The 57,671-nt window shown below is 45.4% G+C and carries 43 protein-coding genes (1 of these 43 running past the window's edge); 18 read left to right on the top strand and 25 right to left on the bottom strand.

The features are described from left to right. A protein-coding gene (locus R7044_RS18430; RefSeq protein ID WP_054578695.1) for an FKBP-type peptidyl-prolyl cis-trans isomerase crosses the window boundary here: on the bottom strand, nucleotides 1-374 show its 5' portion. Its footprint begins 100 nt before the window's first position; 374 of the gene's 474 nt are visible here — the first part of the coding sequence; the start codon lies at nucleotides 372-374; its stop codon lies beyond the left edge, outside the window. 13 nt (nucleotides 375-387) lie between these two features. Continuing rightward, entirely contained in the window at nucleotides 388-1,020 is a 633-nt protein-coding gene (locus R7044_RS18425; protein WP_054578696.1) for a thiol:disulfide interchange protein DsbA/DsbL, read from the bottom strand. Nucleotides 1,021-1,302: 282 nt separating this feature from the next. On the opposite strand from R7044_RS18425, the gene R7044_RS18420 reads away from it, so the two are divergent. After that, nucleotides 1,303-1,929 (top strand): OmpA family protein, encoded by a 627-nt coding sequence (locus tag R7044_RS18420; protein WP_047101839.1) that lies wholly within the window; start codon nucleotides 1,303-1,305, stop codon nucleotides 1,927-1,929. 191 nt (nucleotides 1,930-2,120) lie between these two features. Here R7044_RS18420 and R7044_RS18415 read toward each other — a convergent pair whose 3' ends face one another. From R7044_RS18415 to R7044_RS18400, 4 genes are all read right to left on the bottom strand, one after another. After that, a complete protein-coding gene (locus R7044_RS18415) occupies nucleotides 2,121-2,480 on the bottom strand; it encodes a glutaredoxin family protein (RefSeq protein WP_005375631.1) in 360 nt (119 codons plus the stop codon). 111 nt (nucleotides 2,481-2,591) lie between these two features. Then, nucleotides 2,592-3,134 (bottom strand): hypothetical protein, encoded by a 543-nt coding sequence (locus R7044_RS18410; RefSeq protein WP_005375629.1) that lies wholly within the window; start codon nucleotides 3,132-3,134, stop codon nucleotides 2,592-2,594. Beyond that, nucleotides 3,121-3,666 (bottom strand): YaeQ family protein, encoded by a 546-nt coding sequence (locus tag R7044_RS18405; RefSeq protein WP_005375627.1) that lies wholly within the window; start codon nucleotides 3,664-3,666, stop codon nucleotides 3,121-3,123. The genes R7044_RS18410 and R7044_RS18405 overlap by 14 nt, the downstream gene beginning before the upstream one ends. Before the next feature lie 89 nt (nucleotides 3,667-3,755). Then, complete coding sequence (locus R7044_RS18400; protein ID WP_005375625.1) at nucleotides 3,756-3,965, bottom strand: cold-shock protein; 210 nt, start codon at nucleotides 3,963-3,965, stop codon at nucleotides 3,756-3,758. Between the two features lie 365 nt (nucleotides 3,966-4,330). Here R7044_RS18400 and R7044_RS18395 point away from each other — a divergent pair, with 365 nt between their 5' ends. The 3 genes from R7044_RS18395 (at nucleotide 4,331) to R7044_RS18385 (ending at nucleotide 7,551) form a co-directional block, all read left to right on the top strand. Further along, the gene (locus tag R7044_RS18395; RefSeq protein ID WP_017821594.1) at nucleotides 4,331-4,618 is read left to right on the top strand and encodes an alternative ribosome-rescue factor A; all 288 of its coding nucleotides are present in this window, start codon (nucleotides 4,331-4,333) and stop codon (nucleotides 4,616-4,618) included. Between the two features lie 266 nt (nucleotides 4,619-4,884). Continuing rightward, complete coding sequence (locus R7044_RS18390) at nucleotides 4,885-6,327, top strand: diguanylate cyclase domain-containing protein (protein ID WP_171345462.1); 1,443 nt, start codon at nucleotides 4,885-4,887, stop codon at nucleotides 6,325-6,327. A gap of 333 nt (nucleotides 6,328-6,660) precedes the next feature. Beyond that, nucleotides 6,661-7,551 carry an RNA polymerase sigma factor RpoD/SigA gene (locus R7044_RS18385; RefSeq protein ID WP_025768458.1) on the top strand — a complete coding sequence of 297 codons (891 nt, stop codon included), beginning with the start codon at nucleotides 6,661-6,663 and terminating at the stop codon, nucleotides 7,549-7,551. A 26-nt stretch (nucleotides 7,552-7,577) separates the two neighbouring features. Here R7044_RS18385 and R7044_RS18380 read toward each other — a convergent pair whose 3' ends face one another. From R7044_RS18380 to R7044_RS18350, 7 genes are all read right to left on the bottom strand, one after another. Then, nucleotides 7,578-7,952 (bottom strand): hypothetical protein, encoded by a 375-nt coding sequence (locus tag R7044_RS18380; protein ID WP_005375619.1) that lies wholly within the window; start codon nucleotides 7,950-7,952, stop codon nucleotides 7,578-7,580. 105 nt (nucleotides 7,953-8,057) lie between these two features. Then, nucleotides 8,058-10,196 carry an ATP-binding cassette domain-containing protein gene (locus R7044_RS18375; RefSeq protein WP_053809549.1) on the bottom strand — a complete coding sequence of 713 codons (2,139 nt, stop codon included), beginning with the start codon at nucleotides 10,194-10,196 and terminating at the stop codon, nucleotides 8,058-8,060. Further along, on the bottom strand, nucleotides 10,193-11,779 hold the full coding sequence (locus R7044_RS18370; RefSeq protein WP_042521477.1) for an ATP-binding cassette domain-containing protein: 1,587 nt from the start codon (nucleotides 11,777-11,779) through the stop codon (nucleotides 10,193-10,195). Before R7044_RS18370 ends, R7044_RS18375 begins: the two co-directional genes overlap by 4 nt. Next, on the bottom strand, nucleotides 11,769-13,193 hold the full coding sequence (locus tag R7044_RS18365) for a TolC family protein (RefSeq protein ID WP_062730940.1): 1,425 nt from the start codon (nucleotides 13,191-13,193) through the stop codon (nucleotides 11,769-11,771). Before R7044_RS18365 ends, R7044_RS18370 begins: the two co-directional genes overlap by 11 nt. After that, nucleotides 13,168-15,399: a response regulator gene (locus tag R7044_RS18360; protein WP_225455740.1), complete on the bottom strand. Its 2,232-nt coding sequence runs from the start codon at nucleotides 15,397-15,399 to the stop codon at nucleotides 13,168-13,170. Before R7044_RS18360 ends, R7044_RS18365 begins: the two co-directional genes overlap by 26 nt. A gap of 3 nt (nucleotides 15,400-15,402) precedes the next feature. Further along, nucleotides 15,403-16,752 carry an HlyD family type I secretion periplasmic adaptor subunit gene (locus R7044_RS18355; protein ID WP_033906830.1) on the bottom strand — a complete coding sequence of 450 codons (1,350 nt, stop codon included), beginning with the start codon at nucleotides 16,750-16,752 and terminating at the stop codon, nucleotides 15,403-15,405. A 9-nt stretch (nucleotides 16,753-16,761) separates the two neighbouring features. After that, nucleotides 16,762-17,130 carry a hypothetical protein gene (locus R7044_RS18350; RefSeq protein WP_031777210.1) on the bottom strand — a complete coding sequence of 123 codons (369 nt, stop codon included), beginning with the start codon at nucleotides 17,128-17,130 and terminating at the stop codon, nucleotides 16,762-16,764. Nucleotides 17,131-17,312: 182 nt separating this feature from the next. On the opposite strand from R7044_RS18350, the gene R7044_RS18345 reads away from it, so the two are divergent. From R7044_RS18345 to R7044_RS18330, 4 genes are all read left to right on the top strand, one after another. Next, nucleotides 17,313-33,983 (top strand): tandem-95 repeat protein, encoded by a 16,671-nt coding sequence (locus R7044_RS18345; RefSeq protein WP_225455739.1) that lies wholly within the window; start codon nucleotides 17,313-17,315, stop codon nucleotides 33,981-33,983. Nucleotides 33,984-34,431: 448 nt separating this feature from the next. Beyond that, a complete protein-coding gene (locus R7044_RS18340; protein WP_005375589.1) occupies nucleotides 34,432-34,785 on the top strand; it encodes a hypothetical protein in 354 nt (117 codons plus the stop codon). Nucleotides 34,786-34,906: 121 nt separating this feature from the next. After that, the gene (locus R7044_RS18335) at nucleotides 34,907-36,907 is read left to right on the top strand and encodes a methyl-accepting chemotaxis protein (protein WP_225455738.1); all 2,001 of its coding nucleotides are present in this window, start codon (nucleotides 34,907-34,909) and stop codon (nucleotides 36,905-36,907) included. 300 nt (nucleotides 36,908-37,207) lie between these two features. Further along, nucleotides 37,208-37,687, top strand: a complete 480-nt coding sequence (locus R7044_RS18330) for a Dps family protein (protein WP_005388254.1) — start codon at nucleotides 37,208-37,210, stop codon at nucleotides 37,685-37,687. Between the two features lie 108 nt (nucleotides 37,688-37,795). On the opposite strand, the gene R7044_RS18325 is transcribed toward R7044_RS18330, so the two are convergent. The 5 genes from R7044_RS18325 to R7044_RS18305 all read right to left on the bottom strand — a co-directional run bounded on the left by R7044_RS18325 (nucleotide 37,796) and on the right by R7044_RS18305 (nucleotide 42,073). Continuing rightward, entirely contained in the window at nucleotides 37,796-38,410 is a 615-nt protein-coding gene (locus R7044_RS18325; RefSeq protein ID WP_053307830.1) for an HAD family hydrolase, read from the bottom strand. Nucleotides 38,411-38,552: 142 nt separating this feature from the next. Then, the gene (locus tag R7044_RS18320; RefSeq protein WP_053307829.1) at nucleotides 38,553-39,629 is read right to left on the bottom strand and encodes a PQQ-dependent sugar dehydrogenase; all 1,077 of its coding nucleotides are present in this window, start codon (nucleotides 39,627-39,629) and stop codon (nucleotides 38,553-38,555) included. 149 nt (nucleotides 39,630-39,778) lie between these two features. Then, on the bottom strand, nucleotides 39,779-40,927 hold the full coding sequence (yiaY, locus tag R7044_RS18315) for an L-threonine dehydrogenase (protein ID WP_033906837.1): 1,149 nt from the start codon (nucleotides 40,925-40,927) through the stop codon (nucleotides 39,779-39,781). A 333-nt stretch (nucleotides 40,928-41,260) separates the two neighbouring features. Beyond that, entirely contained in the window at nucleotides 41,261-41,911 is a 651-nt protein-coding gene (gene elbB, locus R7044_RS18310) for an isoprenoid biosynthesis glyoxalase ElbB (RefSeq protein WP_225455737.1), read from the bottom strand. 12 nt (nucleotides 41,912-41,923) lie between these two features. Then, nucleotides 41,924-42,073 carry a hypothetical protein gene (locus R7044_RS18305; RefSeq protein WP_017634379.1) on the bottom strand — a complete coding sequence of 50 codons (150 nt, stop codon included), beginning with the start codon at nucleotides 42,071-42,073 and terminating at the stop codon, nucleotides 41,924-41,926. Between the two features lie 120 nt (nucleotides 42,074-42,193). Between R7044_RS18305 and yddG the strand changes: the two genes are divergently transcribed. Further along, nucleotides 42,194-43,096, top strand: coding sequence for an aromatic amino acid DMT transporter YddG (gene yddG, locus R7044_RS18300; RefSeq protein WP_053307828.1), 903 nt, complete (start codon nucleotides 42,194-42,196; stop codon nucleotides 43,094-43,096). A 151-nt stretch (nucleotides 43,097-43,247) separates the two neighbouring features. Here yddG and R7044_RS18295 read toward each other — a convergent pair whose 3' ends face one another. Beyond that, nucleotides 43,248-44,141, bottom strand: coding sequence for a cation diffusion facilitator family transporter (locus tag R7044_RS18295; protein WP_005389400.1), 894 nt, complete (start codon nucleotides 44,139-44,141; stop codon nucleotides 43,248-43,250). Between the two features lie 176 nt (nucleotides 44,142-44,317). After that, nucleotides 44,318-45,196 carry a LysR family transcriptional regulator gene (locus R7044_RS18290; RefSeq protein ID WP_053307827.1) on the bottom strand — a complete coding sequence of 293 codons (879 nt, stop codon included), beginning with the start codon at nucleotides 45,194-45,196 and terminating at the stop codon, nucleotides 44,318-44,320. A 171-nt stretch (nucleotides 45,197-45,367) separates the two neighbouring features. Between R7044_RS18290 and R7044_RS18285 the strand changes: the two genes are divergently transcribed. Next, on the top strand, nucleotides 45,368-45,943 hold the full coding sequence (locus R7044_RS18285; protein ID WP_017821100.1) for a class I SAM-dependent DNA methyltransferase: 576 nt from the start codon (nucleotides 45,368-45,370) through the stop codon (nucleotides 45,941-45,943). A gap of 148 nt (nucleotides 45,944-46,091) precedes the next feature. Here the strand turns inward: R7044_RS18285 and R7044_RS18280 are convergent, their stop codons facing one another. Further along, entirely contained in the window at nucleotides 46,092-48,065 is a 1,974-nt protein-coding gene (locus R7044_RS18280; RefSeq protein ID WP_025768449.1) for an acetoacetate--CoA ligase, read from the bottom strand. A gap of 222 nt (nucleotides 48,066-48,287) precedes the next feature. Here R7044_RS18280 and phhA point away from each other — a divergent pair, with 222 nt between their 5' ends. Together phhA and R7044_RS18270 are read left to right on the top strand one after the other, a co-directional pair. Further along, the gene (gene phhA / locus R7044_RS18275; protein ID WP_005375564.1) at nucleotides 48,288-49,082 is read left to right on the top strand and encodes a phenylalanine 4-monooxygenase; all 795 of its coding nucleotides are present in this window, start codon (nucleotides 48,288-48,290) and stop codon (nucleotides 49,080-49,082) included. Beyond that, nucleotides 49,072-49,410, top strand: a complete 339-nt coding sequence (locus tag R7044_RS18270) for a 4a-hydroxytetrahydrobiopterin dehydratase (protein ID WP_005375563.1) — start codon at nucleotides 49,072-49,074, stop codon at nucleotides 49,408-49,410. The genes phhA and R7044_RS18270 overlap by 11 nt, the downstream gene beginning before the upstream one ends. A 71-nt stretch (nucleotides 49,411-49,481) precedes the next feature. Here the strand turns inward: R7044_RS18270 and R7044_RS18265 are convergent, their stop codons facing one another. Then, nucleotides 49,482-51,251, bottom strand: coding sequence for a choice-of-anchor I family protein (locus R7044_RS18265; protein ID WP_025768448.1), 1,770 nt, complete (start codon nucleotides 51,249-51,251; stop codon nucleotides 49,482-49,484). Nucleotides 51,252-51,450: 199 nt separating this feature from the next. On the opposite strand from R7044_RS18265, the gene R7044_RS18260 reads away from it, so the two are divergent. Further along, on the top strand, nucleotides 51,451-51,795 hold the full coding sequence (locus R7044_RS18260) for a HopJ type III effector protein (RefSeq protein WP_017634382.1): 345 nt from the start codon (nucleotides 51,451-51,453) through the stop codon (nucleotides 51,793-51,795). Between the two features lie 38 nt (nucleotides 51,796-51,833). Here the strand turns inward: R7044_RS18260 and R7044_RS18255 are convergent, their stop codons facing one another. Continuing rightward, the gene (locus R7044_RS18255) at nucleotides 51,834-52,142 is read right to left on the bottom strand and encodes a cysteine-rich CWC family protein (protein ID WP_080276966.1); all 309 of its coding nucleotides are present in this window, start codon (nucleotides 52,140-52,142) and stop codon (nucleotides 51,834-51,836) included. A gap of 144 nt (nucleotides 52,143-52,286) precedes the next feature. Between R7044_RS18255 and R7044_RS18250 the strand changes: the two genes are divergently transcribed. Beyond that, nucleotides 52,287-52,502 carry a DUF3820 family protein gene (locus R7044_RS18250; RefSeq protein ID WP_005375557.1) on the top strand — a complete coding sequence of 72 codons (216 nt, stop codon included), beginning with the start codon at nucleotides 52,287-52,289 and terminating at the stop codon, nucleotides 52,500-52,502. 40 nt (nucleotides 52,503-52,542) lie between these two features. Further along, nucleotides 52,543-52,788 carry a hypothetical protein gene (locus R7044_RS18245; RefSeq protein ID WP_005375556.1) on the top strand — a complete coding sequence of 82 codons (246 nt, stop codon included), beginning with the start codon at nucleotides 52,543-52,545 and terminating at the stop codon, nucleotides 52,786-52,788. Between the two features lie 169 nt (nucleotides 52,789-52,957). Here R7044_RS18245 and R7044_RS18240 read toward each other — a convergent pair whose 3' ends face one another. Beyond that, entirely contained in the window at nucleotides 52,958-53,566 is a 609-nt protein-coding gene (locus R7044_RS18240) for a LysE family translocator (protein WP_005389411.1), read from the bottom strand. Between the two features lie 161 nt (nucleotides 53,567-53,727). Between R7044_RS18240 and R7044_RS18235 the strand changes: the two genes are divergently transcribed. After that, nucleotides 53,728-55,086 (top strand): PLP-dependent aminotransferase family protein, encoded by a 1,359-nt coding sequence (locus R7044_RS18235; protein WP_025768447.1) that lies wholly within the window; start codon nucleotides 53,728-53,730, stop codon nucleotides 55,084-55,086. Nucleotides 55,087-55,392: 306 nt separating this feature from the next. Here the strand turns inward: R7044_RS18235 and R7044_RS18230 are convergent, their stop codons facing one another. Beyond that, nucleotides 55,393-55,995, bottom strand: a complete 603-nt coding sequence (locus R7044_RS18230) for a helix-turn-helix domain-containing protein (protein ID WP_025768446.1) — start codon at nucleotides 55,993-55,995, stop codon at nucleotides 55,393-55,395. 45 nt (nucleotides 55,996-56,040) lie between these two features. Between R7044_RS18230 and R7044_RS18225 the strand changes: the two genes are divergently transcribed. Next, on the top strand, nucleotides 56,041-56,745 hold the full coding sequence (locus tag R7044_RS18225; RefSeq protein WP_025768445.1) for a B3/4 domain-containing protein: 705 nt from the start codon (nucleotides 56,041-56,043) through the stop codon (nucleotides 56,743-56,745). A 1-nt stretch (nucleotide 56,746) separates the two neighbouring features. After that, a complete protein-coding gene (locus R7044_RS18220) occupies nucleotides 56,747-57,373 on the top strand; it encodes a LysE/ArgO family amino acid transporter (RefSeq protein ID WP_025768444.1) in 627 nt (208 codons plus the stop codon). Nucleotides 57,374-57,671 lie beyond the last annotated feature (298 nt).

The raw sequence follows: 57,671 nt of genomic DNA, 5'->3' as shown, positions 1-57,671 counted from the left end.
AGGCGGATTTTCTCACCTTCTACCATGTATTGTAGACCTTCTTGCCAGCCTTTAATGACTTGGTTAAGACCAAATGAAATAGGCTCACCACGATTAACAGAGCTATCGAATATCGTGCCATCAATCAAGGTGCCGTGGTAGTGTACTTTTACTTTACTTGTTGCAGTTGGGTGAACCTCACCTTCGCCTTTTTCAAGAACCATGTATTGAAGGCCACTTTCTGTTGTGATGACGCCTTCTTTTTTCGCATTTTCTAGTAAGAATGCTTGGCCTTTGGCAAAGTTTTCATCTGCTACTTTATGGTTTGTCCAAGTACGGTAAATGAAAAAGCCCGCCAAAATAAAAATAATAAGAGGAAACAAAAATTTAGACACGTAATCTCCTTGTCTATTTAGGTTGTTTTAGCAAAAATTTGATGGTTTCTGCCATGGCTTCAACGCTGTCATGACCACCAGTAATCACTTGATATTTTCCGTTTACGATAAAGGCTGGAACGGAGTTAATTTGGCCGCGAGTCGTGATCGCTTCTGCCTTAGTGATGTACTCAAACAGCGCTTTTTGCTGTGCTTCATCTAAATGGTAAGGGCTGATAAGGTTGCGAGACTCAAAGGCTTTCTCTACGGCGATTTGGCGTTCCTCAGCCGTTGCATCGGCACCCATTTGCACAGCAGTAAAAAGATCCGCCATAAACGCTTTATCTGGTGTTGATTCAAGCTGCATTACGGCAGTATAGAAGATGATGGCGCTCACTTGTGCACTTTCATTGAACGTTACATGCATTTTTTCAACGCTTTGATCGGTCAATGATTCAATTTGAGGGACAAACTCTTCCATTGAGCGGCAGTGGCCACAAGTTAAAGAGAATGCTTCAGTCAGGGGAGCTAAATCATACTCTTCAAGGGATACTGGCAAAACTTCGTATTGTTTGCCTTGCTGAGGCTGACTCTTGCCGCTATCGCATGCCGACAAAGCCATTACGGCAACAACAACAGCAAAGCCTTTCGATATGGTTTTTAACATAGTAGTGCTCTAAATGAGAAATTTGCGTTAGTTTATCGGTTAACGATAGTGACTAAAACCATTAAATAACAATAAAATGAGACCATTGGTAACAGACTTTGCCTGACGTATGGGCTGTAAGGGTAGGGTATTTTAGTGTTGCTTTTTATTTGAGAGATGATTTTGCATTGACTCCAGTGGCATGAACGCTGCATAGACAAACCAATCGGTGGACAAAAGCGCTAAAGATTCGGCGTGTTTTGTCGACACAATGAACAAGAGTTTTTCTACGTTGGTAATGGTATGAAGCATTGGTTTTTAATTGTTTGTGGCATTCTGGCCGGGTGCAGCAGCCTCGATCAAGATATGGTCCCTGGTGGGAACATTTTAGATACAGCTCCTAAATCAAACTCTGAGCTGAGACACCCAGAGTGGGGATACCCGAGCGCATCCAATGTGGCTTCTTCCCCTCGTTCATATCAAACGGCGAGGGCGTCAGTAAAAAAGTCGCAAAACGTGACCTCTCTGGAAATGTTCCTGAGCAGGCATAACATTCCTCACGAGACGCTCAGTGGTGGTCACCTGATGATACGTTTGAAAGAGCAAGTGCATTTTCAAACGGGTTCTGCACGGTTATCTGCTCAATCTCAAGACTGGATTCGAAACATTGGTCACTATCTGGCGGGAAGAACTGATGTTGATGTCGTGATTGATGGTCATGCGGATAGTACGGGAGCTGAAAGTTTCAACGACACGCTATCTGAAAAGCGAGCTCGTGAAGTAGAAAAACAATTATTGGCGACGAGTATTCCACGTCAACGAGTGTTTTCTAGAGGCTTCGGAGAGTATGTACCGAAGTGCAGCAATGCGACAGCGAGTGGTAAAGCTTGCAATCGGCGCGTAGAGCTAACATTGATCGTGGATGAATAACGCAGACGTTAGGCGGTAATCTTCGTTGTGTTGTTCTCACATACCCGTTATTTGCTTAGTGGAGTTTAAGTTCGGAGTTGAGCAAGAAGACTGAATAAGGAAAGCTCGCACGGCAACATTTAGCTAGAAAAAATAGAAAAGAGGCACCGTTAGGTGCCTCTTTTACATCCGCCAATGTTCATAGGGGGAACTTAGGCAAATTCTTTTTCAACGTAAGCGACGATGTCAGATGACTCGTATAACCACTGTGTTTCACCATCTTTTTCGATACGAAGGCAAGGGACTTTAACTCGCCCACCACCTTGCTCTAGTTCAGCTCGATGAGTAGGATTATTTTTTGCATCACGTAGCTCAATGTTCACCGATTGACGCTTCATTGCACGGCGGACCTTTACGCAAAAAGGGCAGGCTTCAAATTGGTAAAGTGCGTATTGTTTCGCTTTTTCATCAATACGTTGCTGTTCTTCTGCGGTGCGCTTAATACCACGAGGTGAGAACACCGCGTTCAGCAATAAGATAACCTTGCCTAAAATCCAACGGATAAACTTCATAATGATCCCTTGATGTTCATTGGGTAACTGTCCTTTAAGAATGCAATCATGATGCTTGTTGCACTGAGCGTGAAGTCTATCAGTTGTTTGAAATGGATAAAACCATGTATTTTATGCGGAAAATAGACGTTTAAACCAACCCCAAAAGCCACTTGCTGAAGCCGGACGGGCTTCCTTACCTTGATAAAAACTTTGCATGAGTTCGGTTCTGAATGCATCAACGTCCATGCGTTTTATGACAAGCTCGTGCTGCAATGTATTTTGAGTCTGCTCAGCATGATCGTGCGCCAAGCTGAAATCCATATTTAAATAGCCTTGCGTGTATAACCAAAGGTGGGTGACTAAGATTAGGTCTTCAGCAGATTGGTTAGTAAACTTATCCGCGTGCTCATTACCCAAGGAGTCAGTCAGAACTTGCTGCATACGCTGGGTAGAGTGAGCATGTTGCTCGTAGTTAGCACTTGCTTCAATATGTGATTTGGTCAAAAGGCCAAGCAGGTGAAGAGTAGGTGCTGTTGTGGGTTTGTTCTCACAAACTTTTGTAAATAGTTGTGACTGTTCTTTTAACCAACGTCGCTTTGCTGCTTTATGTTCTTTAACAAAGGGGATTTCTTCAAATCCCATCTCTTGACTCAGTTCACTAAGAGACGTCATGGTTTTTTAGTTCCTTCACCGTTACTTCGATATGCTGATCATTGATATCAACAAAAATTGAGCTGCCAGTAATCATAACAGAAAGGCTAGTACCTCGGTCAAGGTGCTGACAAATCAAGTCGATAGCGTCATAGTCAAAGCTCTCTACGTTGACGGGAAGCATTGAGAACTTTCCTGACATTTTGTCCCACCAGACAGCCGCTTTGGTGTTATAAGTGTAAACTTTTACATGCTTTGCTAGGCGAGAAGCTTTCTTAATTCTGTCTGGTTCTGGTTCGCCAATTTCAATCCAGTGAGTAATGCTTTGATCATCGCCAACATGCCATAAATCAGGCTCTTCAATCGTAGAGAGTCCTTTTGTAAACTCCAGATTGCTTTGAGCATTTAAACAGTAAGCTAGAATGCGAGCCAACATTCGTTGCGGCTTTTCAGAAGGGTGAAGGGCGATAGTTAGATTTTTAGAATCGTAATAGTCATTATTCATATCGGAAATGGCGATACGAAATTTGTAAATGGTTGGTTTAAGAGCCATAGATTTATATCGTTTTGTTGGCAAAATAAGTTTTAGGCAAAAAAATAGCCAGCTTTAAAAGCTGGCTATCGTATCAAATTCTTTAAGAATTAAAGTACTTTGATTTGCTCTGCTTGAGGGCCTTTTTGACCTTGAGAGATAACAAATTCTACTTTCTGGCCTTCAACTAGAGTACGGAAGCCGTCACCAGTGATTGCAGAGAAGTGAGCAAATACGTCAGGACCGTTTTCTTGTTGAATGAAACCGAAGCCTTTAGTTTCGTTGAACCACTTAACTGTGCCAGTAGCTGTGTTAGACATGTCTATTTCCTAAATATCTAAATAATGTAATCTTTCGCCTCAACGGCGCTTATAGCGTGGAAAAATAAATTGCTATTGCGTACCACAGGACGACGGGTTACAAGTAATCCAACGAAATGTGAAAACAAAGAACTTTCTTTCTAGCCGTGTTTGAGTCTAGGTTAATTCCACGAAGAGTCAACATATATTAGTGCTTTATGGACAAATATTTGTATTTAGTCACTATTTAACCAGCATGTTTTTGATTAAATTTCAAATAAATGACGGTGATGTGAAGTTTTTTAGCATAAAATTCAACTAAATCTATAAATTTGACTTATTTATATAATTATTGTCCAATCTGGTTCGACCATTAAGGAGGATTTATGGCAAAGCGTAAAATCAGTCCTCAACCGAGTGGCTCACAACATGAGACCGACTTCGGCAGAGGTGAAATCAAAGACAACGCGTTAAAAGCGGTTGTTACCAGTCAGCTGTTCCAAACACGAGTCGTTAAAGCGAAAAAAGGTAAAGGTAGCTTCAGCCGTAAAATGAAGCATAGAGGCAAAGAGCCCTATTCAAAGTTCTCCCCAAGGTGGATTTTGAATAGGGCTTTTTTATTGGTACTAGGTGTTTGCAAAACTGATGATATTCAATTTTTTAGTACCAGATAAGTTTTCCTAATTTATCATGTACTGCTTCAAATGCTTCAAATGCTTCAAATGCTTCAAATGCTTCAAATGCTTCAAATGCTTCAAATGCTTCAAATGCTTCAACTGCTTCAGCGAACCAGGCGTTGAAAGTACCAATTAAGTACTAAAACTTACTAAGTTAGATTCATATCAATAAGCGTCACTTCCTGTCTTATGCAACTCTACTATATCTTTAGTCTAATCAAACAGCCGAGATTATGGTTTAAAAAGACTGGTGAGAAGTAGGTATGTCATCGACGAGTTATGGTACTTATGGTTGCAAATGTAAAAAAGCGTGTGCTTCTTTATTACTAGTGTGGCTGTCCATTTGTCCGATGGCGCATGCGCACAAATCAGAGTCTCATTCTTTAATTGTTGCTAACTCCAAAGCGTGGAAGCCGTTCTCTTACCTTAGCCCAGATGGTGAACCTAAAGGTATTTTAATCGACTTTTGGAAAGAGTACGCGGCGAACAACCAAATCGACGTTCAGTTTCTCCTTTTGGATTGGGATGCTTCTTTACAAGCCGTAAAAGAGGGTAAGGCTGACTTTCACGGAGGACTTGTCTACTCGCCCGAAAGAGCGAAGTATATGGACTTTGGCGCAGTCATAATGCCTATCCAAACCAAACTGTACGTAAATAAAGATGTACTTTCGGTTGATATCAGGAGTGTTTTAACTGGCGAAATGACGCTGCCAATTGGCGTTGTTAAAGGAAGTTACGAGTCTGAGTTTGTTCAGACGAATTATCCAAATGCACCTATTGCAGAGTACATTAACAATGATTCGATGATACAAGCAGCCGTCGATAAAAAGGTGCTGTACTTTGTTGCAGACCTGCAAGTTGCTAACTTTTATATGGCAACCACGCCGGGAGCGGGTATGTTTGTCCCGACAATTAGCTTGTATAGTAAAGATCTTCGGATTGCTAAAGGAATGCATAGTGCAACTTCCATTTTAGAGGTATCAAGAGCGTTTGAAAAAGTCATTGATACGGATCGTGAGCGGATCCTTACCCGTTGGAGTGTGGTGAAAACGGTTTATCCACTTTATCTTTTCCCTATTGCTATTTTCATTATGGCGATTGCAACGCTTTATCATATTTTTGCCCTCAAACGTATGGTTGCTCTTCGGACAAGGCAATTAACGATTGCCAATCAGCAATTGCTGGAGATGACGTTGACGGATTCTCTCACAAAGCTATACAACCGTAGACACCTGATTGAGCAATTGGCGCTACTGAATCATTTGAAGCGAAACTTAACGGTGATGGTGTTTGATATTGATGATTTTAAATCAATCAATGATCGATATGGCCACCTTGCTGGAGACCGAGCAATAGTTGCCATCGCAGAAGCCGCTAAGTCGATGACTGATGACCGAATGACATTGGCGAGAATTGGAGGAGAAGAGTTCGCACTCGTTACGTCTTCTCTGTCAGAGCGAGAAGCGCTCAATTTTGCCAATATGCTTTGTAAAGCCGTTTACGATCAGCCTGTTATACTGGGCGGACAAGCAATTCATTTGAGTATCAGTTTGGGCTGTGCTTACTATCCTGAGTTTACCCACATCGTGAGCTTGCAAGATGCTGACGAGTTGATGTATCAAGGTAAGTCTGAAGGAAAGAATCGTGCAGTTTTCCAAGTTATAACAGACTGTCAGCTTCAACCTGCGCTTCGTCAAGTGAATTAGATCTCGCTAATTCAACTGATACTTCAAACCATCCTCAAGCCTCAAAGTTTTAGTCAGAGTAACGTGGTAAGCGTTAACGATCACGTTGCGTTGTTTTCTTTGAGGCCAATTTGCGTACAAATACTTGCACTTTCATATATATAACCCCCCACCTGCTCACGTTTTTATCATAGAAGCAGTAATTGTTTTAAAGTGATAAGTGATTTCTTGGTAAAGATCAGAACCCCTGTCTACACTCAGTGTAAAGTAATGCATATAAAGCATGATGCATACAGTGTTGTACAAAAACAATTAAAGAAGATAAGAAATAAGTTGGCTTGAGAAGGACGGGGAATGAACAACGAATGCTTTGCTAGGTTCCGAGCTGTCACGGATGAACTGTCAATGAAAGAATCGTTGTCAGTTGGGAAAGACCCTTATGCTCACTATCTCAAAGATATTGTGGGGATTGATTTGTTGTCTCGTGAAGAGGAGTTGCATTACGCCAAACTTAATCGAGCTGGTGATGAAGAAGCGCGCGAAATGTTGATTGAGTCTAATCTTCGACTTGTTGTGAAAATCGCAAAAGGTTACCTCAAACGGCCAGGCAATAACTTTACTCTGCTCGATTTAATAGAAGAAGGTAACATTGGTTTGATAAAAGCGGTCGATAAGTTCGATCCTGAGCCAGGCTACCGTTTTTCTACTTATGCGGTATGGTGGATTCGCGAGAATATAGAAGCGGCATTAATGAACAATGGCCGCACGGTACGTTTACCTGCTCATGTGTGCAAAGAGATAAATAGCCTGGCTTTAAAAAAGCTCGATGCGTCAAAAAGTGAGAGCAAGGAGTTGTCTATTTCTGAACTCTCACGCTGCTCAGGGGTGAAAGCAGAACGTATAGATGAACTTGTTGCTCTAAGTGGTTTTATTGATGTATCGACCACTGCGGACCTACATCGTGTTCCATTTGTTCTTGAACTGTGTGAAAGTGAGTATACGCCAGATCCACAACAAGACTGTGAAAACCAGTGCTTTACTCAAGCTATTGAAAATATTATTAAAACTTTGCCAATTAAGTTGCAGAAAGTCTTGATCCATCGATTCGGATTATTTGACCAGAGAGTGAAAACCTTGTCGGAAATAGGCCTGTTATTAAACGTATCTAACGAGCGTGTTCGTCAGATGCAGATAGAGGCGGTTGAACGCGTGCAGAAACGTCTCCGATTCGATGGTTGGGTTTAAGATTTTTAGCCCCTTATCCTAGCTGATTAATTTACTGGCTTGCTACTCTGTTCTTCCGTAAGTAACAGCAGCTCAAGCTGTGCTTTAGCTGCTGCCTCCAATCTCCATACACTCAATAATCGGTTAAGTGCTGCGCGATAAGTACGACTTTTGAGTAAAAAAGCGAGCGTACTTGTGTAGTTGTTTACGACTTGCGCTTGTGTCTCGACCAAAGCAGTTTTGTTTTCGATGTCGATGTGTTGAAGGTTAAAGTCAGGAAGAAACGCACACTCATACCATACCTCTACAATTTCACGAATTTCGAGTTCTTCTTCAGGCACGTCGAAGTCTTGTAACTGGTAGTTTTCTGGTATCGTTGATAAATAAACCACATCCAATTTGTCTGCAACAAATGTATACATCGGATTCCTTAGTGTACGCGCTTACAGAGTAAATAGTCTCATCGTTTACATTTTTGTCAATGACCGTGCTCAAGTATGAATGATGAACCACACCACATTCCGAACTTAACTTAGACTTTTTAAGTACTTATCGGTTAACCCGAAATACTTCAGGTTGCCATCTGGCTCCAAGACTAAGCTCATATTGGATGTAGAGATCATGCCCGGATCATTCGTTGAGAAAATAACGGTCTTATTGAGTAGTTTGTCGCTAAATAACCGCTTGAAGTAGTGGGAATTTTCTTGCTCTGCACCATTAAATGGCTCGTCAATGATAATCAAAGATTGTTCGCAGTTGCCTAGCCCTAATGCGAGCCGCAGTCTTTGTTGAATACCATTTGGTAAACTTTTACAGATATCAACGCTCAATTGAGTGTCCAGGCCTTGTGGCAACCATGTATCGAGCTCAAAGAAACTCACCATTTCACGCATTTTTTCTGTTGGGATTAACCCATTATGCAAGATGAAGTTAGTCTCCAAGGAGCCTTCAAAAATATGCAGGTTAAACGGGATGTAGTTAATCGAGGTTCGATAGCGGTAACTGTTGAATTGTTTGATGTTATAACCGTCCACCGAAACTGAGCCTTGATAGCGTTCCTCTAGCCCAGCGATAATAGAAATGAGCGTCGTTTTACCGCAACCTGTTGGTCCACAAATCACAACTTTTGCGCCCGGTGGAATTTTAAAACCAAGATTAGTTAAGCCTGTTGCCGCACCACTATAACGATGGCTCACACCAGAGCCGACGATACTACCTTGAAAGAGGCGAATAGGGGGGCTTTTCTCTAACGTTAGCTTATCGTCATTCATCGCCATAAGGTTGTTGATTTGCGCAGAAGACGCCTTAATGGATTGGAACTTAGAAATAGAGTTGTAGATGCCCATAATAGGCCCCAACGCCTTCCAGACTAAAATTACGGTAGCAAGCATTGCACCTGCATCGGAGGTGCCGTCCATCACGCCGATAACGGCCGCGACGATACTTGCGGTACCAATAACCTGAATCAAACTCCCGCCTGCTGCCTGAACCCTGCTATTAGTCACTGAAACATGTTCTGCATCGTTGGTGCTTTGTAAATGCGATGCGCTAAAGCGGGACTGGATAACACGCAATAATGGCAAGCCTTGGATGGTTTTTATACCACGAAGAATCTCATTCCATTGGTAAGAAACCATGGCGTTGGCGCGAGAGCTCTTGGACGTGGCTTGCGAGTAGATGTAACGAGAATAAACACAGAACACCAACATTAGAATCAACCCCGCCATAACGACTAGCGCCGCGGTACCAGACATAAGAGCAATGGCAATAATGAATACGATAACAAACGGCATGTCGAAGTAGCTTAATGTTGACTCTGCGGTTACCAAACGGCGGAACGTGTCGATGTCTTTCAAACGCGCTAACTGAGAAGAGACACCTGCGGTGGATGTCATCGAATAAGGAAGCCACAACAGTTTGGATATTACGTTTTGAGAAATATGCACCGCCAAATCCTTTCCTGATGTGGCGATGATGTTGACCCGCATTTTCTTGAAAAAGTATTCCGAGAACCCAACAATCACAGCAAATAACGTGAGCCAATAAAGCGTGGCTTGCGAGCTAGAGGTTAAGGCGAAGTTGTACACACTCATAATAAAAAAGGGCTGGAGTGCGCCGAGAATGCTTACCACGAAGCTGAGAATAATCAGGCTTTTGAGTTCATTGTTGTAGCGATAAAACGCGTATTTAATCCAGTTACTGCGGTCTTGAGATTCAGGTGGCGGTTCTCGGAATAAGCGGGAGTATTCGCTGATCGAGACCAACAAGCACGGCTTCTTGCAGAGCGGGTATTCAATGGTGTTGTTATTTGTGTAATCAAACAGGATCAGTTTGCCGTCTTTAGTGCCCAAGAAAATCGCAGTGAGGTTTTCTATCTCGATAAAACAAGGATGAGGATGCCCCTCGATGTGCTCCAACGTTTTTAGTTTGGTGACGTCACAACGGTAACCAAGGCGTTCAATCGTAGCGATAAAACTGTCGCTGTCTTTTGGTTTAGGGATAAAAGCGTCGCTGAGGATAGAAGGTGTGCCTTCCCATTCAAGCGCTATGAGGGTGTAAGCTAAACCACGAATCAAAGGTGACTGATTGTATCGCTCGTCATAACTGCGAGCCTCAAAGTCCAACAAGCGCTGAGGGACATTATTAAAATCAACCAAAATACTCATTGGTCACCTCCGGTAAGTTTGACGCGTTTGAGGCGATGATTGAGTTTGTCCATCTTGTTGCTGACGATGATGAGGATTTTGTCGTTGGCGCGATAGGCGGTGCTGGTCAAAACCAATCGAGCAAAGTCGTCATCATAAACACAGTCGATGTCGTCGAAGATCAACACACGTTTGTTCGCGAGTAAGGCACGCACTAACAACAAGGCATAAGCGACTTGGCGCGAGAATGGGTTGCGTAAATGTCCTTTAAGCTCGGTGTAAAAACCAGCGGGAAGGGCATCGATTTGTGCCTTGATGTTCATGGTTTCGCAAAGCGCAAATGCCGTGTTGTTTAAGCTCGGGCGGAAACAAGTCAAGTTGTCGATGATGGTGCCTTCGACGAACGAACTGGTTTTGTCGACCATGAGCACGCTATTACGCCAGACGTTGTAGTTGACGTCATCGAGCGGTGTCTCGTTGATTTGGATATCGAGCTTGCTGTCGGTGTTTTGCCGCGTAATGCAATTGGCGAGGTGGGTTTTACCTGCGCCGCTTTTCCCCGTCAGCAAGTAAGCCTGACCGCGTTCAAACTCAATGCGTTGTTTTTCCGAATACTTCACCGAGATGCGCTCGACTTCCGTCGTGTCGTTTTGTTGTTCTATAGATGCAGCAAGCTCAAGCAGCTCGGCGATACGTTGAATATGAAGCTTGTTCAACTCCCATCGACTCACCGTGCGCATTACTTGCTGGTATGGCGCGAAGTAGCGGTTGGTAAGCATGATGATGGCAGCCATGATGCCTTGGCTCGATTGCATGTTGATAACTGCCGTTGCCAAAACCACCACCACACAAGCGATGGAGAGCTGTTGTATGAGCGACAAGATAAGGTTGAAGTTTGATTCAATTTGCTCGTATTTGATGTTCTCGACTTCACGTTCTTCCACCATTTGTGTCATCAAGCTCTCAACGCGATATTCCATATTGCGCGCTTTGATATCGAGTGGGCTAGAGATGATCTCGATGATTTTAGAAGTAGTTAAGCCTTCGATGTCGGATTTGTTTTCTAAGCTGTTGATTTTCTGCTTGGAAAGACTGAGTGCGAACACCGCCAAAATGATGGAGGCGAGCAAGATGGTCACTCCCGCCCAAATGTTGATCACACCGATAATCAGAATGGTCAGTATGCTGACGGCAAGGTTGATCAATGCCCGTACAGATTCTCCGCCAAAGAAGGATTTAATCTCTGGAATGGTCGCAATACGCTCTAGGTATTCACCGGGTTCTAGACGACGAAACTTCGATATCTCAGCCAAACAGATTGATTGAAACACCTTGTTGGTTAAGTTGGTTTCGAATTGCTTCATGATCACCGACGAAATCTTCTCTTCCTGATTCTTTAAGTGATAGTCGAGGAAGATGGTGATCAAGATAATGGCAAACAGAAGAAACAGCGTGTCTTTGGCTTGGTTAGGTAAAACACGGTCAAAGATAATCAGAATCGAAAAGGGCAGTACTAAACCAAACAGCGTCGAGATGACCGTTGAGAAAGTCAGGTAACATTTGTCAGCAAAGTTAATCTTTTGGGAAAAATACTCAGTTTGCATTGCGACCTCCTTTCTTAATCGATGGTTTGGAGAGAAGGTGTTTTGGAACTAAGTCTTGATTGCTTCTGCCTTCGATATCGCTCATCAACTGCATGATGCTTTCGATAGATTGAACCGATAGCATGCCTTTGATTTGCTCAAGATTGATCGATTCAATGATGTAGTCATAGCGCGCGCTCTCGTAATCACGTAGCGCGCTGAACAGTTTACTTTCCGCTGCCAGTAAGTCGGTAATGGTTCGCGTACCAAGCTGATAGGCGCGTTGAATGCCTTTGTAGGAAGCGTAGTTGGCACGGATGATGTTCTCGTAACTGCTGATGGCGCGGGAGAAGTCATTAATGTTGAGTACTGAGGTGTTAACGCTATTGCGCGTCGCGAACAATGAATCTTGGTACAGCAGCTCGGTTCGCTCGATGGCAGTCGACGATTTTTGATAACCGTAGTAATCCGAACCGCCGGAGAAAATTGGCACATTCAAGTTCAACCCGACGCTGGTCGAGTTACTGTCCCCTGTTGCGGTTGGGTCGGTTCGGTCATAGTTGTTCGCATCGTCGTAACGGTAACTGGCAGAGAGCGATACGGTCGGCACAAAGTTTGAACCGCTTTCTTTCAAGCCTCTTCGGCTGCGCTCGACGGTTTTCTTCGCAACCAATAAGTCGTTATTGAGCTTCAAAGCTTGTTCAAGAATCTCACGTTGTTCGGATTCGCTGATTTCCTCCAAGGGAACACTTTCGTAGATGTCTTGTGATGGGGTGACTGGGTATTGAACTTGAATCTCTAAACCGTTCAAAATTACGCGCCGGTCTTTCTCTAAGGTTCTTAAGCGATTGGCAATGCCTTCTTTCTGGGCAATTACCTCATACAACTCGCTCGCCGCAGTGTTGCCAAGTTCCACGTTGCGACGCATTTGGCGCTCACGTGTTTCAGACGATTTAAGTTCTACTTGGGTGGCTTTGATTTGCGCGTTGTTTTTGAGGTATTCGAAATATTGCGTCGCGATTTCAGAAATGGTGCTCTGGATTTTGTTCTCGTGTTTGATTTCTTCAATGTTGAAATCAAGCTTCGCGGTGCCGTATTTGAAGATGTCGCCAAGGTTAAACACCGATTGCGATAAAGACACGCTGTAGCTATTTGAGTTGTAGCTTGAACGTTTATCTGGTGTTCCCGTTAATATGGTCTCGTTTTCATTCCATGTTGTATCAGCGGCACCGTTTAAAGAAGGCAGGAACTTAGAACGGCTAATGTCGATGTTGTATTCGTTTTCTTCCACGCCTTTGTCACTAGCGCGCAGAGATAAATTGTTTTCCAAGCCGAGTTTGACCGCCTCAAGCAAGGTGGTCGCCATTGCCGAAGGAGCATTGCTCAATGTAAGCGCTGCCAATACGCAGCTAGTTAAGTTTCTGTACCGCCACATACTTGTTGATCACCTTGATGATTTCGTCGTTTTTATAAGGTTTGCTGATCACGTAATCCATTCCAGCTTCGATACAAGCTTGGTGTTCATTACTGCTGGTCAATGCTGTCGCGCCTATGATGGTGCAAGGGTGTTGTCCGCTCTCTTGTTCGTATTGTCGAATGCGTTTGGTTGCTTCAATACCGCCCATGCCAGGCATGATGCAGTCCATAAAAATGATGTCCGAGCGCTGATTCATGAAGTGCTGAACAGCGTCTGCGCCATCGCCAACGGTGTCGGCTTCGTATTCTTGCTTGCTCAAAATACGTTTGAGTAGAATCTGTTGAACACGGTCATCTTCCACAATCAGGAATGAGCTGTTCTCCATCTGATCTTCTGAGGCTTCCGCTTCCATGATTGCTAACAGATTGGGGATGAACTCATACGGAATCGCGGGGGAGTTTAGAATCTTGTCGACAAAGGTATGACTCTCTTGTGCTTGCTGAGTGCTAGTGACTGAAAGCAACAACTTGGTGTTCGGGTGATTGCGCAGTTGCGATTTCACCGTTTTGCTCAGTGAGGGCAGCTTGTTTGGCTCGAACGTGTCGGTCAGCATGATGGCATCGTATTCGCCAAAGGTTTTTGCAGCAGAGAAGAGCTCGTTCGGCGTTCGAATTGGCGTGATCTCTAAGCCCAAGTTGACCAGCATTTTGTTCATCACGTCAATGCGCAGCTGAGAGTTGGCACACAATAATAGGCGCTTATTGTCGAAGCGAGTTTTCTCTGTGTGGAAGCTCTTGGCTTTCAAATCGAGCTGAATTTGAAAACGTTCCTGATTGCCCGATTGATACCAATGGCTCTCGTAATAGCCATAATCTTTCAGTACGCTTTTCGCCAAATCGTCTTTGGTTGCAGTGTGCTGCTTATGGTCGCTCCAGTGTAGGGTATTGAGCTTGGCAAACGGCACATCCAGTGTGGTTAAGAAGTTTAGATTGATGGTCAGGCGAGTGTTTTCAATGTCTGACGCCGCGCCCGATTCAATGGTGACAAACAGTTTTTTGTCAGCTTTGAGTTGGATGGCATTCGATAACTGTAGGAACAACACCCAGAATAAGCTGGTGGATTGCCCTTCAACACGATTTGGCAAGTTATCCGAGATAAAACAGTCTAGCTCACCTTCATTCCGCTGTACTTTGGAACTGATGTGAATCATCAATTCAGACAACACATTAAGCAGTGAAAACTCTTTCGATTTGCTCTCGGTCCCTTGTGAAATGAGTCGGTTGTAGTTCTCTGCTAACTCAGACAAGGTATTGGCAGCCGAGGTTATATCTTGCGCCATCAACACGCCGCTCTCATCGGTCTCTTGTACGAGATATTGCACGCCGCCGTTAATAGTGTTGGTGATGCCACGAATCTCGTAACCAATCAGAGCATAGAGTTGCTTGTAGAGATCGTTATTGCGTTTTTGCTCTTCGAGTTTGCTGAAAATCAGTTTTAGGTGAGAGTAGATCTGACGCTGCTTCGGATTGATGCTCACTTCATTCAGCAACTCTTCTAACCTTTGTAAATCAAGTTGTTTGAGCTCTTGATAAAGCCCATCGAATTCTTGGTCAATGTCTCGCTCATTCGAACTGGATTTTTTCAGTTTTAGGATTGCCACTAAATTCGATAGAACGGCGATACCAACCAACACAACAACGACTATAAACAACCAAATGAAGAACTCGTTTTTCTCCATCATTAGGTCGCTCGCGTGGTTGTTAAACATGGTGCGATAGTTGTCGTCCATTTGTAGGTAGTTATTGGTGAGCGAGAGATACAGTGCCAACACATCGTCACGCGTTTTTGAGCTGTCCGAGAAGCGATTAATCGCCAGTTCAAGCTGCGTATATTCGGTCGCGCCTACCAAACTAAACTCGGTTTTGTTGAGTGACGCGAGAGACTTAAACTGGTCAATTTCGTTTTTCAGAACCTCAAAGTCGAGCTCTGTTGTACTACAATAACGCGCGGCTAAACAGCGCTGAAGCGTTTGGATATCAAGTTCGATGGTTTGGTTGAGTTGTTGAGCTTGAACCAATAGAGGCGCGTTTTGCACTTGCTCCACTGAATCCACTTTTTCCCAAGAAACATATAAATAAAAGGCGAGGGCAGCCAGCACCAAGCTGAAAGCAATACTAAGGCGCATAACAGGAACGGAAATATTGTAGGAAGGTTTGTTACTCATCCATTACCTCTCATCGAACGCGTCTTCGATAGCCGACATAACCGGCTTCGCAGCGTATTCGATAACCCGACGCGACCCTGTTTTCACGTCGGCGGTAAACTCCATGTAAGGGGATAGTTTGTATTGTGTGCCTCCGCGCTCTAGATAGTTTTGGCTGATTTGGATTTCAGCGAGGTAGAATTCAGCGTCCTCTTCTTCATAGGACGAACGGCTGATTGACGCGATTCGACCTTCCAAAAATCCGTATTTGGCAAAGTTGTAGGTGTCCATCTTCACTTTGACCGCTTGTCCGATTTCTACAAAACCCATGTCTTTACGCGGGATCTTCGCCTCTCCATGAAGGGCGTTATTGATCGGTGCAATGTCCGCGATGCTTTCACCTGGCGGTATCACAGCGGAGCGGAAGTTGAAGTGCACTTTATCTACTACACCGTCAATAGGGGCGTAAACCACGAGGCGATCCACTTTATCTGAGTGTTGAGGACGTAATATACGTTTCAACTTTAAGTCCTTGTTTGCTTGAATGATTTGCGCTTGATACTCGGCATTACGATTCTCCACCAAGTCTCGGTACTGCTTCTCTAGTTTGTCGAGTTGGAAGCGCTCATTCATGACCGACTCATCAAGGTTTTCAATCTCACGCACCATGTTTGACTCTTGAACCTGCATATTCAGAACATCGACGTAAGACGCCATTTCCTCTTTGTACAAGGTGTTCTTGATATTGAGCTGCTTGCGTATCAAGGAGAGCTGGTTCTCGGAGCTTTTACGGCGCTTGAGCATTGAATCAATAAGCGAATTCTTATGTTGGATATCGTGAGTGATCAACTCTTCATTGGAACGGTTTTTAGAAAATTCTTGCTGCCAGGTATTCATGTTGACTTGCACTAATTCTGGGTACTTTTCGATGTAGGCAGAAAAATCGGGTTCCACCATATCGCGCAGGCTTTCGTAACGAATCTTGTCTAGCTCAAGCTGAATGATCTCTGTGTTTACCGTATCAAGTTGAGTGTTTCTATCCAGAGAGCGAAGGCGTGCAATAGGTTGACCTTCATAAACCACTTCGCCTTTGCGCACTAGCATTTCTTCTAGAATACCGCCTTCAAGGTGTTGCACTTTTTCGATGTCAGATTCGAGCAATAGCTCACCGCGCACCGACACCACAATGTCGATACGAGCCTGAGATGCCACGGCGATAGCCACCATGGAAAGCAAAAAGATAACCAGCAAGGTTTTGTGTACGCTGGTCATTGCACTGGCTAGCACGATTGTATCGTCTGCTGTTACCTTCGAAGCTTCGTTGTTCGAAACGAGCGCCTTTTTGAGGTGATGTTCTATTTGCTTATTACTCATGAGCCACCCCTACGATTCACTACCAGTGCGGCTATCGATTGAATTTTCGATTTTTAACAGCTGGCTAATTTGTTTGTTTACGTTGTTAAGCTCGGTTTTAACGTCCTCAATCAATTCATTAGGAGCAGGGAAATGGTGTTTGTTTAAGTGTTCAAGCTTTGCCAATTTTGGTGGTAAGTCGTCATCACATAACAAGACGAGAATGGTCTTTAGTCTTTTTGAATAACATCTGAGTGCTTCAAAACGGTTTTGTTTATGCAGCATCTCAATATCAATCCCTGCGTCACTGAAATCTTGGTAAAAATCGCCTAATAGCAATTGCAGCCCTTTATGGCTGTTGTCGACTGAGCGCAACAGATTTGTCATATTTATCATTATCCCACCGCACTAATTGCTTTAATGACAACAAGTAAGGATCTTTATACTGGGTTTTCAAATTTTTTTGTTTTTATGGAACTCGAAAGGTATGAAAAAAGTTGTATAAAAAAGTTGGTTTCTAAAAATGGTGTCCTTTACTGCCTCTAAGTACGATCAGTTAGCTAAAAGCAACGGAGGCTGTAATGGCAGGCGACACTAATCAAGAAAAAGACAATGAAAAGCTTAACGATGCGGTAGAGCAAACAGAAACGAAGGATACGGGGACAAAAGAAGAAAAACAGCAGTCGACCGTCTCTTCGACTGTAGCGACCGGTGCTGAAAGTGCAGATGCTGTTGATGAAGCCAATCGTGCGATGGAAGAAAATCCTAGTGGCGCGGGTACGGAAGAAGAAGCAGTGAGCTCGGGTGGCGCAGTTCAAGAAGAGGATACTGAAAGTAGCAGCGACTCTGACGCTGCACAATCCAATGTTGTTGATAGTGTAGCTTCTAGCGGAGAATCAGGTGACGAGGCTCTGGGCAGCGGTGGTTCGGATTCTGGGGCGGGTGCCCAAGCGGTCGGTGGTGGTGATGCCTCTGGCTCTGAAGGTGGTTCGGACGCAGAAGGCAATGAAGCGCAAGGACAAGCGGTACAAACTTCATCTGCGCCAAGTGCTTCTTCAGACTCTGAAGGTTCTCAAGGTGGTGACGAGCTAGATTCAGAAACCACTGAAGAGAGCTTCGCGGTGGATGTACAAGACACCAGCGAAGAAACCACGACGCAAGTAGAAGACGATTTCGACTCCGAAACTACGAGCGAGACGTTCCAAATTAAAGTCGAAGGTGAAAATGACGCGCCAGAAGTAGGGCAAGATCTGGCATACATCATGGATGAAGATGGCACTATTACCTTCACTCAAGAACAACTTCTCGGGTACGCGAGTGATGTTGATGGCGATGATCTTGCCGCATTTAACGTGCAAGTGGGTGCTAATGCATCAGTTGTGGATAATGGTGATGGCACTTATACCGTCACACCTGAAGCTGATTTTAATGGTGAACTCGACTTAACGTTTGATATCAGTGATGGTCAAGAAACCATTTCTAGTTCGATTGATTTAACTGTTCGTCCAATCAATGACGCACCAGTGCCTGAAGATAAAACCTTTGAGATTGAAGAGGATGGTACGCTGATCTTCACCGATGCTGACCTGCTTGCTGGCGCAACGGATATTGAAGGCGATAACCTCACAGTTGAAGGTGTAAGTTACGATGGTGGCGACGGCATCCTGACCGATAACGGTAATGGGACTTACACTTTCGCGCCAAATGAAAACTTCAATGGCGATGTGAACTTCAGCTTTGATGTGTCCGACGGTACAGATACGGTTTCTGCCAACATTGATGTAAGCGTCACACCAGTCGATGACGCACCAGTATCTGGCAATCTTGCTTACTCGGTGGATGAAGATGGCTCGATTCGTTTGAGCCAAGAGCAGTTGTTGTCGCAAGCTTCCGATGTGGAAGGCGATGCACTGACGGCGTCTAACCTTTCGGTAGATGGCAATGCGACGGTGACTCAAAATGACGATGGTAGCTTCACCATCACGCCGGACGCAGATTTCAACGGTGATATCGACATCAGCTTCGATATTTCCGATGGCACGAACACCGTTCAAGCAACCGCTGATCTAACCGTTAACCCAATAAACGATTTGCCGGTTCCTCAAGACCAGCAGTTCAGCGTGGAAGAAGACGGCACGCTGATCTTTACGGACGCAGACCTGCTTACTGGCGCAACGGATATTGAAGGCGATAACCTAACAGTTGAAGGTGTGAGCTACGACGGTAGCGATGGCATCCTGACCGACAACGGCAATGGGACTTACACTTTTGCGCCAAATGAAAATTTCAATGGTGATGTGAACTTCAGCTTTGATATATCCGATGGCACAGATACGGTTTCTGCCAACATTGATGTAAGCGTCACACCAGTCGATGATGCGCCAGTGTCTGGCAATCTTGCTTACTCGGTGGACGAAGATGGCTCGATTCGTTTAAGCCAAGAGCAGTTGTTGTCGCAAGCTTCTGATGTGGAAGGCGATGCACTGACGGCTTCTAACCTTTCGGTAGATGGCAACGCGACGGTGACTCAAAATGACGATGGTAGCTTCACCATCACGCCGGACGCAGATTTCAACGGTGATATCGACATTAGCTTTGATATTTCAGATGGCACGAATACCGTTCAAGCAACCGCTGACCTAACCGTTAATCCAATCAACGATCTGCCTGTTCCTCAAGACCAACAATTTAGTGTGGAAGAGGACGGCACGCTGCAATTTACTGAAGCGGATCTGCTTGCAGGTGCTACCGACATTGAAGGCGATGACCTTTCTGTAACGGGAATCAGCTATGAAGGCACCGACGGCGTTCTAACTGACAATGGCGATGGCACGTATAGCTTTGCGCCAAATGAGAACTTCAATGGCGATGTAAACTTCAGCTTCGACGTATCTGATGGCACAGATACGGTTTCAGCGAATGTAGATGTGAGCGTTACGCCGGTGAATGATCCTCCGGTGGCAGGCTCAACGTCTTACACAGTTCACGAAGACAACTCTATTACCATTTCTGACGCGCAACTGTTGGCAAATTCTTCGGATTTAGAAGGGGATGTCTCGATTGAGAGCGTGAGCTACTCTGGTAGCGATGGTGTGTTGCAAATCAATGGAGACGGTACGTACACTTTCTCTCCAAATGAAAACTTTAATGGTGAAGTGACGCTTGATGTTGTCGTCGCTGATGAAGAAGGCGCAACGGATGTCACCACTGCTGGCATTACAGTACTGGAAGTGAACGATCCACCAGTCGCAGGACCAACTTCTTACACTATTGATGAAGATTCAGTTCTGACCTTTAGTGAGTCGCAAGTGCTGTTGAATGCCTCTGATGTGGAAGGCGATGTAGAGCTTGTTGGCATTAGTTACGATGGTCCGGATGGTATTTTCACTGTTAACGATGATGGCACGTGCAGCTTCGCGCCAAACGAGAACTTTAACGGACAAGTTCAACTTGATGTGACCATTCGAGATGAAGATGGAGCAGAAGTTGATACCGTCATCAATGTGAATGTATTGCCAATCAATGATGCGCCAGTATCGGGTGATTTGGCTTATAGCGTTGATGAAGACGGTGCGATTACACTCAGCCAAGAGCAGCTTCTTTCTCAAGCGTCTGATATTGAGGGCGATGACCTGACTGCTAGCGATTTGACTGTCGATGGAAACGCAACCGTTACAGCGAACGATGATGGCAGCTTCACGATTACGCCAGATGCGGACTTTAATGGTGACATTGATATCCAATTCAACATTACGGATGGCACAGACACTATCCAAGCAACGGCGGATCTAACGGTCAATCCGGTTAACGATCTTCCTGTTCCTCAAGACCAGCAGTTCAGTGTTGAAGAAGACGGCACGCTTCAATTTACTGACGCAGACCTGCTTGCAGGGGCGACCGACATCGATGGCGATAACTTAACGGTTGATGGCATTAGCTACACAGGCAGCGATGGTGTGCTGACTGACCACGGTGATGGTACTTACACCTTTGCACCAAATGAAAACTTCAACGGTGATGTCAGCTTTAGCTTTGGTGTTTCTGACGGTACTGAAACCGTACCTGCCAATGTGGACGTGAGCGTCACTCCAGTGAACGATCCTCCGGTTGCGGGTTCTACGTCTTACACGGTTGATGAAGATAATGCGATTACCATTTCCGACGAGCAGCTTCTGGCTAACTCTTCGGATGTGGAAGGCGCAGTGTCCATCGATAGCGTGACCTATGCAGGCACCGATGGCGTATTCCAAGACAACGGTGACGGCACTTATACCTTCATGCCGAACGAGAACTTCAGCGGTGATATCAGCCTTGATGTGATTGTGGCGGATGAGCAAGGTGCGATTGACGAAACGACCGCAGGCATTACCGTCATTGAAGTGAATGACCCTCCAGTTGCCGGTCCAACGTCTTACACGATTGATGAAGATTCAGTACTGACATTCAGTGAGTCACAAATTCTTGCCAACGCATCTGATATCGAGGGCGATGTAGAGCTTGTTGGCATCAGCTATGAAGGCTCGGATGGTATCTTTACCGTCAATGGCGATGGTACTTGTAGCTTTGCGCCAAACGAGAACTTCAATGGTCAAGTTCAGTTGGATGTGACCATTCAAGATGAGAATGGGGCAACCGTTGATACGCACATCAATGTCGATGTCTTACCAATCAACGATCCACCAGTATCGGGTGATTTGGCTTACACTATCAACGAAGACAGCTCAATCACGTTAAGTCAAGAGCAGTTGCTTGCCAAAGCGGGCGATATTGATAGCGAGAACCTTGAAGCCATCAATCTATCGACAGATGACAACGCGACGATTCAATACAACGATGATGGCAGTTACACCATCACACCGGATGAAAACTACAACGGTGACCTAGATCTGACCTTCGATATCATTGATAACGATGGCGGCTCGGTACAAGTTGGTCTGGATATTACGGTTAATCCTGTGAATGACTTGCCACAAGCGCAAGATCAACAGTTCACGGTAGAAGAAGATGGCACCTTGCTGTTCACGGATACAGACCTATTGGAAGGCGCATCGGATATTGATGGCGATGATCTGTCTATCGAAAACGTTCTCTACACAGGTGCAGATGGTGTTCTTACCGACAATGGCGATGGCACTTACAGCTTCGCGCCGAATGAGAACTTCAACGGTGATGTTCAGTTCACATTCGATGTGTCTGACGGCACAGGTTCAACACCAGCATTCATTGATGTCAGCGTGACACCAGTGAACGATCCGCCGGTTGCAGGTTCTACGTCTTACACGGTTCAAGAAGACGGTCAAATCACCATCAGTGACGAGCAGTTGTTAGCCAACTCTTCTGATGTGGAAGGCGACGTAGCCTTGGCGAATGTTAGCTACTCTGGTAACGACGGTAGCTTCGTAGACAATGGCGACGGCACATATACCTTCACACCAAATGAGAACTTTGACGGTAACATTTCGCTCGACGTTACGGTCATCGACCAAGATGGTGCAACGGATACAACAACCGCAGGCATCGATGTTATCGCGGTGAACGACGCACCAGAGACGTCAGGTATTCAAGCTGAGGTAGATGAAGATAACGCCATTACCATCACGCAAGAACAGTTGCTTGCGAATGCGACTGACATTGAAGGTGATGACCTTGTTGCCAGCAATCTACAAACCAATGACCCAGATGCGACGATCGTAGCCAACGATGATGGTTCTTTCACCATTACGCACACCGAAAACTTTAACGGTGAGTTGGACTTCACTTACAACATCAGCGATGGCGAAAATGATGTTCTGACCACGTTGGATCTGACCGTTAATCCTGTCAACGATGCGCCAGAAGCGGGCGACGAGATCTTTATTCAAGCAGAAGAAGACCAAACAGTGGGTGTTTCTCTGCGTGAAGAGCCTGCGTTACGTCTCGACCAAGCCCCTGAAAACGGCATCATTGAAGCAAATCTAAATGACGAATGGGTACAGCTAGAAGTCGGGCAGGAGGTGCCTGCAGACACGGAAGTGCGCTTCATTCCAAACGATGATGCATTGGCAAACGGTACGCATACGAGTCAAATTGGTACCTTTGATGACAATGCGAGCCTTGATGATTGGGGTACTGCTGTTGACCCTTACACACGTGAGTTTGTTGATGGTGATTTGAAAGTTACCGTTCAAAGTAATGATGACCCACTCGGTGCGTGGAATGGTAAAACACACATCGGTCACGGTATTGGCGATACTGACCGCCAAGGCTTGAGCGGTGATGAAAAACTGACTGTGACCGTTGAAGGCCAAGACATCAACGAAATCAGCTTCCACCTAGATGGTCTAGGCGGCTGGTTTATGGAGGAGTCTCGCCACTTTACCGAAGTCGAAATTCGCGCATTCAACTCTGATGGTGACTTGATCGACTCGATGACTTACCACAAAGAAGATCGTGGTAGCTATGAGACGGATTACACCCTAACGGTGAACGAGCCGGTGTCTTACTTTGAGCTAGGTACGATTCAAGGTAACGGTACATACGTGGTTCAAAACATGACGGTTTCGCAAACTTGTCATGATGAAGCGGTGTTCACATCTATTGGCGTGGACGGCACGGAAATCACGGAAACGGTAGAACTGAATATCCGTGAAGGTGACAGTGAAATCGAACTGACGGCTGATCTGCCAAATGTGACCATCGATACCGAAGGTTCTACGCAGTTTGCCTCTGTGGTAATCACAGAAGAGCAGCTTCTCGCACAAGCGAGTGATATCGATAGTGACGTCCTTGATATTCAAAACCTAGAGCTGGTGGGGGATAACGCGGAGCACGCTACGTTAACTGACAACGGCGATGGTACATGGACAGTCACACCAGATGAGAACTTCTACGGTGAGATTGAGCTTGGTTACCAAGTTACAGATGGTGAACTCACTGACGACAACATCATCAACATCAACTTCGAAGCAGTAAACGATGCGCCAATCGTTTCTGGTCCGATTGTATTGTCGACTGATGAGGATGTGGGCATTACGTTTAGCGCGGACGACCTGCTTGCGAATGCAAGTGACGTGGAAGGCGATGCGCTGTCTATCTCTGATATCTCTTACAGCGGTGATAACGGTGAGCTTGTCGACAATGGCGACGGCACTTACACCTTTATGCCGAATGAAAACTTCAATGGTGAAGTCGACATCGACTACAAAGTCTTCGATGGCACCGATGAAGTCGATACTCATCTAGATCTGACCGTTATTCCGGTCAACGATGTGCCAGTTCCTGGTGCACCGCTGCATACTCAAATGCTAGAAAACGGCACCATCATCATCGAAGCAAAAGACCTGTTATCAGGTGCGACCGATGTGGATGGCGACATTCTGCATATCGAGAATCTACTGCTTGTTGACCAGTCACAAGGTACGTTGACAGATAACGGCGACAACACCTTTACTTTCGAACCAACTTCGAACTTCTACGGTGAAGTGAACCTGACCTTCGACATCAGCGACGGTCAAGCAAGTGCCCCAAGCACTGCGAAGATCGATGTTGAGATCGTCAACGAAGGTCCAGAGGTTAGCGGTCCAGTTGATGCGGTCGTCGATGAAGATGGCTCAATTACCATCACTCAAGAAGACTTATTAGCGAACGCGACCGACGTGGATGGTGACAACCTTGAAGCGGTGAACCTGTCGACAAACGATCCGAATGCGACCATTGTTGAGAACGCTGATGGTAGCTTTACGATTACACCGAGCGAAAACTTCTTTGGTGAAATCGAATTTACTTATGACGTAACTGACGCGATCGAAACCGTCGCCGCGGATCTAAACCTCACCGTTAATCCAGTGAACGACCTGCCAGATGTGCCTGATTTGTCCTTCACCACAGAAGACGGCGAAGCGATCACGATTACTGAAGCAGAGCTGCTGGCTCAAGCGACGGACATCGAAGGCGATGATTTATCTGTTGTGAACGTGACGAGTTTAAGCGACACGGTTCAAGTGACAGACAATGGCGATGGCACTTACACGTTAACGCCAGATCAGGGCTTCTTTGGTAATGTTGACCTTACGTTTGATGTGAGCGATGGCACCGATGTGGTGGCGGCAAACATCGACTTGAAAGTTGAGTTCGTCAACGATGCACCAGAAGCAGCGCCAATCGTGGCAGACGTGGACGAGGATGGCTCTATCCTCGTGACACAAGAAATGCTGCTTGAAAACGCCAGCGATCAAGATGGTGATGACCTATACGCAACGGCACTAGAAACCAATGATCCTAATGCCTCTATCGAGGATAACGGCGACGGCACCTTTACCGTTACGCCTTCACAGCATTTCAATGGAGACATCGAGTTTACTTATGAAGTGAGCGACGGTGAATTGAGTGTTGCCAATGAAATGACATTGACGGTGAACCCAGTCAATGACATTCCAATTGTTGCGCCTGGCATGTACCACATTGAAGAGGATGGCAGCATCCTGTTCACGCAAGAAGATCTTCTAAGCGGTGCGATTGATATTGATGGTGATGACCTCACTGTTACCAGCATTAATTACTCGGGTGATGAAGGTACTGTAACGGACAACGGTGACGGTACATTTAGCTTCGTACCAGAAGAGCACTTCAGTGGTGACTTGCAGTTCAGCTTTACGGTTTCTGACGGCACTGATGAAGTTGAGCAAGACATTAATGTCCATATCGAAGCCGTGGCAGATGCGCCAGACCTAGTCATCACTGATGGCGATGGTCGAAACGTGGATGATCAAGCGATCTTGGTTGAGCCAGGCGGTATTGTTGAAGTGAACATCGCCGCAGCATTGGTTGACCAAGACTTGTCAGAAACACTGACGGTGACCGTGGATGGTGTTCCAGAAGGTTCGGTGATCAGCTACGACAACGAAGGGGTACTTAACGATCAAGACAACGGTATCACCAGTTTCAACGATACTGAAATCACGGTTACGTTTGAAGGTGAAACCGCGGGTTACCAAAATACAGCGGGTTACTACAAAGTCGATGAAGATGGCAACATCACTGGCGTTGAGGTGGTGTACGAAAATGCCTCTCAAGTTGGCGGAGGCGGTGACCTCATTCCGGGACAAGATCAGTTCAGCTTCCAAATCTCGGAAGGGGAAAGCTTCAACTTATTCTTGATTCCTAACGGTCATAACTTCAATGACTTTGCATCCATGCAAGATGGTCAGTACGAGTTCCGTGCAGCAGATGGCTCTCCTGCGAACATGGATACAGTTGACCCACAACTTGTGTTTGTTGGCGCTGATGGTTCTGAAACCGTGATTCAAAGCCAATTCGGTGATGCAGTTTTCCATGGTGGTTCAAGCTCAGAGCTCAACCAAGATGGTATTGAACATACCCGAACTACCGTGAACGAAGACGGTGAACTGGTTTACGGCTTTGAAGATCTTTACGGTGGCGGCGATGCCGATTACACCGACTTCAACTTCACCATTGATGTCGGTGAAGTGAACAGCCAGATCTACAGCGGTGAAGTAACAGTAGGACCAGATGGTTCTGTAACGCTTCCAACCACGGCAATTGAACAAGAGCTACAGATTCAATTGCCAGAAGACTTTAACCAACAGCTAGAAATCAATGTAACGGCAACGGCAACAGAGCTATCAAATAATGATTCTGAAACCGTTTCTCAAACCATCTACGTCAATGCAACAGGTGCTCACATTGAACATGCACCTGAAGCATTGCCTGTTTCAGCGATGGTTGAAGAAGATGGCTCAATCCTAATTACGCAAGAAGATTTGCTTGCTAATGCGCGTGACTTGGATGGAGACCAACTGACAGCACTGAACTTGGCAACGGATGATGAAAACATCACCATCACAGACAATGGCGACGGTACTTACACCTTAACGCCAGATGCGGACTTTAATGGTGATATCACCTTTACGTTCGATGTGTCGGACGGCGATGATGTTGTCTCTACCAACCTTGAGTTATTGGTGTCACCAGTTAATGATGCGCCTGAACCACAAGATCAAGCGTTCACTGTTGGTGAAGATGGTGTGCTGACCTTTACTGATGTGGATCTGCTAACAGGCGCTACCGATATTGAAGGGGATGACTTATCTGTTGAGGGCATCACTTACACAGGCGCAGACGGTGTTCTTACTGACAATGGCGATGGCACATACAGCTTCGCACCAAACGAGAACTTCAATGGCGACGTGAACTTCACTTTCGATGTTTCCGATGGCACGGATACCGTGACGGCAAATATCGATGTAACAGTGACGCCAGAGAACGATCCACCGGTGGCTGGCAGTACGGCTTACACCGTTCATGAAGACAATTCGATTACCATCAGTGACGAGCAGTTATTAGCGAACTCATCGGATATTGAAGGCGATGTATTGATTGATAGTGTGAGCTACAGCGGTAACGATGGTGTGCTGGAAATCAACGGTGATGGTACTTACACCTTCTCACCAAACGAGAACTTCAGTGGCGAGGTGAGCCTAGATGTTGTCGTAGTCGATGAAGAGGGTGCAACGGACTCTACTACTGCTGGCATTACTGTGATTGAGGTAAATGACCCACCAATCGCAGGTCCTACTGCATACACTATCGATGAAGACCAAGTTCTGACCTTTAGTGAGTCGCAAGTGCTACTGAATGCTTCGGATGTTGAAGGTGATGTTGAGCTAGTAGGCATCAGCTACGACGGTCCAGATGGCATCTTCTCAGTAAACGGTGATGGTACTTGTAGCTTTGCACCGAATGAAAACTTCAACGGTCAAGTACAGTTGGATGTGACCATTCGCGATGAAGATGGCGCAGAGGTCGATACTTACATCACTGTTGATGTATTGCCAATCAATGATGCACCAGTTTCGGGTAACTTGGCGTACAGCGTCGACGAAGACAACTCAATCACACTGAGCCAAGAGCAGCTTCTTGCTCAAGCATCGGATGTAGAAGGTGATGCGCTGAGTGCGTCTAACCTAGTGGTTGACGGTGATGCAACAGTTACGGCAAACGACGATGGTAGCTTCACTATCACGCCAGATGCGAACTTTAATGGCGACATTGATATCACGTTCGATATCAACGACGGCAGCGACACTATTGTTGCAACGGCGGACCTAACCGTTAACCCAGTTAATGATTTGCCGCAGCCAGAAGATCAAGCGTTCACCATTGGTGAAGATGGCGTGTTGACCTTCACTGATCAAGACCTGCTTGATGGTGCAACGGACATCGATGGCGATGACCTATCGGTAGAGGGCGTCACTTACACTGGCGCGGACGGTGTCCTAACCGACAACGGTGACGGCACATACAGCTTCGCTCCAAACGAAAACTTCAATGGCGACGTGAACTTCACCTTCGATGTTTCTGATGGCACGGATACCGTGACCGCGAATATCGATGTGAGTGTTACGCCAGAGAACGATCCACCGGTGGCAGGCAGCACGTCTTACACAGTGCATGAAGACAACTCGATCACCATTAGTGACGAGCAGTTACTGGCGAATTCATCAGACGTCGAAGGAGATGTCGCGGTTGATAGCGTTAGCTACAGCGGTAACGACGGTGTGCTAGAAATTAATGGCGATGGTACTTACACCTTCTCACCAAACGAAAACTTTACAGGCGATGTTAGCCTAGATGTTGTCGTGGTTGACGAGGACGGCGCGGTTGATACAACAACAGCGGGTATTATCGTTCTTGAGGTGAACGATCCACCAATCGCAGGTACAACCAGTTACACCATTGATGAAGATGAAGTCATCACCATCAGTGCAGAACAGTTGTTGGCAAACTCTTCCGATATTGAAGGTGAGGTAGCACTAGATAGCGTGAGCTACAGTGGCAGCGAAGGTATCTTTACCGACAATGGTGATGGTACGTTCAGCTTTGCACCAAACCAAAACTTCAATGGTGAAGTGAACCTTGATGTTGTAGTCGTGGACGAAGATGGTGCGACCGCTTCGACGACGGCAAACATTGATGTTCTGCCAATCAATGATGCCCCAGTATCGGGTGACTTGGCTTACAGTGTCGACGAAGACAACTCAATCACGCTAAGCCAAGAGCAGCTTCTCGCTCAAGCAACGGATGTAGAAGGTGATGCACTAACCGCTTCCAACCTAGTGGTTGACGGTGATGCGACGGTTACGGCTAATGACGATGGTAGCTTTACCATTACGCCCGACGCGAACTTCAATGGCGACATTGATATCACGTTTGATATCAGTGATGGTTCTGACACCTTGGTCGCGACGGCAGATCTAACGGTTAATCCAGTTAACGACCTACCACAGCCAGAAGATCAAGCGTTCACCATTGGTGAAGATGGCGTGTTGACCTTTACTGATCAAGACCTGTTGGATGGTGCAACCGATATCGATGGCGATGACCTATCGGTAGAAGGTGTCACATACACTGGCGCGGACGGTGTTCTTACTGACAATGGCGATGGCACATACAGCTTCGCACCGAACGAAAACTTCAATGGCGACGTAAACTTTACCTTCGATGTTTCCGATGGCACGGACACCGTGACCGCGAATATCGATGTGAGTGTGACGCCAGAGAATGATCCACCAGTGGCAGGCAGCACGTCTTACACAGTGCATGAAGATAACTCGATCACCATCAGTGATGAACAGCTACTAGCGAACTCATCGGATATTGAAGGTGATGTATCGATTGATAGCGTGAGCTATAGCGGTAACGATGGTGTGCTGGAAATCAACGGTGATGGCACGTACACCTTCTCGCCAAACGAGAACTTCAATGGCGAAGTGAGCCTAGATGTTGTTGTAATCGACGAAGATGGCGCGACGGATTCAACTACCGCAGGTATCACGGTACTTGAGGTGAACGATCCGCCAATCGCAGGCACAACCAGTTACACCATTGATGAAGATGAAGTCATCACCATCAGTGCAGAACAGTTGTTGGCAAACTCTTCCGATATTGAAGGTGAGGTAGCACTAGATAGCGTGAGCTACAGTGGCAGCGAAGGTATCTTTACCGACAATGGTGATGGTACGTTCAGCTTTGCACCAAACCAAAACTTCAATGGTGAAGTGAACCTTGATGTTGTAGTCGTGGACGAAGATGGTGCGACCGCTTCGACGACGGCAAACATTGATGTTCTGCCAATCAATGATGCTCCAGTATCGGGTGACTTGGCTTACAGTGTCGACGAAGACAACTCAATCACGCTAAGCCAAGAACAATTGTTGGCACAAGCAACGGATGTAGAAGGTGATGCACTAACCGCTTCTAACCTAGTGGTTGACGGTGATGCGACGGTTACGGCTAATGACGATGGTAGCTTTACCATTACGCCTGACGCGAACTTTAATGGCGACATTGATATCACGTTCGATATCAACGATGGCAGCGATACTATCGTTGCAAAGGCGGACCTAACGGTTAACCCAGTTAATGACTTGCCGCAGCCAGAAGATCAAGCGTTCACTATTGGTGAAGATGGTGTGTTGACCTTCACTGACCAAGATCTGCTTGATGGCGCAACGGATATTGATGGTGATGACCTATCGGTAGAAGGTGTCAATTACACTGGTGCCGATGGTGTCCTAACCGATAACGGTGATGGTACCTACAGCTTTGCTCCAAACGAGAACTTCAATGGTGATGTGAACTTTACCTTCGATGTTTCTGATGGCACGGATACCGTGACCGCAAATATCGACGTAAGCGTGACGCCAGAGAACGATCCACCGGTTGCAGGCAGCACGTCTTACACGGTGCATGAAGACAATTCGATCACCATCAGTAACGAGCAGTTATTGGCTAACTCATCTGACGTCGAAGGCGAAGTCGCGATTGATAGTGTCAGCTACAGCGGCGCAGATGGCGTGTTCCAAGACAATGGTGATGGTACGTACACCTTCTCTCCAAACGAGAACTTCAATGGCGAGGTCAGCCTAGACGTTGTAGTTGTCGATGAAGAGGGTGCGACAGACTCAACCACTGCGGGTATTACCGTTCTTGAGGTGAACGATCCACCAATCGCAGGTGCGACAAGTTACTCTGTCAATGAAGACGAAGTCATTATCTTCACGGAAGAGCAACTGCTAGCGCAATCAAGCGATGTGGAAGGCGACGTGAGCCTAGAAAGCGTCTCTTACAGTGGTAACGACGGCATTCTAACGGCGAATGACGATGGCACTTACAGCTTCGCACCAAATGAAAACTTCAACGGTGGCGTAAGCCTAGACGTAGTCGTCGCTGATGAAGACGGTGCAACTGCGATAACCAACGCGAACATTGATGTATTGCCAGTCAACGATGCTCCGGTATCTGGCGACTTGGCTTACAGCGTCGATGAAGACGGTTCAATCACATTGAGTCAAGAGCAGTTACTGGCTCAAGCGGGTGACGTAGACAGCGATAATCTAGAAGCAGTGAACTTAACCGCGGTAGCCAATGCAACCGTTGTTGAGAACCAAGATGGTAGCTTTACGATTACGCCTGATGCGAACTTCAATGGCGATATCGACCTAAGCTTCGACTTGATTGATAACGATGGTGCGAGCGTGGAAGTGGGCGTCGACCTAACGGTGAACCCAATTAACGATGCGCCGCAATCAACGCCAGTGAATATTGCTGGCACCGAAGATACCACCATTCTTATCACGCAGGACATGTTGCTTGTTAACGCGACAGACATCGATAACACCTACGACGAACTGTCTGCTGTCGACTTAGTGATTGATGAGCAATACGGTGACTTGCTAGACAACGGTGATGGTACTTGGTCATTCACTCCGGCTGAGAACTTCAATGGTGATGTGCCAATGTCGTTCGGCGTCAGCGATGGTGATTTAGTTACGCCGGTTGAAGGCAATCTAAACGTCGAAGCGGTTAACGATGCACCAGAAGCGCCAACCATCCAGATGCAAGGCGAAGAAGATGTGGTCATGGTGATTGACCCAGCTTACATCGCTGATCAAGTTACGGATCTTGATGGTGATGAAATCAGCGTAGAAAGCATCACGGTTCGTGCTCCTGCAAACGCGACATTAACCCAGCAGCCAGATGGTATGTACCACTTGGTGACCACTCAAGACTTCAATGGTTTGGTGGAACTGGGCTACACCGCGACGGATGGTGAAGAAGTGGTTGAAGGCTCGTTGAATGTGGATGTTATTCCAGTCAACGATGCTCCATTTAATGTGGGTAATGCCTTTATGGCAACCGACGAGGATGGCGCATTCACCTTCGACGCTGGCGACTTGATGAACTTGTTCGGCGATATCGATACTGAAAACCTAGTCGTATCACGCATTATCACCGCAGAAGGTGAAGATGGTGGTGAGGTAACAGACAACGGTGACGGTACTTGGACATTCACACCGACTGGCGATTTTGCAGGGGTTTCTGACTTGCAAGTTGTGGTAAGTGACGGTGAGTTTGAGACGGTTCTTGATGTACCAGTGTTTGTTCGCCCTGTTGCGGATGGCGCGGTCATCACAACCGACCATGATGGTCCGTTAGTCTTCGGTGAGGACGAAACAGGTCACCTAGGCTTGAATGTCGGTCTAATCGACGATTCAGAAACGCTAAGTAACCTAGTGATGACTGGTTTCCCTGTTGGCTTCGAAGTTACGGATGGTGTGAACACCATTACCATCACGGAACCGGGTCAATACATCGACTTGAACGAGTGGGATATCTCAGACCTGCAAATGACGCCTCCGGCTGACTTTAATGGCGAGTTCTTCGTAACCGTGACCGCAACAACGGTGGATTACGGTGACGAGCCAGAAGAGTTCGAAGATGGCATCGATTCAGGTGACTTCGAAACCCTAGCGGGTGAACCCGTTATCCTAACCGCTGATGACCTAATCGGATTGGCAGAAAACGTAGACGCTGATGCGGGTGATGAAGTGAAATTCGTTCACCTAGCTGATCGCAGCCAAGGTGAGATTGTCGATAACGGTGATGGCACATGGACATTCAATCCAGCACCAGGCTTTACTGGTGAAGCGGATATCGCTTATGTGATTGATAAAGACGGTGTGCTTCATGATGAGCAAACAGGTGTGGTCGTGAAAGAAGACGCACCACAAGAGAATGCTTCTCCAGAAATCGACAGCATTTCTACCACAGAAATGGCAGCGGATGGCACCTTGTCGTTCACCAATGATGACATGCTATCGACCTTGAGCGATGCAGAAGGCGACAGCTTGAGCATTGAGTCAGTGAGCCTAATGGAAGGTCAAGGTGTGATAGAGACCGATAACCAAGGTAACTACCAATTCACACCAGCAGAAGGCTACACCGGAGATGTTCAAGTTGGCTTCATTGCAACTGACGGTGAAAACCGCATTGAGAGCTTCTTTAATGTCGACATCCAAGGTGAAGGTGAAACCACAACCAATGAAGGCTACGCACTGGCTGATGATGGTTCACTAACCCTAACAGAAGCGCAGTTGATTGATGAGCTTGGCATTAGCCCTTCTGCAGAAGTGTTGGATGTCGCCGATGCAAACGATGCTGGTTTCTTTGCGAAATCAGGTGATGAAGAGTGGACATACTGGCCGAACGATGACTTCGATGGCAATTTGGCTATGGATGTTCAGGTCAACGACAATGGTGAAGTATCGACTCAGAATCTGAGCATCCAAGTTGCGGACGATTCAGCGCAAAGCGACGAGCCACAAATCCAAACTGCTCAAGCATCAGCAGAGCAGCAAGTTGGCGAAGCGCAACAGCCTGAAGAACAAGCAGCAAACGGTGCAGACAGTGAAGACGAGAGCACAGCTGATGTGACTGCAGCACCAGGCGATACCATTTCTATCTCGGTTCCAGATGAGGTCAGTGGTAACGAATCGGTGGATTATGCAGAAATGTCCGGTCTACCTGATGGTGCATCAGTAAGCAACGCACTGGATAATGGCGATGGCAGCTTCACATTAAGTGGCAACCTGAACCAACCAGTATCGGCTGACCTACCAGAAGGTTACGAAGGTACGAGCGAAATCCAATTCCAAGGTTACGATGAATTGGGCAGCGCAGTAGAAGGTGCGAGTGGCAAAGTTGAAGTTGAAGTCGATGATCAATACACCATGCAAGGTTCTGCTCAAGATCAGCAACCAGACATGGCGGGTATGGAATCTGGCGGCAGCGACTGGACAAGTGCGGGAGGTCAAGAGCAAGGTGTCGACTTCACGGATGACTCTGGCAGCTTCGACTCGGATACTCAAACGGGTACTGACCAAGGCAACGATTTCGATCAAAGCTCAATGTAACCAGTCCTAGACAAGGGCAGTGTCATTGCTGCCCGAACCAAAGCCATGCAGAGCCTACTTTGCATGGCTTTTTTGTTGGGCTTCTTTCTATGAGCTGTAGAAAAAAACTTGGAAATTGAAAAAAGTATTCTTAGCTAGTTTATACCCAAGTAACCTCGAGATGTTAGGTTCAGCGAGAATGGCTTGGTTTGTAGACGCGGCGGCGATTTAAAGGTCTAGTGGGTCTAAATCAAGAATCGACAACAAAGTATACAAACCAAGACAGCTCGCCCTTCGGGAGCGTGTCATTGACTCGCTTCTTTATTGAATCAATGGCTGTGTCAAACAACTTGGAAAGAGCTGACTATTACGCTGCGTTGTTTTCCTTGACCCCGAATCAATGACAACGCTCTGAATCCTGCATCTTGAAGTCACTTGGGTATAAGAGTCATTTACAAGGAGGAGCGACATGTACCGTTATGTCAGTTCGCCAAAAGCATCGAAGTACATAGTGCCACCACCACAGCATCGAGAGTTGTCGAGTATCGATGTGCCGGAGTCAGAGCTTGAGATGCGTGAAATTCTGAACAATTGGTTTGCCGATGGATTGGCGCCCATCATTCAGAATGAAGACAATTACATCTCTGCTAATGAGCAACAGCGCTTTGAGCAGCTCAGCCGCACGGTGGGCGTGCTACTGCGTAATAAAGATTACTACTTCGCCACCAAGCGGATTCTCTCGTTGTGGGAGCAAGACTGCTTAGAAACCACTTACGTTAATTATCTGATTTTACGTAGTGAGCGCATACCATACTTCGAATAAGTCCCATTTATCGGCTTAAAATAGTGGTTTACATGGTTTTCTTAGTAACTTTTGATACTTGTATTTAACATTTTTGTAAACATCGTTATATTTAAGGCTCATCGTTGTCAGGAGTTTATGGATGAACCTTACGATATCAGGGAAGTTGCAGCTCAGTTTTGTGCTGCTAGCCGTACTTTTTATGGCATCAGCGGTATTCACGTATCGCAACGTCACCACCGTAGAGCAATACGCCTCTTCGTTACTTAAATCCGATTTACCGACCGTCGACACCAGTCGCGGTATCCAACAGTCCGTTCAAGCGTCGCTGTCTTCTATTCGAGCCTACATGTTGCTAGGTGGCGATGAAGAGGCGAGCGCACGTCTGAGTGAGGACGTTCGCAATATCATGGCATCTACAGACGAGTCGCTTCCGACTTTGCAGGCTTTGATCTCTGAACAGGATTTTCAAGCGATTCAAACCCAGTGGGATGCGGTAAAAGTTTCTCTAAACAAGTTGATTGAACTTAGCCACAGTGATGAGAACTTACCCGCGCATAACCTCTTTATTAACGAAGCGGCACCCATTGCAGAAGTGGCACTTGACCAGCTTCAAAGCTTAATCAATGAAGAGTCGGGAAATCCATTTGGTGGAGACAGAAAGCGTTTGTTTAAAGTCTACGCCGACAGTTATACCTCCCTTGCCAATGCACTGTCTGCTTTGCGAGATTTCCTGTTGTACGGGCAGCAAGAGCATTTGGACAAATACCACGACTTGATTAAGTACCACAATCAGTCCGTGGCGGAAATCGACAGCAAACTCGACAGACTTACCGATAACGACCAATCACTGTGGTCACTGTTTAAAGAAATGCAGCAACTGTACTTTCCTTTAGCAGAGCAGGTGATTGCATTGCGTCAATCGCCAGAATGGAACGAATCAAACTTGTTAATGGCGAATGAACTGTTGCCAGCAGCGGATGCACTAGACCAAAGTTTAGAAACGATTGTATTGACTCAGCAAAGTCGTGCTGATCAAAGTGGACAGGGTATTAATCAGTCGATCAAGAACGTACTGACCACTATGTTGATTGCAGCAGCATTAGTTTTGTTTGCCGCAGTAGCGATTTCAAAATACATGGGCAACACCATTGGTCGCCGAGTGAAAAACTTATCGGAGCGTGCAAAGACGATCGCTTCAGGGGACGTTTCTCAGCCTCCGTTAACTGTTGTTGGGAAAGATGAATTGGCAGACCTTACCGATTCGATTAACCGCATGAACCAATCGTTAGCGAGCATCGTGGCAGGGGTGAGTGAGAAAGCGCACCAAGTGGATACCAGTATGGGGGCTTTGTTGGAATCGGCGCAAGTCACTTCATCGAATGTAGAACAGCAACAGACCAGCATTGTTGAAATGGGAAGCCAATTGGATGAAATCGCTTTAGCCGCGCGTAACACCCTAGATCAAGCCAACCAATCAGTGCAGAAGCTTTCTGATTCAAAAGGCGAAATTGAACAAGGTCGTGATGCTTTAGAGCAAAACAAAGTCACTATGGAAAGTTTGCACGGCAGCATTGAAACCGCGAGTACGCAGGTGACGCAGTTAAGCAAAGAGAGCGAAGCCATTGGCCGAGTTACAGAGGTGATTGAAGGCTTAGCAGAACAAACTAACTTACTGGCATTGAATGCCGCGATAGAAGCAGCGCGTGCGGGTGACCAAGGACGAGGCTTTGCGGTTGTGGCGGATGAAGTACGTATGTTAGCGACTCGCACTACTCAATCGACGACAGAAATCAACGGTATCATCAATGCGATTCAACGCTCGACCAATTCGGTGGTAGAGGAGATTGAACACAGTCAATCACTTGCGGAGCAGGGCGCTGAGCACATTGAAAAAGCGGTAACTCGTTTGCTCGTCACGACCGAGCAAATAGGTTCCTTGAATGAACAAATGGCAGAGCTTGCGGCAGCGGCAGAGCAGCAATCTCATGCGACCAATTCGATCACTGGATTGATGTCCGGTATTACTCAATCAGTGGATGAGGTTTCGAATAACAGCCAACGCGCATCAGAGACATCATTGCAAGTAAAAGAGCAAGTTACCGAACTGAATCAACAGATGGCAACTTTCAAAACGGCGTAGATAAGGTTTAGGTCTGTTCATCTACTTTTGAACGTTAACCAAATAGTAAAAAAGCCCCAATTCTTTTGACACAAAAAGGGTTGGGGCTTTTTGTTGGATGATACGCCGATATTCGTCTGCTTGCTCATTGGATTTGGCTATTTAAATCATAGTTAAAACCAAATTCTCTTCACCGAGCCGGAGTCGTAATATGACTCCATCGGCAGCAAATACTGCAAAAGAATTTTTAAACTTTATACCAATCCCGGTAAGAGAATCGTTCGTTACTACGATTGGTATCATCCTTCTAGGAGCAAGATTATGAACAAACAAGTAAGCCTAATTGGTCTAGACAGCGAACAATCAGCACAACTAGCTCAACAGTTAAATCAACTGCTAGCGCATTACCAAGTGTTGTACATGAACTCTCGCGGTTACCACTGGAACATTAAAGGTGCGCAATTCTTCGAACTGCACGTAAAATTTGAAGAGATCTACACGGATCTACAAACAAAAATCGATGAGCTTGCAGAGCGTATTCTAACTTTGGGTCATACACCAGCGCACGCATTCAGCAACTACTTGGAAGCAAGTGAAATTAAAGAACATCAAAACGCGACTTCTGGTGAGGAGTGTGTACAAGGTCTGGTTCAAGGCTTTAGCGTTCTACTTCTAAAACAGCGTGAGATTCTACAAAACGCGGGTGAAGCAGATGACGAAGGTACAGCTGCATTGATGGGTGACTACATCCGTGAGCAAGAAAAATTAATGTGGATGCTTAACGCTTACCTACAAGGCTAAGCAGCGCATCACCCAAGCAATCCTTGGGAACGGATGAAACAATCGGGAATAAGTCATAAGGGGCACGTTGGTGCCCCTTTTTTTGTTTGCGTATTTTATATGTGTGCTTTATTTGCGTGGTGAGGATTCGAAACGGCTCAATAAATCACTGAGTTCATTAAGCGCCAATGAGGCTGAATCATTGAAGGTTTCTTGATTACCGTGATGAACAAGGCAAGAGGGCATCTGCGCGTTATACGCTGCCTGCAAGTCGTAAAGGTAATCGCCGACATAAAGCACTTCATTAGGCATCAAACGCCACTCTTTCGCCAACACCTGCAAAGACAATGGGTCTGGCTTGGGCGGGAAGCATTCACGAGTGATGACTCGTTCCACTGAGATTTGGTTGTGCTCTAGTTTGCGCTGCGTGGCGATTTGGCAGTTGCGCGTCACGATAGCGGTTTTGATTTCATTTTGATGCAAGTGGGCGAGTAATTCATGGCAGCCAATCATTGGAGCAGACTGCTCAGCATCAGAAATCTCGTAATCAAATATCACGTTATGAGCGTGCTCTCGATGGTGAGGATGCTCAAGTGCGTCGACAAAATCCAATAGATCTTCACTCTGCGGACAGCCAAGCTGTTGTCGCAATTCGCCGAAGTTCATATCAGAACTCACCAAGGTGTTGTCTAAATCAAACACCACGGCTTTAATTTTATCGAGCTGTAAAGGGAATGGAATCATAATGACCTCGTACAACTTAACCGAACTATCGTTTTAAAAAACAAAAGGTTATTGTTAAGTTTAGATTCTTCTGCTTGGATTGTACGAAAATAAATCACTAGTACGTCACAAATTAAATAGTCTTAACGATTTTAGTGTTTGATTACCTTTCCTCAAGACGAAAGATTTTGCCGCTGTCGGTAGAAAAGTAGATATAACCATCGGGGCTGATGGTTATATCTCTTACTCGCTCACCAAGATTCTCCATCAATCTTTTTGATTCGGTGAGCTTGCCATTCTCAATAGAAACTACGTTGATGTGCGCCAGTTTCAATGCACCGGCGAGGATTTTTCCGTCCAATTCAGGGTACTTATCGCCACGGTACAAAATCATGTTACTTGGTGCGATAGAAGGGATGTATACCAGTTTTGGATCTTCCATTCCCGGTAACGACTTAGCTTCCCCGACGTCCAACGGACCCCAATACTCTTTACCATGAGAGACTTTTGCCCAGCCGTAGTTCGCGCCTTTCTTGATTAGATTAATTTCATCGCCACCCCGTGGTCCATGTTCAATCGACCACAGCTGTTTTGTTGCTTCGTCGTAAAACATACCTTGTGGGTTACGGTGCCCGTAACTCCATATCTCATGACGAGCTTCGGAAGGTTTGAATGGGTTGTCTTGCGGAACCGAACCATCAAGATTAAGGCGTAGAATACTGCCAGCATGGGTTTGAGTGTCTTGTCCATTATCACGTTCGCCACGGTCACCGATTGAGAAGTAAACTTTATCGTCTACAAATGAAATTCGACTGCCGTAGTGGCGACCTGTATCGGTGAAGGCATCAGCAACAAAGAGATCTTTCCAACCTACAAGCTGATTGTTTTGCAATTGCGCCGTCGCTAACGCCACCGTATTGCCTTTGCTCGTACGCTTGCTGTAGGTAAAGAAGAGTTGCGGGTTTTGCTTATCGGCATTCGGTGCGAGCGCAACATCCAATAAGCCGGCTTGTCCACTGGTGTTCACATCGGGAACGTTAAACAGCTTTTGAGGTTTGCCTGTGGTGATATCCAGCAACGAAACCGTACCGTTCTTTTGATTGACGATAACGCGTTGATTATCTAAGAACTCGATCCCCCAAGGGATCTGAAATCCACTCGCCACTTCGTTGGCGCGGTATTCGGCAGTGTTGGCAGAACAGGATAAACAAGCGAGTAGGGTAGCAGCAATCGTTCTCATGGTTCCTTCCAATATGAATCGTATTAATACTTAAAAGCTAACACTAAAAGACTATGTTTGGCAGAGATTCACTTGTATATGAATGTAAAAAATCCCCGATACGAGATCGGGGATTGAATTAAGGCTAGAGAATTGTTTAGTTAGCGAGATTACATCGCTTCTTCGAAGATCTTAGAAATTTCTTCGTGAGTTGCTTGTTTAGGGTTAGTGAAACCACAAGCGTCTTTCAGTGCGTTGTCTGCTAGTGTTGGGATGTCTTCTAGTTTCGCACCAAGCTCTTTAATACCTGCTGGGATACCCACATCTTTCGCTAGAGTAACGATAGCGTCGATTGCTGCCGCTGCACCTTCTTCAGCAGACATGCCTTCTACGTTTACGCCCATTGCTTTTGCTACGTCACGTAGACGCTCAGGACATACTTGCGCGTTGTAACGCTGTACGTGAGGTAGAAGAATCGCGTTACAAACACCGTGTGGAAGGTCGTAGAAACCACCTAGCTGGTGTGCCATTGCGTGTACGTAACCTAGAGAAGCGTTGTTGAACGCCATACCCGCCATGAACTGTGCGTATGCCATTTGTTCACGAGCTTCTAGATCTTCACCGTTTTTCACTGCTGTGCGTAGGTAAGCTTGGATAAGCTCAATCGCTTTGATTGCTACTGCATCAGTGATTGGTGTTGCCGCGATAGATACGTAAGCTTCAATCGCGTGAGTTAGGGCATCCATACCTGTTGCCGCAGTTAGCGAAGCAGGTTTAGCGAGCATTAGCTCTGGATCGTTTACCGAGATAAGCGGTGTTGTGTGCTTATCAACGATAGCCATCTTAATGTGACGCTCTTCGTCAGTGATGATGCAGAAACGCGTCATTTCAGATGCAGTACCCGCCGTCGTGTTGATCGCGATAAGTGGCATCATTGGTTTTGCAGATTGGTCTACGCCTTCGTAATCTGCGATTTTGCCGCCGTTAGAAGCAACAAGCGCGATACCTTTCGCACAGTCGTGTGGTGAACCGCCGCCTAGAGAGATAACGAAGTCACATTCGTTATCAGTAAGAAGTGCTAAGCCGTCGTTAACGTTGCTGATAGTTGGATTTGGTTGAGTGCCATCAAACACAACGGTTGCTACATCGCGCTCAGTGAGAAGGTCTTGAACTTGTTTGACTACACCGATTTGGTTAAGGATCTTATCCGTAACGATCAAACCTTTTTTAAAGCCTTGAGATTGGATGTTGTCTGCTGCGTCTTTCAAACAACCAGCGCCCATTAGGTTTACCGTAGGGATAAAAAATGCACTTGTCATATTGGATAGCTCCGTCGTTATTTTTAATAATCTTTCTTAATTTGCCATTTACTGTCGCACATTCGTTTCCAGATTGAAGTTGATCTAAAGCAAGTTTACCCACTTAGAGGTACTTGCAAGAGAAAAACTGTGACAGTGATCTTGTTGCACTGCGTATAAGTGCAACACTGATATAAAGTAGAACAAATATGAAACTATGGACGCAAACGATTGGCAGAAATTGACTTCTGACGCGGATATATCTCTAAATTCGACTAAAGTATAAAAAATCCCCATTAATAACTTAATTATCAATGGGGATAGGGAAGTGTTTTATAAGCTAACTACTAATAATTAAGCTATTTTAATCAGTTTTGATACTAACTTTTCGATACCTGAAGCCGCTTGAGAGATATTCTCTGCCAACATGTAAGCAGGGGTTGAAAGTACGAGGTGTTTTTCATCAAAAACGATGTCTTCGACAGGGCACGTGGTGTGTTCACCGCCCATTTGATTAAATGCTATTGAGACTGCCTCATCGTTGCCTACCGTTCCTTTCACGCCTTGCTCATAAATCATCGGAATAATGACAGGAGAAATACACAGATAGCCAGCTGGTTTTTTCGCATTAGCAAACGCGCGACAAGCTTGAGCTACGTGTGTGTTAATGGAGCACTCCGCACCCGAAACAGCGAAGTCGGTTAAGTTTTTCGCGGCACCAAACCCACCTGGAAGCAGTAGGGCATCGTATTCATCGACGTTAAGTTTGGCGACATCGTCAATATTTCCGCGTGCAATACGAGCTGATTCGATCAATACGTTACGTGTTTCATCCATTTCGTCACCAGTTAGGTGATTGATGACGTGGAGTTGGTCAATGTTAGGTGCAAAGCAGTGCCAAGTTGCACCTGCCTTCTCGATGGCGTAGAACGCCAACACTGCTTCGTGGATCTCAGAACCGTCGTAAACGCCTGAACCACTTAAAATGACTGCGACTTTTTTCATGTTTGGATTCCTTTACTCTGAACGTTCCTTAGATTGCTCTTCGCTATCTAGACCATGCGTTTCCGAATGTGTTTTAACGTTTTCACTCTCGTTGTCATCTTCATCATAGTAGCGCACAACAAAGGGTGTAAGCATAACACTAGAGGGCAGAAAATGTTTCATATCGACTCCAACGGCTTAATAGAATGATTTTTATACTGATTTTTATAAAACAGTACGTTGAACCTGATCATTTTTGAGTTAAGCTGACGTTTCCTTTGGCATTCGTGAGTGGTAGGTCACATGAAATCAGTGCAATTTCGTTTCACACTTTATGGTTGTATCGCGATTCTCTCTTGGAGTTGTCTGCTTGGCATCGCGAGGTTGGTTACGGAGAGTTTAGGTCCTGTAGGCGGGGCAGCCATGTTGTACTCTCTTAGCTCTGTTTTCCTTCTTATCGTGGTCGGTATTCCAAAGTTGTCTTACTTTTCTCCCAAGTATCTTGCGCTTGGTGGTGCGATGTTCGTCTGTTATGAAATATTTCTCGCTCTATCTTTGGGATATTCCAACTCGCGCGCGCAGGCAATTGAGGTGTCGATTGTCAATTACCTTTGGCCCGCACTGACGGTTTTATTTGCGGTCCTTGGCAGCAATAAAAAAACAAACTGGTTGCTTTATCCCGCAGTTACGCTGGCGTTTGTTGGGGTTGCTTGGACTGTGAGCGGTGAGAATGGCTTATCCATAACTCAGATCATGTCCAATGTTAGTAGTAACCCTCTGGTGTATTTTATGGCTTTCGCTGGCGCGGTTATATGGGCTTTTTATTGCAACTTAACCCAAAGGCAGCGATCTAAACATAATGCGATTACCCTGTTTTTTATTGCAACAGCTGTTTCGCTTTGGGTCAAATACGCGTTTACGGATGAGCCACCAATGACATTCAGTTGGGAAGCGATGGGGTACTTAGTGGCCTCTGCGGCTTTAATGGCTGGTGGTTATGGTTTATGGAATATCGCGATCGTTGGCGGCAATATGGTTTTTCTCGCCACCTTGTCTTACTTCACACCCATTTTTTCCGCTTTATTTTCTTCCATTATTCTTGGCGTAACTCTGAGCCATAGCTTTTGGCAGGGCGTTGTGATGGTAACGGTGGGCTCGCTGATGTGTTGGTTAGTCACCAAAGAGAAGCGCGAAGCGGCTGGGTAAGTTACCAACGAGATCAGAGAATTTAAGTGAGCAACGAACAGATCTCCCTTGCGAGCTGTATTCGAATACGAAGAAACTAAATCGAAAAAATTAAAAAAGCTCCCGAGATTGGGAGCTTTTTATTGAGTTTTAACGGCTCTTTGGTGGCACTCTAATAAGCGACGTTCAAGTGTAGTTGAAGCTTGAATCTGTGCTTCGACAGTCGCTTGATAAGCTGCTTACGAGTGTGCTCTAGTGTATCAAGCTCCAATGTGTCGTCATCAATATGTACGTCCACATTTACTCGTAGCTCTTGGCCCACCTTCGTTACGCCAGCCAGTTTCAATTGATGCTCAGTCACTTTTTCAATCTCAAGAACATCTTTGCCAACGCTCTGACACAGCTCTTTGCTTGGTGTCATCATTAGTAGTTCACGTAAGGCACCTACTAGCATATCGAACGGTACTTTGAGGAAGTAAAAGCCCATTAAAACCATCATCATGGGATCGGCATATACCGCATACTCAGAGAATGGCGTTAGTGAAACAGCCCAAGCCGAGATAAATCCTACGGTCACCGCCACACTTAGTAGAGTATCCATTTGCCACTGTTTTTTCTCCGCTTCAATTAAGCCTGATGAGAATCGGCGGCTGCGTTTCGCCATAAACCACCAAGCGTAACCACAGCCGATAACATTCACGATGCCGAATAAGGTCGCAATAGAAGCATCGACCTCGCGACCTCCAGACATCAATGCTGATATCGCAGAGTAGAGAGAGAAGCTTACAACCACTAAAATGACGGCTGCTTTTATCGCAATAACGATTGGTTCTAAGACCGCTTTTCCAAATGGGAATACAGATTTTGAAGGCTTGTTAATATAGTAAGAAGCGGCCAGTGACAATAAAGTTAACAGTAAGCTGACCAAAGAGTAAACACCGTCAAACACGATGACAATTGAGCCTACAAGCAAGCCAAGTACCATACCACCAGCAGCGAACCCAGATGCCAAAAGGGCTGAAATGGTTAGAATACGGTTTTCGTTTTTGCTTGTCCTGTCACACATAAAAGATGCCTTTGAATTTTAATACCTTACTATTCTTCGCTCATAAGGTAATTTAGGCAACCACAAAGTGACCAGTAACTAATCTAAAAAAATGCGTTTTTATTTATGTTCTTATAAAACAACGGCTTACTGTTGTTTTTTGGTGTCAGTAAAATTGACGCTCACTGATAAAATGTTTAGAAGTCAAATAAATACTCGCTCAATTTATCTGCTAACCACGTCATTGCAGGATGCTCAGCATGGCCGTTAGGTGAAAACATACAGTAGTCTTCTTGCGTCAATCCGTATGTGTGTTTGATAACGGCGAGCTTCTGCTGACGAAGGTAATGGCGGATTAATGGTTCTGGAAGCACGCCCCAAGCGTCTTCTTCTAAGATGGTGTTCAGCATGTAGTCAAAACTCGAAAAACCAATATATCGAGTCGAGAAAGGTTGCAGTTCAGGGTTGTCTTTCTCATTTAGGTACACCATTAGTGCTTGCATTTGACTACGTAGATCTTCGTCTGAGACACGGCGCATCTTACTTAGGCGGTGTTCTACACTGCATACTGACATCATACGTATCTTGCCTAACGGGTTGTATACGATACGAGGATCGTCTACTCGCTCATAATCAACGCCGAAAGCAAAATCTACTTGGTGGGTACTGACCAAGTTGGCTAAGTCGCCACTGGATGCCAAGATTAAGTTGAAGGTTGTTGAAGGAAAGCGGTTATTCAATGTATGAGATAATTCTTGCCAGAGATCATCAGGTAAGGAGTCGTCACGTGCTACCCAAACTTCCGCGTTAAACCCTTCCGAGATTTGAGCGCAGGTCTTTCTGACCCGTTGTGCGATGATAAGTAGGTGTTCGCAATCTTTGTAAATGGCTTTCCCAGCTTCAGAGAGGGTGAGCTGGTTGCCAGTTCGGTTAAACAATTCAACGTCGAGATCTTTCTCTAATGCCTTAATCGACATACTGAGTTTGGTACGATTGCAGTCGAGTTGCCTTGCCGCTTCAGAAACAGAACCACACTCAGCGATGGTGCAGAAGGCTTCTACTTGAGTTAAGTTCATGATTTGACACAACCAATAAATGAATTCAAATAATTTGGGTATTATGCAGATGCGCTCCCAAAGCCATGAAAGATTATCGAAAAAAACGCGAATCCGCCAGATAAGTCTATGGTCTTTTAACGGTTTTGCGGTAATCTATGTGGGTTACAAAAAGTGAACATGGAGGCCACGATGGCACAAGATTGGGACGGCTTAGCAAAAAACTGGGAATCAAATCCAGCAACAGAGCAATTTGCGCAGTCGGTGTTTGAGCAGTTACAACAGCTAACTCAGCTTGATGGCATTAAAGTACTAGATTTTGGATGCGGAACAGGGCAGTTAAGTCAACGATTGTCACCGATGGTTAAAGACATCGTAGCATTAGACGCATCGGAAGCCATGATTGAGGAACTCGATAAAAAAGAGCTCGTCAACGTAGAACCTGTGGTAGATGCATTATCTCGCGGCTTGGTCGCTCAGCATCCGGCCTTTCGTGGACAGTTCGACTTGGTGGTTGCATCATCAGTTTTAGCGTTTGTGGAAGACTTAGACGCGTCATTAACGATCTCGCATTCTCTACTTAACCACGGCGGCTATTTTGTTCATTTTGATTGGATTGCAGAATGTGAACAAGACGGTTTTACCCTTGCGAAGTCTGAGCGTGCACTGAAAGAAGCGGGTTTTACTGAAGTTGAATCGCAACACGTTTTTGACATTACATCTGATGGTAAAACAATGTCGGTATTAATGGGGCTTGGTCGTCGCTAATACCGCTGAATAAAGAACAAAAAATGACAAAAGCGAGCTAACAAGCTCGCTTTTTTCTTATCTGCTGATGATATATGTAACTTCACTTGCTCTAAACAAGCGTCGTGGTGCAGGCAAGGACATACTCGAACAACTTAGTCTTCGGAGGTTATTTTGAGACGACTATCCTGCGTATCTCCTCCAGCACTTCAGGGTTGGCTATTGCGCCTAAATTTTCGACGCTTCGGTTGTTAACGACTTGCTTAACGGCTAACTCGACCAGCTTTCCTGAGCGTGTCTTAGGTATATCGCTTATTGCGTAAATTGCACTAGGTACATGCCTTGGAGAACATGCAGACTTTAGCTGTGCTTTGATGGAAGCGATCATCTCGTCATTGAGCTCTACCCCTTTGACTAATTGGACAAACAGCCATATTTGTTCGTTGCGATCGACTTCTTTTCCTACTGCGATCGAATCTAGAATACCGTCTATACAGTTCACTTGCTGATAGATTTCGGCCGTGCCGATTCTTACGCCACCAGGATTCAACGTGGTATCACTTCGACCATAAAATACGTATCCCCCAACGCGGGTCTGTTCAACATCATCGCCGTGGTGCCAAATATTGTCGAATTTATCCCAATAAGCACGATGATATCTCTCACCGGTGTCGTTCCAAAAGCCAGCAGGGAAGTTGGGTAATGAATTGGCGCAAACCAACTCACCGCGCTCTCCCATTACGCTATTACCTTGTGGGTTAAAGACTCGGACATCGACCCCTAACCCTGCTGATTGGCACTCTCCCCGATAAACGGGAGAAATAGGGTTGCCTAATACAAAGCAGCCACAAATGTCTGTTCCGCCAGAAATCGAGGCGAGGTGTACATCTTCTTTAATGTGCTGATAGACATAATCAAACTGTTCTGGATACAGAACAGAGCCAGTCGAACAAATGGTTTTCAGACTTGAAAATGCATCACTTTTCTGCGGAGAAAAAGATGCTTTTTCCAGCGCCTCTAGGTATTTTGCTGAGGTTCCAAATAGCGTCACTTCGGCTTGTTCTGCGAGGTCCCAGAGCACATTATGAGTGGGGTAAACAGGGCTACCATCAAAAATCACCAAACATGCACCGCTCGCGAGTGAAGAAACGTGCCAGTTCCACATCATCCAGCCGCAGGTTGTGTAGTAAAACACTCGGTCGTTCGGTTGAATATCGCAATGCAGTTGATGCTCTTTCAAGTGATTAAGCACCGTTCCGCCGACGGAATGGACGATGCATTTCGGTTTGCCTGTTGTGCCTGAAGAATAGAGCACAAATAGCGGATCGTTAAAATTCACACGAGTAAAAGTCAGCGCTTCGGGTGTGTATTGATTCAGGACGTTTTGCCAATCTTGGGTGCAGACATCGCATTCAAAAATGTGTGGTTTAAGGTAGCTAATTTGGCAAACTTGTTTAAGACCATCAAGATGATCCGCAATATGCTGGTTTTTCTCAGACATATCGAAAGTTTTGCCATTGAATGTATAGCCATCACAAGTAAACAGGATTTTGGGTTTCACTTGACCAAAGCGTTCCAAAACGCTTTCGACGCCAAAATCAGGTGAGGTGGAAGTCCAGGTCGCCCCCAAACTACTGGTTGCTAGCATGACTACCACCGTTTGAGGTAGGTGAGGTAAATACCCAGCGACGACATCACCTTGCTTAATTCCACATTCTTTCAACCATTGCTGCACACTCGAAACTTCTTCGCACAATTGTTTCCAGGTGTAGGTCTGTTTTTCTTCACGTTCATTTTCAAACCAAATCGCGAGATCATCGGGTTGGTGACACGCGTAGGTTAACAAATTTTCGGCGTAGTTAATTTGCGCGTTTGGGAACCATTTTATATCCCTATTTTCAACAGGTTGCTGCCAGCGACTTTCTGCTCGCTCTTTTATGGTCTCTCCCTGAGTGCCAATGACGTCGCAGAATAGCCAAACTTCCTGCCAAAATTTTTCTACATGATCGAGTGACCATTGATGCAGATCAGCGAAGCTTTCAAGGGTATTTCCTTGTCGATTAATGTGTTCAATAAACTGTGTAATGTTGGCTTCTTCGATACGACTTTCGCTCGGTTGCCATACTTTGCTGCTCTCGCGCATAGGTCCCTCTATAACAAAGTGATAACAGGTTTTAGTTTGAGAGGAATACACGATAAAGTCAAACAAGCCAGATATTATATCGTGTCATAAAAATCATGCAGTTACGATGCATTGTAAACAATATGTTACATCGGGATGATGCTGAGAAAGTCGCGTAGGGATTGGAAGCTCTTAAGACTACAGATAGGCTTAATGTAAAGGATTTGTTAATGGAGGTGAGCCATGACCCAGTATCGTTCTAAACCCGTAAACCAGGAAGGCAGGGTTGAATGGAGCCGTGAAGAAGACGCCATTTGGCGAGATTTGGTAACACGACAAATGGGTGTGATCCAAAACAGAGCTTGTGAGGCTTATTTACACGGTTTGACGCTGCTTGATTTACCTCAAGACCGCGTTCCTCAGTTACCAGAAATTAATCGTGTCTTGATGGAGACAACAGGTTGGCAAGTGGAGCCCGTTCCCGCGCTTATTGATTTCGACCGATTTTTTAATCTACTCGGTAATAAGCGCTTTCCAGTCGCCACATTCTTGCGTACAAGAGATGAGTTCGATTACTTACAGGAGCCAGATTTCTTCCACGAAATATTTGGTCATTGCGCGATGTTAACCAACCCAGACTTTGCTGCATTTACCGAGCATTATGGTCAACTAGGGCAAGCCGCTACCCCAAAACAAAGAGCCTATCTCGCTCGCCTCTACTGGTTTACCGTAGAGTTTGGCTTGGTGAAAGAAGGGGACAAAACCAAAATTTACGGTGGTGGTATTCTTTCATCTCCTGGCGAAACCCTCTACGCATTAGAGAGTGATGCAGCAATTCGCGACCCATTTGAATTACAAACAGTGCTGAGAACGCCTTATCGTATCGACATCATGCAACCGAAGTACTACGTGATTGACGACTTTTCTCAACTTTTTAAAATCAGTCAGTTAAATTTATTGAAACAAGCCGATCTAGCGATTGAAGCTGGACTGCTTCCTCCACTTTTTGAACCAAAGGAACCTGCTCATGTTGAATGAACAAAAATGCGAAGCTTGTAGTATCGATGCCATTGCACTAAGCAAAGAAGAGCAACAGTCTCTGCTTCTGCAATTGTCTGATTGGCAGATCATTGAAAGAGAAGATATACCTCAACTAGAAAAGGTGTATAAATTTAAGAACTTCAAACAAGCATGGGCTTTCAGTAACAAAATCGCGGAACTGGCAGAAGATGAGTTCCACCATCCTTCTATTTTGTTGGAATGGGGTAAGGTTACCGTAACGTGGTGGAGTCACTCTATCAAAGGTCTGCATAAAAACGATTTTATCTGCGCATCAAAGTGTGACGCGCTAGCATCGGCAGAGTAGGACATTACCTCATACAAAAAAACGCCCGGCTTACGTCGGGCGTTTTGGTTCTAAATGACTTTTACATTACTTTATAGATTGATTCGGAAGACGGATGTCGTGCCCGATACCTCATTGCCAACGGCGATAAAATGACCACCATTACGGGTAAAGTAATTAATGGATTCTGGACCTAAATCGCCTGCTTTTGGATTGTATGTGTCGTTCATGCATTCGCCATCTTCGACTTCTGTACATACTGGCTGATTGTAATCACGGCGGTTTACGTAATGCATAAACTGCGCTTGTTTCGGGTCTGTGATGTCATAAATCATGATACCGCCTTGACGCTCCAAGCCGATAAACGCGTAATGACGACCGTTAATTTGTGCTACTTCAATCGCCTCTGGCTCAATACCTTTATCATCACTTCGGTCATCGCCACTATTATTGTTATCGTTGGTGCTGTTGAAGTTCTTGCCTTCATTCAGCAGCGCGATAGTCGCGAAATCGTCACCACTATCGAAGACCAACTTGCCGTTTTCATCCCAAATCGAGAATGAACGCGCGCCAAATGATTGAACATTCTCTTGTGCAGAAAGCGTTTGTTCCGGCTTAATCACTTTTAAACGCGCGAGTTGTTTGTTGTCTTTTAGTGCCTCTGCCAATGGGTGTTCTGCTGCTACTTTCAGCTTCTTACCGCGCACTTCATCAATATGGCTTAAACAGCTCCCTTGCTCAGATGTGTATTCATCTGTACCAAGGTAATCGTCTTCATCCCACATAAAGCCAGCTTTGTCGCACAGTTCTTGAGTGGTTTTGAATCCGTACTCACGCCCGTCGCCTTCATTTGCAGATACGATGTAAGTACTCCCATTCACTGAGTAGCTGTCGATAGTGTCAGGCATAAATAAGCCAACCAGTTGTGGGTAGCTTTTCAAGTTCCCAATGATTTTGTCTTTGTTGGATGCATCGAGTTTAGCGCCCGACCAAGACTTCTCACCTAAGCCAACAATTTTTTCTACCGATTTGCTCTCTGGATTGACGATTGCCATGGCGTTATTTTCTTGTAGCGCGACATAGATTTTACCGTTATCTGCAAAAGTGAGGTATTCAGGCTCTAGATCTTGTGCGATGGTGGCGTTTGGCCCCGAAATACGCACATTCATTGGGAGCTCTGCTTTTCGTGAACCATCAAATTCGTTAAAGCCAATTTGTGTTACTTCTGCTTGAGTAACACCAAGGCTCAGATCGATCAAAGTGATACTACCTTCAGGGTCAATGCTGTAATCGCTGTTTGGTTCTCCTTCATTAGCGGTTGCGATGTATCGGCCATCTTTTGAGAAGCCAACCATGTCTGGCAATGCGCCTGTTGGGAAAGTCGTGACTAATGACAAATCGCCGGAGCGGTACAAGCCAACAATACCATTCGCTTGTTTATTACTGTTTTCAATCGCAACAGCTACCAAACCATTGAATACAGCGACACTGTTTGCTGCGCCAATTTCAATGCCCGCTGCTTCGCCAGCGCTGTTGAGATCAATGAATGCGCTTTGCGTTGGTACGCCGTTGTCATCCATAGAAAGTACATCGATACGTTTTGCTTGAGCATTCACCACATAGAGCTTATCTGTACAGGCGTCATAACTCACGATTTCAGCTGCCGATGTATCGAATGGAGCATCAGCAACGGATGTCCCGATAAACGTTAACCCTTGAATTGAAGTTTCCCCAGTAACGGGCGCAGTGGTAGGTTTGCATTGTGTAGCGAATGAAGCCACGGTATCTTCGGGTTGTGATGAACACGCGATGGCAAGTGATGACAATGCGAGTGCACCGATTGCCTTTAAAGGGGTGATCATGATATCTCCTTATCAATCCGATAGGTTGTCAATCAGCATGGGTTTTATGCTGCTGTCCATTTCCGCAACTGGAATGATAGAGCGCTGAATGACGTGTGATTTGGTAAGGCTCTGAATATATGTATGATTGATGACTCTTATATTGGCTTTTTATGAAACTAATGTGTCATCAATATGATGAAGTAGGGATAGAGGAATAATGGAATTAAAATCGTTTTTAGATTTATTGGCAGCGTCACCAGAGCAGGTCGAATTTGAAGCAACGATGGCGGTGATCGAAGATAACTATACGTTTGAGCCAACCGCTTTTGTAAATGGTGAGACACAAAACAATGCAGGCGAGAACAACGGTTCGTGTAAGATCTTCGCTTTCGGTTTGCTAAACAACCTAGACAAAGAAGCGACGCTAGCCTGCTTTGGCCGCTTTTATCGTGAAGATGTATTGCAGTATCCAGAGAACAGCGATCACCAGAATATTCGTAATTTTATGGTGACAGGGTGGGAAGGCATTAAGTTTGAAGCGTCCGCTTTAACCGCTAAATAAACACCAGTCAGAAAACGATGATCAGTAAGCCAGTCGTATTACGCGACTGGCTTTTTTTCTAGACATTTTCGGCACAAACACAGCTGGTTGGCGCTTGGCTTGGGTAAATCACGGGTTTCTATAGTAAAGCACCAGCATGTCTCTTTGCCTGCGGCGATATCACAATGGGCTTGAGTCCCGCACTCAGGACAACTGTGCGTTGAATCTTCTCCTGCGATTTGTTCGATAATCGCATCTCGTTGGAGATCGGTTTTGTCTTTCCATTGGATGATTTCATCCATCGTTCGGTGACAACCAGAGCATATTCCGGCGTTATTTTTACATGCAGCTCGACAAGGTGACTTCATTGCTTTCTCGTTCTCATTTTTTATGCCGCGTACTCTAGCATAAAGCGAGTCAAGGCCGCCAAAAATAAACGTGACTGCGATTTGCTGGTGAGGAGGGAGAACCAGTGTTACCCTTGGACGAGTTACCTTAACTCTCTGTCACTTATGTTAGAAAAAGAAAACCTCATTAAACTCGCTAGAATGCAAATGCCATTTGGGAAATATGCAGGGCGAGTGTTAATCGACCTGCCTGAAGAATACTTACTGTGGTTTGATAAAAAGGGCTGGCCAAGCGGCGAGCTAGGGGATTTGCTCAAGCTATGTTTAGCGCTCAAAATTGAAGGCTTAGATAGTGTCGTGAAGCCTTTGAAGCGTATGTAACTAGCCACAGAAACTCCCACTCTTAATGAAAAGACTTATTATGAATTTTGATATCGATGCACTGAAACATCACCAATTGGTCGAAGATGGTAAACTAGAGGGATGTTACATTCATCAGCCAGCTCAAGGTAGCCAACACAATGACAAAGCTGTTTTGGCAGAGCGCCAAGCGTTGGAAAAGTTGGGATATAAGGTAATACAGGTTAAAGCTAAAGGCGGGACAACAACGTTTGCCGAGGCGATGCAAAAGCTTGCAAAGGAAACTGGTCACCTGCCTAAGGAGTAAGTGAGTGTAACCTGCCACAGCCTTACAAGTTCTCCCACCAGACTATTTTTTCATTCAAAAGAGCCAGACCGTTAGGCTGACTCTTTTTGGCCCCAAAGTGTGTTACGCCTCGAAATGCGAATTTAGATAATTGGCAATTTTATACATACAAAACTCTGCTCTTTGCCATTCAGGCAGAGTGCCCCAAAACTGGTAACAATGATATGAATGTTATCGTCGCTAGGCTGATGTTGAACACGCGCTGTCTTAATACGGTATTGAGATAAATACGAATTTTTTTACCAACCCAGACCCAAGTAATATTTGCAAACAGTCCGAATGTCGTAAACACGAAAGTAATCAATGTAACAGAGAACCAATAGTTAGAAGGGAGACTATAACTTGTGACCAAAGCAAGTGATGCCATCCAAGCCTTCATATTACCCAGTTGAAACAACGTAGCCTGAGTTACGTTGATTGGTTTGCTTTTAGTGGGTTTGCCTGCGAAAGGGTTAGTACATAGCAGCTTAATCATCAGCCAGAACATGTAAACCAGACCGATGTATTTTATAGCGAGATACCAACTTGGATGAGTTTGTAGGGCAACACCGACACCACATGCACAAAGCAGAATTAACCCTATTACGCCAATACGGATACCAATTAGGTGTCGCCATGATTTCCTTATACCAAATTGTGCCCCTGAGTTGGCGAGCAATAAGTTATTTGGGCCGGGTGTTATGGCGGTGACAAACGCAAATAAACTCATCGCTGGAGTTAGGTCCCATAATGTTGTCATTTCTTTTCTTCTCAAATTAGTGCTGATAAGCCAAGAATAAAGGGATGAAGTGAGAGAGACCTACAGTTAATGCGTCATGGTGACAATTCTTTGATTTCATTTTCGTCAGGCCTTATTTATCCTGAATACAAGAATTAATTGTACCCCTTCGGAGAGAGACAATGTTAGTCCCTGATATATCGGGTCGTTCCGGACCTAAGTTTATGGCACTGGCTGATGCGATTGCTGAGGTGATAGAGAGTGGTGAACTCGAACCAGACACTAAATTACCTCCTCAGCGTATTTTATCTTATCGCTTAGGTGTGACGGTTGGAACGGTGACGAGGGCATATAGGGAGCTAGAGCGGAGGGGCTTAACGGAACCAAAAGTAGGAAGCGGTACTTATGTACGTAACAGAGAAACTGAACTGAACCACTTTTATCATCCGGTATTGGAAGAAAAAGGCATTGATCTGGCACGTTGCCGACCTTTGCTATTATCGCAGCCGAAATTTCTTGCGAATGCGTTGAAAGAGCTATCACACGAGGAAATTGCGCAGGCAGCCGTGCTGGATTACTACTCCGCTGATGGCATTCAGGGTCATAACGAGACTCTTCGACAATGGCTGATGACCAAATTCAATATCGATATTGATTCACAGCGTCTAGTGTGGACTCATGGAGGGCAACACGGGATATCGTTGATTATTCAATCTCTGAGCCGCCCTAAAGATACAATTCTTGCTGAAGGGCTGTGTTATCCAGAGTTCATCTATGCATGTCAGCAATCCGAACGAAAGCTAGTGCCAGTAAAAGTCGATGAACATGGATTAGATCCAGAAGATCTGGCTTTGCACTGTAAGAGGCATCGCCCAAAACTGCTTTATCTTACGCCGGGAATACAGAACCCGACCGGAGCTCAGTTAACGGATAGCCGAAGACTAAAAATCATAGAGATATGTCGTCGTTATAATGTGTTGATCATTGAGGACGATGTTCTCTACTGCCCACCGTCTCATCGAAAGAGTCCCTTAGTTGCTATCGCTCCAGATATTACCTTATACGTGGGCAGTTTTTCTAAGTACTTTGCAGGTGGATTGCGGCTGGGTTTCATCATTCTGCCTCTGTCGTTCAAAGATTTACTGCAACGTGCGCTAAGAGCCAGTTGTATGTATGTTAGCCCTTTGATAATTGACCTTGTTTGTCGTTGGTTAACTAGCGGAGCTATGCAAGCCGTGGACAGAGAGATAGCGATGGAACTCAGTGCACGTCATCGGATCTGGAAGGCAGTATTTCCCGAAATCCAGATTGGTGTTCCTGGTTACAATGTGTGGCTACCTTTGCCTGAGCCATTAACAGGGTATCACTTTAACCAGTCGTTGTTGAAACATGGTGTCAGAGTGAGGGAAGCGGAAATGTTTGCTGTGGGTCGGTATGAAGTGCCGGCAGCAGTGAGGATATCACTTGCAGGTCCATTAAGCCGATTACAATTGCAATCAGCTTTAGATATCGTAAGAGAGCAAATCAAACGGTTAACTTAAGTTTCATAGTTCACATGGATTGCTCAATATCTAACTATTCAATGCTCTATTAGGATTGAACACACCGATATACATAAAGTGCTCGAAGTTGTGCTCAAAGTCTCAAAAGTTACTTGAAATCTGAAACTCGCTTGGACGTCTTTTGGGCAGCATCGAGTTGATTCATCTTTGTCGAGAACCTTTATGTTGAGTACTTTCCAACGCAAAAGTGCCCCATTGTTACTTGGGGCTAGTACTAATCCATCTATTGTGAGTATGGCTTTGCCTTAATAAATCTTATTTGAACTCGCCTCTAAATGAGTGGGCTTATCGATGTAACTCAGCAACGCTCATAGTGAAAACTAAATCCGAATCTGCTTGGTTTGAGTAGCTGTGAGGGACATCCGTTTTAGCTATAGCGGACTGACCTTCATGCAGTTCTATGGCTTTCCCATCAATATTCAAAGTGAGTATTCCAGACTCAACATGAAAAAGTTCAAACGTGCCTTGTGGATGACCTGCTGATTCAAAAACTTCTGATGGTTTCATATTCCAGCGCCACAACTCAATCATATCTGGGCCGCTTGTTCCCGCCAGAAGTTTTGCGCTACCACCGTGCTCGCCAGTCCAAAGCGTTGGAATGTCCTCTTTATCAATGATGTTGACTGTTGGATTACTCGCAACATTCACAATATCGGCAACCGAAATCCCAAGGGCAGCAGACAGTTTACACAACGTCGAAATGCTAGGGTTAGCTGCCCCTTTCTCTACTTCTACTAACATGCCTTTACTTATCCCTGCTCTTTTTGACAGGGCATCCAGTGACAACTTGAGCCTTTTTCGATGTTCCTTGATCCTTGCGGCTACCGCTTGATTAATGAAATCAGCATCAGTGCCACTATCGGTCGATATATTGACTTTTTTGGTCATTGTAATGTATCTTGCATGAAAATGAATCACTGAAGGAATTATCTAATGGTTGTTATAGTGCCGTCAATCGATGCTCGAATTTCCCAGATTGCACCAGAGTTCAAAGCATTGAGCATATCCGTTAAAGGAACGGAAGTTCAGAGCCAAGAGTATGCAAAACGGGTTCTGCAAGAAGCATGTACTTCCGTCATTGAGAACGACTATCCATGGGCAGAATCACACATCAATGCGTGGGGAGACGTTTTTCGTCAATTTGGCGCTAAACCAAATCGAACCCCTTGCTCGGCTGCTGCACTGCGAAAACGAGTATTGAAAGATGGAGGAATGCAGAGCATTGACCCTATTGTGGATATTTATAATGCCATCAGTATTCGATACGCCATACCCGTAGGTGGTGAAGATATGGACAGTTATCAAGGAACGCCAACACTCACTATCGCAGATGGCTCTGAATCCTTTGACACCATGAAAAATGGTGAGGCTTCAATTGAAAACCCTGATGTTGGGGAAGTAATTTGGCGCGATGAAGTAGGCGTTACTTGTCGTCGTTGGAACTGGAGGCAGGGTGTCAGAACCCGAATTGAATCTGACACACGTAACATGTGGTTTATTCTAGAAAGCTTGCCTGAAATGCCACTAGAACACTTGCAGGAGGCGGGGCAAGAAATGATTAAACACTTGCAAGTGATCATGCCTGATTCAGTGATAGAGCAATCGTTGGTGTTTGCTTCAAAATCCATTGAGGTTTGATGTGATAAATACTTTGTTAACGGGTGCCGTTGTTTCTGGAAGTTTGATTGTCGCAATCGGTAGCCAAAATGCGTTTCTATTAAAGTGCGGATTAAAAAAGCAATACGCACTGTCCGTTGCCACTATCTGCTTTCTTGGAGACATTCTACTGATCAGTACTGGTGTACTTGGTGTAGGGACACTGCTCTATAAAGCACCATTATGGAAAGACCTTTTGACTCTTGGCGGCGTAGTATTTCTTTTCTGGTATGGCTACCAATCTGCAAAATCAGCATGGAATGGTTCAAGTCACCTAGAGTTGGAAAATTCGGACATTGCCCAGAGTTGGTTAAAAGTCGTTTTAATGGCGATGGCTATCACTTTTTTAAATCCACATGTCTATCTGGATACGGTGGTGATCCTTGGTGGTGTGACTGCTCAAATGGAACCTGATGAAAAACTATTGTTTGTTATAGGGGCACTGATTGCATCAGGGATCTGGTTTTATGGATTAGTGTATTTGGCTAACAAGTTGATCCCACTTTTTAGTAAGCCAAGAACATGGAGAATTTTAGATTCTGCGATTTCATGCATCATGTTTGGTATTGCATTGAAGCTCGCAACACCTCTATTAAGCCAATACATATAGAACGTCTCGATAAAGCTGCATTTCCAATAACTAAACTGCTCCTGCCAGATTGGACACAGATTTTCCATACCAGAAGTTATTCGCATTTTGCTAATTTAAGTAAATGCTCTAAATCATTTCTGTCCAAGAGAGTGCTGGCGCAGTTCAAAGTAGGCACTTGCTTTGGGTTACTCGACTCCAAGTAACTTTATTGCTATGTTTCGCAAAATATATGGAGAATCTCCTGCGCGTTATTTTTCTAGATGCCGTGCAGAATAATGTGTTGACCGGCTGAGGGAAAAATGAAAACCAAAATAAT

This window comes from Vibrio sp. 1402, assembly GCF_033340275.1.
Note: the sequence above shows the minus strand (reverse complement) of the source record. Positions and strands in the feature narration are given on the sequence as shown.

What these genes read in the sequence shown, in the direction of transcription:
- R7044_RS18365 (WP_062730940.1), bottom strand. Translation starts at nt 13,193, where the DNA reads ATGTGGCGGTACAGAAACTTAACTAGCTGCGTATTGGCAGCGCTTACA.
- R7044_RS18375 (WP_053809549.1), bottom strand. Translation starts at nt 10,196, where the DNA reads ATGAGTATTTTGGTTGATTTTAATAATGTCCCTCAGCGCTTGTTGGAC.
- R7044_RS18420 (WP_047101839.1), top strand. Translation starts at nt 1,303, where the DNA reads ATGAAGCATTGGTTTTTAATTGTTTGTGGCATTCTGGCCGGGTGCAGC.
- R7044_RS18270 (WP_005375563.1), top strand. Translation starts at nt 49,072, where the DNA reads ATGTTGAATGAACAAAAATGCGAAGCTTGTAGTATCGATGCCATTGCA.
- phhA (WP_005375564.1), top strand. Translation starts at nt 48,288, where the DNA reads ATGACCCAGTATCGTTCTAAACCCGTAAACCAGGAAGGCAGGGTTGAA.
- R7044_RS18345 (WP_225455739.1), top strand. Translation starts at nt 17,313, where the DNA reads ATGGCAGGCGACACTAATCAAGAAAAAGACAATGAAAAGCTTAACGAT.
- R7044_RS18265 (WP_025768448.1), bottom strand. Translation starts at nt 51,251, where the DNA reads ATGATCACCCCTTTAAAGGCAATCGGTGCACTCGCATTGTCATCACTT.
- R7044_RS18380 (WP_005375619.1), bottom strand. Translation starts at nt 7,952, where the DNA reads ATGTATACATTTGTTGCAGACAAATTGGATGTGGTTTATTTATCAACG.
- R7044_RS18260 (WP_017634382.1), top strand. Translation starts at nt 51,451, where the DNA reads ATGGAATTAAAATCGTTTTTAGATTTATTGGCAGCGTCACCAGAGCAG.
- elbB (WP_225455737.1), bottom strand. Translation starts at nt 41,911, where the DNA reads ATGAAAAAAGTCGCAGTCATTTTAAGTGGTTCAGGCGTTTACGACGGT.
- R7044_RS18335 (WP_225455738.1), top strand. Translation starts at nt 34,907, where the DNA reads ATGAACCTTACGATATCAGGGAAGTTGCAGCTCAGTTTTGTGCTGCTA.
- R7044_RS18340 (WP_005375589.1), top strand. Translation starts at nt 34,432, where the DNA reads ATGTACCGTTATGTCAGTTCGCCAAAAGCATCGAAGTACATAGTGCCA.
- R7044_RS18405 (WP_005375627.1), bottom strand. Translation starts at nt 3,666, where the DNA reads ATGGCTCTTAAACCAACCATTTACAAATTTCGTATCGCCATTTCCGAT.
- R7044_RS18285 (WP_017821100.1), top strand. Translation starts at nt 45,368, where the DNA reads ATGGCACAAGATTGGGACGGCTTAGCAAAAAACTGGGAATCAAATCCA.
- R7044_RS18230 (WP_025768446.1), bottom strand. Translation starts at nt 55,995, where the DNA reads ATGACCAAAAAAGTCAATATATCGACCGATAGTGGCACTGATGCTGAT.
- R7044_RS18290 (WP_053307827.1), bottom strand. Translation starts at nt 45,196, where the DNA reads ATGAACTTAACTCAAGTAGAAGCCTTCTGCACCATCGCTGAGTGTGGT.
- R7044_RS18410 (WP_005375629.1), bottom strand. Translation starts at nt 3,134, where the DNA reads ATGACGTCTCTTAGTGAACTGAGTCAAGAGATGGGATTTGAAGAAATC.
- R7044_RS18255 (WP_080276966.1), bottom strand. Translation starts at nt 52,142, where the DNA reads ATGAAGTCACCTTGTCGAGCTGCATGTAAAAATAACGCCGGAATATGC.
- R7044_RS18390 (WP_171345462.1), top strand. Translation starts at nt 4,885, where the DNA reads ATGTCATCGACGAGTTATGGTACTTATGGTTGCAAATGTAAAAAAGCG.
- R7044_RS18385 (WP_025768458.1), top strand. Translation starts at nt 6,661, where the DNA reads ATGAACAACGAATGCTTTGCTAGGTTCCGAGCTGTCACGGATGAACTG.
- R7044_RS18240 (WP_005389411.1), bottom strand. Translation starts at nt 53,566, where the DNA reads ATGACAACATTATGGGACCTAACTCCAGCGATGAGTTTATTTGCGTTT.
- R7044_RS18325 (WP_053307830.1), bottom strand. Translation starts at nt 38,410, where the DNA reads ATGATTCCATTCCCTTTACAGCTCGATAAAATTAAAGCCGTGGTGTTT.
- yddG (WP_053307828.1), top strand. Translation starts at nt 42,194, where the DNA reads ATGAAATCAGTGCAATTTCGTTTCACACTTTATGGTTGTATCGCGATT.
- R7044_RS18245 (WP_005375556.1), top strand. Translation starts at nt 52,543, where the DNA reads ATGAATTTTGATATCGATGCACTGAAACATCACCAATTGGTCGAAGAT.
- R7044_RS18355 (WP_033906830.1), bottom strand. Translation starts at nt 16,752, where the DNA reads ATGAGTAATAAGCAAATAGAACATCACCTCAAAAAGGCGCTCGTTTCG.
- R7044_RS18235 (WP_025768447.1), top strand. Translation starts at nt 53,728, where the DNA reads ATGTTAGTCCCTGATATATCGGGTCGTTCCGGACCTAAGTTTATGGCA.
- R7044_RS18305 (WP_017634379.1), bottom strand. Translation starts at nt 42,073, where the DNA reads ATGAAACATTTTCTGCCCTCTAGTGTTATGCTTACACCCTTTGTTGTG.
- R7044_RS18320 (WP_053307829.1), bottom strand. Translation starts at nt 39,629, where the DNA reads ATGAGAACGATTGCTGCTACCCTACTCGCTTGTTTATCCTGTTCTGCC.
- R7044_RS18400 (WP_005375625.1), bottom strand. Translation starts at nt 3,965, where the DNA reads ATGTCTAACACAGCTACTGGCACAGTTAAGTGGTTCAACGAAACTAAA.
- R7044_RS18425 (WP_054578696.1), bottom strand. Translation starts at nt 1,020, where the DNA reads ATGTTAAAAACCATATCGAAAGGCTTTGCTGTTGTTGTTGCCGTAATG.
- yiaY (WP_033906837.1), bottom strand. Translation starts at nt 40,927, where the DNA reads ATGACAAGTGCATTTTTTATCCCTACGGTAAACCTAATGGGCGCTGGT.
- R7044_RS18295 (WP_005389400.1), bottom strand. Translation starts at nt 44,141, where the DNA reads ATGTGTGACAGGACAAGCAAAAACGAAAACCGTATTCTAACCATTTCA.
- R7044_RS18370 (WP_042521477.1), bottom strand. Translation starts at nt 11,779, where the DNA reads ATGCAAACTGAGTATTTTTCCCAAAAGATTAACTTTGCTGACAAATGT.
- R7044_RS18415 (WP_005375631.1), bottom strand. Translation starts at nt 2,480, where the DNA reads ATGAAGTTTATCCGTTGGATTTTAGGCAAGGTTATCTTATTGCTGAAC.
- R7044_RS18225 (WP_025768445.1), top strand. Translation starts at nt 56,041, where the DNA reads ATGGTTGTTATAGTGCCGTCAATCGATGCTCGAATTTCCCAGATTGCA.
- R7044_RS18395 (WP_017821594.1), top strand. Translation starts at nt 4,331, where the DNA reads ATGGCAAAGCGTAAAATCAGTCCTCAACCGAGTGGCTCACAACATGAG.
- R7044_RS18360 (WP_225455740.1), bottom strand. Translation starts at nt 15,399, where the DNA reads ATGAGTAACAAACCTTCCTACAATATTTCCGTTCCTGTTATGCGCCTT.
- R7044_RS18330 (WP_005388254.1), top strand. Translation starts at nt 37,208, where the DNA reads ATGAACAAACAAGTAAGCCTAATTGGTCTAGACAGCGAACAATCAGCA.
- R7044_RS18280 (WP_025768449.1), bottom strand. Translation starts at nt 48,065, where the DNA reads ATGCGCGAGAGCAGCAAAGTATGGCAACCGAGCGAAAGTCGTATCGAA.
- R7044_RS18250 (WP_005375557.1), top strand. Translation starts at nt 52,287, where the DNA reads ATGTTAGAAAAAGAAAACCTCATTAAACTCGCTAGAATGCAAATGCCA.